Source organism: Streptomyces sp. T028, from assembly GCF_048159505.1.
Classification (GTDB): Bacteria; Actinomycetota; Actinomycetes; order Streptomycetales; family Streptomycetaceae; genus Streptomyces.
Genome location: NZ_JBLRVZ010000038.1, coordinates 57,672 through 112,222, shown reverse-complemented (window position 1 = coordinate 112,222; position 54,551 = coordinate 57,672). Strand labels below are relative to the sequence as shown.

At 69.8% G+C, this 54,551-nt stretch carries 60 protein-coding genes (2 of these 60 cut by a window edge); 40 read left to right on the top strand and 20 right to left on the bottom strand.

Features of this window, described 5'->3' with window-relative positions; genetic code table 11:
• Positions 1–1,041: the final stretch of a methyltransferase, FxLD system gene (fxlM, locus tag ACLZN2_RS33805; protein ID WP_416983221.1), read on the top strand. It extends 1,041 nt beyond the left edge of the window; the window shows 1,041 of its 2,082 coding nt (coding positions 1,042–2,082); the start codon falls outside the window, past its left edge; it ends in the stop codon at positions 1,039–1,041.
• Positions 1,042–1,129: 88 nt separating this feature from the next.
• The gene (locus ACLZN2_RS33800) at positions 1,130–2,266 is read left to right on the top strand and encodes a hypothetical protein (protein ID WP_416983219.1); all 1,137 of its coding nucleotides are present in this window, start codon (positions 1,130–1,132) and stop codon (positions 2,264–2,266) included.
• Between the two features lie 150 nt (positions 2,267–2,416).
• Here the strand turns inward: ACLZN2_RS33800 and ACLZN2_RS33795 are convergent, their stop codons facing one another.
• Positions 2,417–3,079 (bottom strand): hypothetical protein, encoded by a 663-nt coding sequence (locus tag ACLZN2_RS33795; protein WP_416983218.1) that lies wholly within the window; start codon positions 3,077–3,079, stop codon positions 2,417–2,419.
• 371 nt (positions 3,080–3,450) lie between these two features.
• Here ACLZN2_RS33795 and hemL point away from each other — a divergent pair, with 371 nt between their 5' ends.
• The 11 genes from hemL to ACLZN2_RS33740 all read left to right on the top strand — a co-directional run bounded on the left by hemL (position 3,451) and on the right by ACLZN2_RS33740 (position 14,293).
• Entirely contained in the window at positions 3,451–4,770 is a 1,320-nt protein-coding gene (gene hemL / locus ACLZN2_RS33790; RefSeq protein WP_416983217.1) for a glutamate-1-semialdehyde 2,1-aminomutase, read from the top strand.
• Positions 4,767–5,495 carry a histidine phosphatase family protein gene (locus ACLZN2_RS33785; RefSeq protein ID WP_416983216.1) on the top strand — a complete coding sequence of 243 codons (729 nt, stop codon included), beginning with the start codon at positions 4,767–4,769 and terminating at the stop codon, positions 5,493–5,495. The genes hemL and ACLZN2_RS33785 overlap by 4 nt, the downstream gene beginning before the upstream one ends.
• 146 nt (positions 5,496–5,641) lie before the next feature.
• Positions 5,642–6,940: a hypothetical protein gene (locus ACLZN2_RS33780; protein WP_416983318.1), complete on the top strand. Its 1,299-nt coding sequence runs from the start codon at positions 5,642–5,644 to the stop codon at positions 6,938–6,940.
• Between the two features lie 66 nt (positions 6,941–7,006).
• Positions 7,007–7,594, top strand: coding sequence for a TlpA family protein disulfide reductase (locus ACLZN2_RS33775; protein WP_416983215.1), 588 nt, complete (start codon positions 7,007–7,009; stop codon positions 7,592–7,594).
• Between the two features lies 1 nt (position 7,595).
• A complete protein-coding gene (locus ACLZN2_RS33770; RefSeq protein ID WP_416983214.1) occupies positions 7,596–8,369 on the top strand; it encodes a cytochrome c biogenesis CcdA family protein in 774 nt (257 codons plus the stop codon).
• A gap of 3 nt (positions 8,370–8,372) precedes the next feature.
• Positions 8,373–10,076 carry a cytochrome c biogenesis protein ResB gene (resB, locus tag ACLZN2_RS33765; protein ID WP_416983213.1) on the top strand — a complete coding sequence of 568 codons (1,704 nt, stop codon included), beginning with the start codon at positions 8,373–8,375 and terminating at the stop codon, positions 10,074–10,076.
• Positions 10,073–11,173, top strand: coding sequence for a c-type cytochrome biogenesis protein CcsB (ccsB, locus tag ACLZN2_RS33760; RefSeq protein WP_416983212.1), 1,101 nt, complete (start codon positions 10,073–10,075; stop codon positions 11,171–11,173). Before resB ends, ccsB begins: the two co-directional genes overlap by 4 nt.
• A gap of 141 nt (positions 11,174–11,314) precedes the next feature.
• A complete protein-coding gene (locus ACLZN2_RS33755; RefSeq protein WP_416983211.1) occupies positions 11,315–12,637 on the top strand; it encodes an RNA-guided endonuclease InsQ/TnpB family protein in 1,323 nt (440 codons plus the stop codon).
• Positions 12,638–12,817: 180 nt separating this feature from the next.
• Positions 12,818–13,195, top strand: coding sequence for an SRPBCC domain-containing protein (locus ACLZN2_RS33750; protein WP_416983210.1), 378 nt, complete (start codon positions 12,818–12,820; stop codon positions 13,193–13,195).
• A 145-nt stretch (positions 13,196–13,340) separates the two neighbouring features.
• Positions 13,341–13,946, top strand: a complete 606-nt coding sequence (locus ACLZN2_RS33745; RefSeq protein ID WP_416983209.1) for a DUF6232 family protein — start codon at positions 13,341–13,343, stop codon at positions 13,944–13,946.
• Positions 13,943–14,293, top strand: coding sequence for a hypothetical protein (locus tag ACLZN2_RS33740; protein ID WP_416983208.1), 351 nt, complete (start codon positions 13,943–13,945; stop codon positions 14,291–14,293). The genes ACLZN2_RS33745 and ACLZN2_RS33740 overlap by 4 nt, the downstream gene beginning before the upstream one ends.
• Before the next feature lie 57 nt (positions 14,294–14,350).
• Here the strand turns inward: ACLZN2_RS33740 and ACLZN2_RS33735 are convergent, their stop codons facing one another.
• On the bottom strand, positions 14,351–15,136 hold the full coding sequence (locus ACLZN2_RS33735; RefSeq protein ID WP_416983207.1) for a CDP-alcohol phosphatidyltransferase family protein: 786 nt from the start codon (positions 15,134–15,136) through the stop codon (positions 14,351–14,353).
• Positions 15,137–15,251: 115 nt separating this feature from the next.
• Between ACLZN2_RS33735 and ACLZN2_RS33730 the strand changes: the two genes are divergently transcribed.
• From ACLZN2_RS33730 to ACLZN2_RS33720, 3 genes are read left to right on the top strand one after another with little or no spacing between them, the layout of a single operon-like run.
• Complete coding sequence (locus ACLZN2_RS33730) at positions 15,252–16,163, top strand: transglutaminase-like domain-containing protein (protein WP_416983206.1); 912 nt, start codon at positions 15,252–15,254, stop codon at positions 16,161–16,163.
• A 53-nt stretch (positions 16,164–16,216) separates the two neighbouring features.
• Positions 16,217–16,690: a nucleoside deaminase gene (locus tag ACLZN2_RS33725; protein WP_416983205.1), complete on the top strand. Its 474-nt coding sequence runs from the start codon at positions 16,217–16,219 to the stop codon at positions 16,688–16,690.
• On the top strand, positions 16,683–17,660 hold the full coding sequence (locus tag ACLZN2_RS33720) for an isopenicillin N synthase family dioxygenase (RefSeq protein ID WP_416983204.1): 978 nt from the start codon (positions 16,683–16,685) through the stop codon (positions 17,658–17,660). Before ACLZN2_RS33725 ends, ACLZN2_RS33720 begins: the two co-directional genes overlap by 8 nt.
• On the opposite strand, the gene ACLZN2_RS33715 is transcribed toward ACLZN2_RS33720, so the two are convergent.
• Complete coding sequence (locus tag ACLZN2_RS33715) at positions 17,657–18,733, bottom strand: alpha/beta hydrolase family protein (protein WP_416983203.1); 1,077 nt, start codon at positions 18,731–18,733, stop codon at positions 17,657–17,659. The two genes, ACLZN2_RS33720 and ACLZN2_RS33715, sit on opposite strands and share 4 nt — an antisense overlap.
• A gap of 189 nt (positions 18,734–18,922) precedes the next feature.
• Positions 18,923–19,900, bottom strand: coding sequence for a helix-turn-helix transcriptional regulator (locus ACLZN2_RS33710; protein WP_416983202.1), 978 nt, complete (start codon positions 19,898–19,900; stop codon positions 18,923–18,925).
• Between the two features lie 94 nt (positions 19,901–19,994).
• Here ACLZN2_RS33710 and ACLZN2_RS33705 point away from each other — a divergent pair, with 94 nt between their 5' ends.
• Together ACLZN2_RS33705 and ACLZN2_RS33700 are read left to right on the top strand one after the other, a co-directional pair.
• Positions 19,995–20,417 carry a VOC family protein gene (locus tag ACLZN2_RS33705; protein WP_416983201.1) on the top strand — a complete coding sequence of 141 codons (423 nt, stop codon included), beginning with the start codon at positions 19,995–19,997 and terminating at the stop codon, positions 20,415–20,417.
• 25 nt (positions 20,418–20,442) lie between these two features.
• Complete coding sequence (locus ACLZN2_RS33700; protein WP_416983200.1) at positions 20,443–21,555, top strand: winged helix DNA-binding domain-containing protein; 1,113 nt, start codon at positions 20,443–20,445, stop codon at positions 21,553–21,555.
• A gap of 55 nt (positions 21,556–21,610) precedes the next feature.
• On the opposite strand, the gene ACLZN2_RS33695 is transcribed toward ACLZN2_RS33700, so the two are convergent.
• Positions 21,611–22,585 carry a quinone oxidoreductase family protein gene (locus ACLZN2_RS33695; protein ID WP_416983199.1) on the bottom strand — a complete coding sequence of 325 codons (975 nt, stop codon included), beginning with the start codon at positions 22,583–22,585 and terminating at the stop codon, positions 21,611–21,613.
• A 119-nt stretch (positions 22,586–22,704) separates the two neighbouring features.
• Between ACLZN2_RS33695 and ACLZN2_RS33690 the strand changes: the two genes are divergently transcribed.
• Positions 22,705–23,025, top strand: a complete 321-nt coding sequence (locus ACLZN2_RS33690) for an ArsR/SmtB family transcription factor (protein WP_416983198.1) — start codon at positions 22,705–22,707, stop codon at positions 23,023–23,025.
• Between the two features lie 12 nt (positions 23,026–23,037).
• Here the strand turns inward: ACLZN2_RS33690 and ACLZN2_RS33685 are convergent, their stop codons facing one another.
• Positions 23,038–23,412, bottom strand: a complete 375-nt coding sequence (locus ACLZN2_RS33685) for a PLD nuclease N-terminal domain-containing protein (RefSeq protein WP_416983197.1) — start codon at positions 23,410–23,412, stop codon at positions 23,038–23,040.
• A gap of 89 nt (positions 23,413–23,501) precedes the next feature.
• Here ACLZN2_RS33685 and ACLZN2_RS33680 point away from each other — a divergent pair, with 89 nt between their 5' ends.
• The 8 genes from ACLZN2_RS33680 to ACLZN2_RS33645 all read left to right on the top strand — a co-directional run bounded on the left by ACLZN2_RS33680 (position 23,502) and on the right by ACLZN2_RS33645 (position 30,260).
• A complete protein-coding gene (locus ACLZN2_RS33680; RefSeq protein ID WP_416983196.1) occupies positions 23,502–24,959 on the top strand; it encodes a menaquinone biosynthesis decarboxylase in 1,458 nt (485 codons plus the stop codon).
• Positions 24,956–25,858 carry a menaquinone biosynthesis prenyltransferase MqnP gene (mqnP, locus tag ACLZN2_RS33675; protein ID WP_416983195.1) on the top strand — a complete coding sequence of 301 codons (903 nt, stop codon included), beginning with the start codon at positions 24,956–24,958 and terminating at the stop codon, positions 25,856–25,858. Before ACLZN2_RS33680 ends, mqnP begins: the two co-directional genes overlap by 4 nt.
• 111 nt (positions 25,859–25,969) lie before the next feature.
• Entirely contained in the window at positions 25,970–26,686 is a 717-nt protein-coding gene (locus tag ACLZN2_RS33670) for a UbiX family flavin prenyltransferase (RefSeq protein WP_416983194.1), read from the top strand.
• Between the two features lie 76 nt (positions 26,687–26,762).
• A complete protein-coding gene (locus ACLZN2_RS33665; protein WP_416983193.1) occupies positions 26,763–27,218 on the top strand; it encodes an Lrp/AsnC family transcriptional regulator in 456 nt (151 codons plus the stop codon).
• 95 nt (positions 27,219–27,313) lie between these two features.
• On the top strand, positions 27,314–28,477 hold the full coding sequence (gene mqnE, locus ACLZN2_RS33660) for an aminofutalosine synthase MqnE (RefSeq protein WP_416983192.1): 1,164 nt from the start codon (positions 27,314–27,316) through the stop codon (positions 28,475–28,477).
• Positions 28,478–28,642: 165 nt separating this feature from the next.
• Positions 28,643–29,167, top strand: coding sequence for a GNAT family N-acetyltransferase (locus tag ACLZN2_RS33655; protein ID WP_416983191.1), 525 nt, complete (start codon positions 28,643–28,645; stop codon positions 29,165–29,167).
• 101 nt (positions 29,168–29,268) lie between these two features.
• A complete protein-coding gene (locus ACLZN2_RS33650; RefSeq protein ID WP_416983190.1) occupies positions 29,269–29,568 on the top strand; it encodes a DUF4229 domain-containing protein in 300 nt (99 codons plus the stop codon).
• Positions 29,569–29,606: 38 nt separating this feature from the next.
• Positions 29,607–30,260 carry a TetR/AcrR family transcriptional regulator gene (locus ACLZN2_RS33645; protein WP_416983189.1) on the top strand — a complete coding sequence of 218 codons (654 nt, stop codon included), beginning with the start codon at positions 29,607–29,609 and terminating at the stop codon, positions 30,258–30,260.
• A gap of 126 nt (positions 30,261–30,386) precedes the next feature.
• On the opposite strand, the gene ACLZN2_RS33640 is transcribed toward ACLZN2_RS33645, so the two are convergent.
• Both ACLZN2_RS33640 and ACLZN2_RS33635 read right to left on the bottom strand, forming a co-directional pair.
• Entirely contained in the window at positions 30,387–31,253 is an 867-nt protein-coding gene (locus tag ACLZN2_RS33640; RefSeq protein WP_416983317.1) for a MaoC family dehydratase, read from the bottom strand.
• Entirely contained in the window at positions 31,253–32,575 is a 1,323-nt protein-coding gene (locus ACLZN2_RS33635; RefSeq protein ID WP_416983316.1) for a 3-oxoacyl-ACP reductase, read from the bottom strand. The genes ACLZN2_RS33640 and ACLZN2_RS33635 overlap by 1 nt, the downstream gene beginning before the upstream one ends.
• Before the next feature lie 103 nt (positions 32,576–32,678).
• Between ACLZN2_RS33635 and ACLZN2_RS33630 the strand changes: the two genes are divergently transcribed.
• The 3 genes from ACLZN2_RS33630 to ACLZN2_RS33620 all read left to right on the top strand — a co-directional run bounded on the left by ACLZN2_RS33630 (position 32,679) and on the right by ACLZN2_RS33620 (position 36,667).
• Positions 32,679–34,037 carry an acetyl-CoA C-acetyltransferase gene (locus tag ACLZN2_RS33630; protein WP_416983188.1) on the top strand — a complete coding sequence of 453 codons (1,359 nt, stop codon included), beginning with the start codon at positions 32,679–32,681 and terminating at the stop codon, positions 34,035–34,037.
• A gap of 265 nt (positions 34,038–34,302) precedes the next feature.
• Positions 34,303–36,276 carry an AMP-dependent synthetase/ligase gene (locus ACLZN2_RS33625; protein WP_416983187.1) on the top strand — a complete coding sequence of 658 codons (1,974 nt, stop codon included), beginning with the start codon at positions 34,303–34,305 and terminating at the stop codon, positions 36,274–36,276.
• Positions 36,236–36,667 carry a hypothetical protein gene (locus tag ACLZN2_RS33620; RefSeq protein ID WP_416983186.1) on the top strand — a complete coding sequence of 144 codons (432 nt, stop codon included), beginning with the start codon at positions 36,236–36,238 and terminating at the stop codon, positions 36,665–36,667. Before ACLZN2_RS33625 ends, ACLZN2_RS33620 begins: the two co-directional genes overlap by 41 nt.
• A gap of 33 nt (positions 36,668–36,700) precedes the next feature.
• Here ACLZN2_RS33620 and ACLZN2_RS33615 read toward each other — a convergent pair whose 3' ends face one another.
• The 3 genes from ACLZN2_RS33615 to ACLZN2_RS33605 all read right to left on the bottom strand — a co-directional run bounded on the left by ACLZN2_RS33615 (position 36,701) and on the right by ACLZN2_RS33605 (position 40,161).
• On the bottom strand, positions 36,701–37,369 hold the full coding sequence (locus ACLZN2_RS33615; RefSeq protein ID WP_416983185.1) for a hypothetical protein: 669 nt from the start codon (positions 37,367–37,369) through the stop codon (positions 36,701–36,703).
• Between the two features lie 444 nt (positions 37,370–37,813).
• Positions 37,814–38,758 (bottom strand): aminoglycoside phosphotransferase family protein, encoded by a 945-nt coding sequence (locus ACLZN2_RS33610; RefSeq protein WP_416983184.1) that lies wholly within the window; start codon positions 38,756–38,758, stop codon positions 37,814–37,816.
• Positions 38,759–38,925: 167 nt separating this feature from the next.
• Positions 38,926–40,161 carry a hypothetical protein gene (locus tag ACLZN2_RS33605; protein WP_416983183.1) on the bottom strand — a complete coding sequence of 412 codons (1,236 nt, stop codon included), beginning with the start codon at positions 40,159–40,161 and terminating at the stop codon, positions 38,926–38,928.
• 226 nt (positions 40,162–40,387) lie between these two features.
• Between ACLZN2_RS33605 and ACLZN2_RS33600 the strand changes: the two genes are divergently transcribed.
• Positions 40,388–40,588 (top strand): hypothetical protein, encoded by a 201-nt coding sequence (locus ACLZN2_RS33600; protein ID WP_416983182.1) that lies wholly within the window; start codon positions 40,388–40,390, stop codon positions 40,586–40,588.
• A 20-nt stretch (positions 40,589–40,608) separates the two neighbouring features.
• Here ACLZN2_RS33600 and ACLZN2_RS33595 read toward each other — a convergent pair whose 3' ends face one another.
• Both ACLZN2_RS33595 and ACLZN2_RS33590 read right to left on the bottom strand, forming a co-directional pair.
• Positions 40,609–41,115: a hypothetical protein gene (locus tag ACLZN2_RS33595; protein ID WP_416983181.1), complete on the bottom strand. Its 507-nt coding sequence runs from the start codon at positions 41,113–41,115 to the stop codon at positions 40,609–40,611.
• Between the two features lie 172 nt (positions 41,116–41,287).
• Positions 41,288–42,628 carry a tetratricopeptide repeat protein gene (locus tag ACLZN2_RS33590; RefSeq protein ID WP_416983180.1) on the bottom strand — a complete coding sequence of 447 codons (1,341 nt, stop codon included), beginning with the start codon at positions 42,626–42,628 and terminating at the stop codon, positions 41,288–41,290.
• Between the two features lie 150 nt (positions 42,629–42,778).
• Here ACLZN2_RS33590 and ACLZN2_RS33585 point away from each other — a divergent pair, with 150 nt between their 5' ends.
• Positions 42,779–43,006 carry a hypothetical protein gene (locus tag ACLZN2_RS33585; protein WP_416983179.1) on the top strand — a complete coding sequence of 76 codons (228 nt, stop codon included), beginning with the start codon at positions 42,779–42,781 and terminating at the stop codon, positions 43,004–43,006.
• A gap of 473 nt (positions 43,007–43,479) precedes the next feature.
• Positions 43,480–44,466, top strand: a complete 987-nt coding sequence (locus ACLZN2_RS33580; protein WP_416983178.1) for an asparagine synthase-related protein — start codon at positions 43,480–43,482, stop codon at positions 44,464–44,466.
• Positions 44,467–44,589: 123 nt separating this feature from the next.
• Here ACLZN2_RS33580 and ACLZN2_RS33575 read toward each other — a convergent pair whose 3' ends face one another.
• The gene (locus tag ACLZN2_RS33575) at positions 44,590–44,943 is read right to left on the bottom strand and encodes a hypothetical protein (RefSeq protein WP_416983177.1); all 354 of its coding nucleotides are present in this window, start codon (positions 44,941–44,943) and stop codon (positions 44,590–44,592) included.
• On the bottom strand, positions 44,940–45,419 hold the full coding sequence (locus ACLZN2_RS33570; protein WP_416983176.1) for a hypothetical protein: 480 nt from the start codon (positions 45,417–45,419) through the stop codon (positions 44,940–44,942). Before ACLZN2_RS33570 ends, ACLZN2_RS33575 begins: the two co-directional genes overlap by 4 nt.
• Positions 45,420–45,950: 531 nt before the next feature.
• On the opposite strand from ACLZN2_RS33570, the gene ACLZN2_RS33565 reads away from it, so the two are divergent.
• Together ACLZN2_RS33565 and ACLZN2_RS33560 are read left to right on the top strand one after the other, a co-directional pair.
• Positions 45,951–46,514, top strand: coding sequence for a Uma2 family endonuclease (locus tag ACLZN2_RS33565; protein ID WP_416983175.1), 564 nt, complete (start codon positions 45,951–45,953; stop codon positions 46,512–46,514).
• A 185-nt stretch (positions 46,515–46,699) separates the two neighbouring features.
• Entirely contained in the window at positions 46,700–47,122 is a 423-nt protein-coding gene (locus ACLZN2_RS33560) for a hypothetical protein (RefSeq protein ID WP_416983174.1), read from the top strand.
• 77 nt (positions 47,123–47,199) lie between these two features.
• Here the strand turns inward: ACLZN2_RS33560 and ACLZN2_RS33555 are convergent, their stop codons facing one another.
• The 3 genes from ACLZN2_RS33555 to ACLZN2_RS33545 form a co-directional block, all read right to left on the bottom strand.
• The gene (locus ACLZN2_RS33555; protein WP_416983173.1) at positions 47,200–47,445 is read right to left on the bottom strand and encodes a DUF397 domain-containing protein; all 246 of its coding nucleotides are present in this window, start codon (positions 47,443–47,445) and stop codon (positions 47,200–47,202) included.
• 771 nt (positions 47,446–48,216) lie between these two features.
• On the bottom strand, positions 48,217–48,399 hold the full coding sequence (locus ACLZN2_RS33550; protein WP_416983172.1) for a DUF397 domain-containing protein: 183 nt from the start codon (positions 48,397–48,399) through the stop codon (positions 48,217–48,219).
• A complete protein-coding gene (locus ACLZN2_RS33545) occupies positions 48,396–49,250 on the bottom strand; it encodes a helix-turn-helix domain-containing protein (protein WP_416983315.1) in 855 nt (284 codons plus the stop codon). Before ACLZN2_RS33545 ends, ACLZN2_RS33550 begins: the two co-directional genes overlap by 4 nt.
• 121 nt (positions 49,251–49,371) lie before the next feature.
• Here ACLZN2_RS33545 and ACLZN2_RS33540 point away from each other — a divergent pair, with 121 nt between their 5' ends.
• From ACLZN2_RS33540 to chvE, 3 genes are all read left to right on the top strand, one after another.
• The gene (locus tag ACLZN2_RS33540; protein ID WP_416983171.1) at positions 49,372–49,836 is read left to right on the top strand and encodes an ATP-binding protein; all 465 of its coding nucleotides are present in this window, start codon (positions 49,372–49,374) and stop codon (positions 49,834–49,836) included.
• A gap of 28 nt (positions 49,837–49,864) precedes the next feature.
• Positions 49,865–50,356, top strand: coding sequence for a peptidylprolyl isomerase (locus tag ACLZN2_RS33535; protein ID WP_416983170.1), 492 nt, complete (start codon positions 49,865–49,867; stop codon positions 50,354–50,356).
• Positions 50,357–50,687: 331 nt separating this feature from the next.
• Positions 50,688–51,782 (top strand): multiple monosaccharide ABC transporter substrate-binding protein, encoded by a 1,095-nt coding sequence (chvE, locus tag ACLZN2_RS33530; RefSeq protein ID WP_416983169.1) that lies wholly within the window; start codon positions 50,688–50,690, stop codon positions 51,780–51,782.
• Positions 51,783–51,794: 12 nt separating this feature from the next.
• Here chvE and ACLZN2_RS33525 read toward each other — a convergent pair whose 3' ends face one another.
• A complete protein-coding gene (locus ACLZN2_RS33525; RefSeq protein ID WP_416983168.1) occupies positions 51,795–52,487 on the bottom strand; it encodes a class I SAM-dependent methyltransferase in 693 nt (230 codons plus the stop codon).
• Between the two features lie 284 nt (positions 52,488–52,771).
• Positions 52,772–52,975 carry a cold-shock protein gene (locus ACLZN2_RS33520; RefSeq protein ID WP_003992177.1) on the bottom strand — a complete coding sequence of 68 codons (204 nt, stop codon included), beginning with the start codon at positions 52,973–52,975 and terminating at the stop codon, positions 52,772–52,774.
• 284 nt (positions 52,976–53,259) lie between these two features.
• Here ACLZN2_RS33520 and ACLZN2_RS33515 point away from each other — a divergent pair, with 284 nt between their 5' ends.
• Complete coding sequence (locus tag ACLZN2_RS33515) at positions 53,260–54,111, top strand: menaquinone biosynthetic enzyme MqnA/MqnD family protein (RefSeq protein ID WP_416983167.1); 852 nt, start codon at positions 53,260–53,262, stop codon at positions 54,109–54,111.
• Positions 54,112–54,281: 170 nt separating this feature from the next.
• On the top strand, positions 54,282–54,551 hold the 5' portion of the coding sequence (locus tag ACLZN2_RS33510; RefSeq protein ID WP_416983166.1) for a serine/threonine-protein kinase. It continues 1,482 nt past the right edge of the window; the window shows 270 of its 1,752 coding nt (coding positions 1–270); the start codon lies at positions 54,282–54,284; its stop codon lies beyond the right edge, outside the window.

The following is a 54,551-nucleotide window of genomic DNA, read 5'->3' as shown; positions in this document are numbered from 1 at the left end:
GGCACGTCCATCTCCTGCGCCTCCCAGCCGGGCGTCGTCGCCCTCATGCTGGACCAGCTCGGAGCCCAGCCCGGCGAGCGCATCCTCGAACTCGGCGCCGGCACTGGCTACAACGCCGGTCTGCTCGCCCACCTGATCGGTGAGAGCGGACACGTGACCACCCTCGACGTCGACGACGACCTCGTGGAGAGTGCCCGCACGCACCTCGCCGCCGCCGGAATCACCAACGTCGAGGCCCTGACCCGCGACGGGGCACTCGGCTACGCCGAAGCAGCGCCGTACGACCGGATCATCGCCACGGTCGGCGCGCACGGCGTACCGCACGCCTGGCTGCAGCAGCTCGCACCCGGCGGCCGGCTCCTCGTCCCCCAGCGCCTCAAGGGCACCGTCTCCCGCTCCATCGCCTACGAGCAGCGCGACGGCCGGTGGGTGTCCCTCGGCAGCGAGATGAACACCTTCATGCCGCTTCGGCGGGGCATCGCTGACGACGACCGCCGAGTGATCCCGCTCAGTACGGACGGCGCCGTACGACTCCAGGCCCCCGCCGGGCTCAGCATCGACGCCGACACCCTCGCGGGTGTACTTGACCAGCCGCGCACCGAGGAGTGGACCGGCATGACGGTCCGCGCCATGGAGTCGCCGGAGTGGATGGAACTGTTCGTCACCTGCTCCCTGCCCTCCGGTCTGATCCGGATGCTGTTCCCCCAGAGTGTCAAGGGCACACTGCTCACCGAGGACCCCTACCCCTCGTCGACCGCGGTCGTCGACAAGGGCGCCGTCACCTACCTCGCCCGGCGCCTGTCCAAGGAGAAGACCCCCGAGGGCGACAAGCTCTGGGAGTTCGGCGTCATCGGCCACGGCCCCGGCAGCGACGAACTGGCCGCGAAGGTCGCCGACACCATCCGCACCTGGGACAGGGAGTACCGAGGCCGTGAGGCCACGTTCGAGATCCAGCCCCTCGACGCCCCCGCCATCGAAGAGCGCCCCAGCCTCTTCGCTCTCGACACCCCGCTGAACCGCATCGTCGTCGACTGGCGATGACGCCCCGCACGTAGCGGACGGCGCCCGCTGGCACACGGCTGGCGGGCACCGTCGCCTCACCAGTCCTCATTCTCGCCCCGGGGGATCCATGGACCCGCACGGACCCACAGCCCAGCGCTTCCCGCTCGTCGCCCGATTCCGGCCCGCCTGCCTGCCCTTGCCCAAGCGCGTGCGCAGCCTTGTCGAACTCGCCGACTCTGCTGTGAAGAAGGGCGACCAAGGGCTTGCATCGGCCGTCTACAACCAGGCCGCGCTCATCGCCTCCGACCTCGACCTCCCCGACCTCGCCCGAGAGATGTGCCACCAGCACGCCGCCGCCTACCTCCACGCCTGCCCCCTCCCCGGCATGAGCGCGATCCGAGGACTGGAACCCGTCGTCAATCTCGCTCGCCTCCAGATCCGCGCCGGCCACGCCGATGAGGGCCGTCAACGACTCCTCAACCTGTACAAGGCCGTCGAGGCGGGCACAGCCGCCCGGTTCGAGGGCGTCACCGTATCCGCGGACCTCACGGCGACCGGCGAAGACCGCCATGAGGTCCGCGCGTGGCTGTGGCGCGTCCTCCTCGCAGACGGCACACGCACTCTCACGACCGAGGGACGCTGGGCCGAGGCCCTGGCGCACATCGAAGCCCACCATGGCATCGGACAGCGGATGCTCGACGGTCGACAGGTCGCCGTACTCACCGCCCTCGCTGCGGGTGACACCGCGTGGGCAGCTGCCCTCCTTGCCGACACGATGCCCGGCGATCCGTGGGAGCAAGCCGTCACGGCATGTCTGACCGTTCTATGCCGCCACGACGCCGGGGAGCCGATCGACGGCCACCTGGCGGACCTGGTGACGGCCTACCTGGGCCGGAAGACCGAACCTGGGATGACCGTCTTCGACACCCGGCTCGGACTTACAGTCCTCGACGCGATCGGCTCCGCCGGGGCGCTCGCCGCGCACCGCATCGTGGAGGACCTCCACCGCAGGACGACGGACGCCGAAGACGGCTACGTGGCCCGCGAGAACTTGGCTCATCCTCTGTTCACCGAGATCGCCACGGACCGGCAAGTGCAGGACTGTCGCGCGTTGGTGCGCGCCTGCGCCCTCGGCGCAGGGACCATCCCAGACGAGCTGCAGGGAGAACTGGCATCGGCTTTACGCGCCAGCGACCGCGTGATCCGGGCGAGTCTCGTGCAGCCGTTCGATGCCGGACGTACACCCTCTGCGGAGAGAGCCTGATGGAACGCGCGAGCCTGGGAGCTCGCCGACAAGACGATCACGAAGGTTGCGCGGGATCTGGGCGTGAGCCCGGCCGACATGCCGGCCGGACCTGACCCCATGGCGAGGGCGGGGTCGTAGAACCCCGCCCCAATCCAGCGAAACCCCAGGTCAGGGCCAAACAAGGCAATAAGGTTGATGCCCCGCCTCATGCAACCGATGGCTGAAGTCCTGCCATTCGTGCAGCAGCTGGTACACGTTGAACGCGTCGCGCGGGCCGCCCCGGTCCGGGACCGTCGACCAGATGAAGGCTGCCGCGCCGACCGCCTCCTCGCCTATGTCGCGCAGGGGGTCGACGACCGTCATGGGGAGTTTCACGACCGCGTAGTCGGGGTGGAGGACGACCAGTTCGAGCGGGGGCACCTTGTGCAGGGGGACGCCTTCGATGCCCGTGAGGACCATCGCGGCCATCGTCTCGGGCTTGATCTTGGTGAACATGCCGCCCATGCCGAGCTCGTCGCCGCCGAGTTCCTCGGGGCGCATCGAGATCGGGACGCGGGCCGCGGTCGCGCCGTCCGGCGCGCCGAAGTACTTGTACGTCACCCCCACCCGACCACCATTCCTGCTCCCCGCCCGGAGGCGATCGACCCGGCGGTCGACTCGCCGGTCGCCCTGCTCGGGGTCATTCGGTACACCCTGGTTCATGCCCTGGCTCCGACGCGCTTCGTCACGTCCCTCGTTGGCTTCCTCCGCGTCGCGCCGGTGCTTCCCCCGCCGGGCACGTCGAGGACCCAGGTCATCAGTCCCCTCGCCCAGTCCGCCACCGCGATGCATATCTCCACCCGACTGCTTTTCTAGGACGCGTGGCCCCGGCCGCGCAACCCGATCATCGTGTCAGTGACCTCCCCCACGGTCGCCCGCCGAAACGTGCGTTGAAACACCTGCCCGCAGGATCTTCGCAGCCCCTCGACACTCGGTCGTTGTGAGCTACGTCTATCAGCCTCAGTCCGTCTCATATCAGGCTCGGTCCGTCTCAGTTTCGCAGATGACGGCCGGCGGGGGAGGGGCCACCGCCTCCACCGTCTCCCTGCCCCGCGGCCCACCGCCTTCCCGCCCCGTGGTCAGCCACCCCCGCTGGCCTACCCTGGGAAGTCACTGGCAACCGGAGTCCAGCAAGTCGGAGAAGGTCGGAGAAGCCGCAGGTCATGAGCGAACTGCCCTATTCATACGATGCGCCTGTCTCGCAGGCCCTGTTCGACCGCGCGGCCGCCGTCACGCCGGGCGGTGTGAACTCGCCGGTCCGTGCCTTCCGCGCCGTGGGCGGGACGCCCCGTTTCATGGTGTCCGGAACCGGCCCGTATCTGACCGACGCCGACGGGCGGGAGTACGTCGACCTCGTCTGTTCCTGGGGGCCCATGATCCTCGGGCACGCGCACCCCGAGGTGATCGCCGCCGTCCAGGAGGCCGTCGCCCGCGGTACCTCCTTCGGTACACCCGGTGAGGGCGAGGTCGCCCTCGGCGAGGAGATGGTCGAGCGGATCGAGCCGCTGGAGCAGGTGCGGCTCGTCAGCAGCGGGACCGAGGCGACCATGTCCGCGATCCGCCTCGCCCGTGGGTTCACCCGGCGGACGAAGGTGATCAAGTTCGCCGGGTGCTACCACGGGCACGTCGACTCGCTGCTCGCCGCGGCCGGGTCCGGGGTCGCGACCTTCGCGCTGCCCGACACCCCCGGTGTCACCGGCGCCCAGGCCGGCGACACCATCGTGCTGCCGTACAACGACCTGGAGGCCGTGCAGGAGGCCTTCCACCGGCACCCCGGTGAGATCGCCTGCGTGATCACCGAGGCCTCCCCGGGCAACATGGGCGTCGTCCCGCCGCTGCCCGGCTTCAACCAGGGACTCAAGGACGCCTGCCGGGCCAACGGCGCCCTGTTCATCTCCGACGAGGTGATGACCGGGTTCCGGACCAGCCGCGCCGGGTGGTTCGGGATCGACGGCGTACGGCCCGACCTCATGACCTTCGGGAAGGTCATGGGCGGTGGGTTCCCCGCCGCCGCGTTCGGGGGGCGCGCCGACGTCATGGCGCACCTCGCGCCCGCCGGGCCCGTCTACCAGGCCGGCACCCTCTCCGGGAACCCGGTCGCCACCGCCGCCGGCCTCGCCCAGCTCCGCCTCCTCGACGACGCGGCGTACACCAAGGTCAACACCGCCTCCGAGCGGATCCAGGCGCTCGTCTCCGAGGCGCTCACCAAGGAAGGCGTCGCGCACACGCTGCAGAGCGCCTCCAACATGTTCTCGGTGTTCTTCACCGACCGGCCGGTGCGCGACTACGAGGACGCCAAGGCGCAGGAGTCCTTCCGGTTCACCGCCTTCTTCCACTCGTTGCTGGCGAACGGCGTCTATCTGCCGCCGTCGTCCTTCGAGTCCTGGTTCGTTTCCACGGCCCACGACGACCGGGCCATCCAGCGGATCGCCGACGCCCTCCCGGCGGCGGCCCGAGCGGCTGCGGAGGCCACAGCAGCATGACCAGCCCCAACAACAGCCCCAGCAAAAGCCCCAAGAGCAACAGCGACCTCACCGTCGTCCACCTCATGCGGCACGGCGAGGTCGCCAACCCGGACGGGATCCTCTACGGCCGTCTCGCCGGCTACCACCTCTCCGAGCTCGGCCGGCAGATGGCCGACCGGGTCGCCGAGCACCTCTCCTCCCGGGACATCCGGTACGTCGTCGCGTCGCCGCTGGAGCGGGCGCAGGAGACGGCGACCCCGATCGCCAAGGCGCACGGGCTCGACCTCGCCACCGACGGGCGGCTCATCGAGGCCGGCAACGTCTTCCAGGGCAAGACCTTCGGCGTCGGCGACGGGGCGCTGAAGAACCCCGGGAACTGGAAGCACCTCGTCAACCCGTTCAGGCCGTCCTGGGGCGAGCCGTACGTCGACCAGGTCGTCCGGATGAAGGGCGCGCTGGACGCCGCCAAGGACGCGGCCCGCGGGCACGAGGCCGTGCTGGTCAGCCATCAGCTGCCGATCTGGATCGTGCGGTCCTACGTCGAGCGGCGCCGGCTGTGGCACGACCCGCGCAAGCGGCAGTGCACGCTCGCCTCCCTGACGACGTTCACCTACCAGGGCGACCGGATCGTCTCCGTCGGCTACACCGAGCCCGCCATCGACCTCGTACCGGCCCATCTGCGGGCCGGTGCCAAGCCGGTGAAGGGACAGGCGCCGGGTCAGGGCAAGGCGTTCGGGGCCTAGCGCCCACCGCGCGCAACGCATTCCGGCCGTGTCTGGGTGCTTCCTGAGCGTCCGCTGTTACCGAATCCGGACGTATGAGCGGAACCCGCTCGTTCGTCGCGTCCTCTCAACGGGTGACCACCCAGGACGCGACGAACGGGACTGTTATGCGCGCCATCACCCGAAGGGGAGCACTCGGACTCGGTGCCGGGGCCGCCGCCGCTGCCGGACTCGTCGGATGCGGGAGCCTGACGAGTACCGAACCCTCTCCCGCGGGCGGCTCCGGCAAGGGCGGCCCGGGCAGGAAGGGCTCGCCCAAGCCGACCGCCACCGCCCGCCCCATCGGCGACGGCTCCACCTCCTTCACCGGCAAGCAGCCCCACCAGCCCGTGAAGCCCGTGCCGCTGGAGCCGGGCCAGGAGCCGCCGCAGTTCGTCGTCTTCTCCTGGGACGGCGCCGGCGAGGTCGGCAACGGCCTGTTCCCCCGCTTCCTGGACCTCGCCAAGGAGCACGGCGCGTCCATGACCTTCTTCCTCTCCGGGCTGTATCTGCTGCCCGAGTCGAAGAAGCGGCTCTACGACCCGCCGAACAACCCGGTCGGCGCCTCCGACATCGGCTACCTCACCGACGAGCACGTGAAGATGACCCTCGAGGGCGTCCGCCGGGCGTGGCTGGAGGGCCACGAGATAGGCACCCACTTCAACGGGCACTTCTGCGGCGGCTCCGGCTCGGTCGGCAACTGGACGCCCGCGCAGTGGCGCAGCGAGATCGACCAGGCGAAGAAGTTCGTCAAGGAGTGGCGGACCAACACCGGCTGGACCGACCTCGCGGCCCTGCCCTTCGACTACGACAAGGAACTCGTCGGCGGCCGCACGCCCTGCCTCCTCGGCCAGGACAACCTGCTGCCCACCGCCAAGGCGCTCGGCTGGCGCTACGACGCCTCCTCGCCGGGCGGGCGCCAGGTGTGGCCGCAGAAGAAGCAGGGGCTCTGGGACCTGCCGTTGCAGCAGATACCTTTCCCCGGACGCGGTTTCGAGGTCCTTTCCATGGACTACAACATGCTCGCCAACCAGTCGGTCAACTCGACCAACGCGCCCAGCTACAACTACCCGGGCTGGCGCAAGCAGTCCGCCCAGGCGTACATACAGGGATTCCAGCGGGCGTACGAGACGAATCGCGCCCCCTTCTTCGTCGGCAACCACTTCGAGCAGTGGAACGGCGGCATCTACATGGACGCCGTCGAGGAGGCCTTCAAGCACATCGCGGCCGAGAAGGAGAGCGGCGCGGACGTCCGCCTCGTCTCCTTCCGCCAGTTCGTCGACTGGATCGACGTACAGAAGCCGGAGATCCTCGACAAGCTGCGCACCCTGGACGTCGGCCAGGCGCCGGTCGGCGGCTGGAAGGAGTTCACGAAGGACACCGCGAGCTCCCCGAGCTCCCCGAGCCCCACCGGAACCGCCGCCTGAAATGCGGGTTCCGGCCCGTGAGGGGGGTGCGCAAGATCCCCGGAACGGACATGCGAAACTTTTCACATGAGTGCCAGCCGCACCCCCGCGTCCCTCGCCGTCGCCGCCGCCGCGACAGTGCTGCTGTCCGCCTGCACCTCCGGAGGCATCTCCGGAGGGGGCGGTGACACCAACTTCATCATGGGCAAGGACGGCATCTCCACCGTCGAGAAGGGCGAGCGCGACGCGGCCCCCGACCTGTCCGGCAAGACCATCGACGACCAGCAGCTCTCGCTGTCGACGTACAAGGGCAAGGTCGTCGTCGTGAACGTGTGGGGGTCCTGGTGCTCCCCCTGCCGCGCCGAGGCCCCCGGCTTCCAGAAGGTCTCCGAGGACCTCGCGGCCCAGGGCGTGCAGTTCGTCGGCATCAACGTCGCCGACCCCAAGGTGCAGAGCGCCCGCGCCTTCGAGAAGGGGTTCGGCGTCACCTACCCGAGCCTGTACGACCCGAGCAGCAAGCTGATGCTCCGCTTCAAGAAGGGCACGCTCAACCCGCAGGCCATCCCCTCCACGCTGGTCATCGACCGGGACGGCAAGGTCGCCGCGCGCTCGCTGGCCGCGCTCAGCGAGGAAAAGCTGCGCAAGATGATCGCTCCGGTCCTCGCGGAGAAGTGACGTGAGCGCGCTCACCACCCTCGCCGCGGCGGACGGCTACAACGGCACGGTCCTCAACGGCGCCCTGGTCCTCGCCCTGCCCATCGCCCTGCTCGGCGGGCTCGTCTCCTTCTTCTCCCCCTGCGTCCTGCCGCTTGTCCCCGGCTACCTCTCCTACGTCACCGGCGTGACCGGCACCGACCTGGCCGAGGCCCGGCGCGGGCGGATGGTCGCCGGCGCATCCCTGTTCGTCCTCGGCTTCACCGCCGTGTTCGTCTCCAGCGGCGCCCTGTTCGGCTACTTCGGGCAGACCCTCCAGGAGAACCAGGGCGTCCTGTCCAAGGTGCTCGGCGTCCTCATGATCGTCATGGGCGTCTTCTTCATGGGCCTGATGCCCTGGATGACCGCACGCGAGTTCCGCTTCCACAAGAAGCCCGCCACCGGGCTCGTCGGCGCCCCGCTGCTCGGCGCGCTGTTCGGCATCGGCTGGACCCCGTGCATCGGCCCCACCCTCGCCTCCGTGATCGCCCTCTCCTCCCAGCAGGGGAGCGCGGGCCGCGGTGCCATACTGACCGTCGCCTACTGCCTCGGCCTCGGAGTGCCGTTCGTCCTGGCCGCGGTCGCCTTCCGCAAGGCGCTCGGTGCCTTCGGCTGGGTCAAGCGCCACTATGTCTGGGTGCTGCGGGCCGGCGGCATCATGATGATCGTGACCGGACTGCTGCTGCTGACCGGTGCGTGGGACCGCATCGTGCAGGACATGCAGTCCTGGTCCGCCGGCTTCACTGTGGGGATCTGATCCATGAGCAAGACCACGACAAGCGACGAGACGGCGGCCGCCCCCGGGGAAGGGGACCTCGGCGCCGCCGGCTCCCAGCTGTCCACCGCGCCAGCCGAGTCCCTCGCGAGCGTCCCCGGCCTCGGGGTCGTCGGCTGGGCCCGCTGGTTCTGGCGCCAGCTGACCTCCATGCGGGTCGCCCTGCTGCTCCTGCTGCTGGTGGCGCTCGGCGCGATCCCCGGCTCGCTGATCCCGCAGACCGGCCAGGACGCCACCAAGGTCGCCGACTTCACCAAGGCCCACCCCACCCTCGCGCCGGTCTACGAGAAGCTGGGCCTCTTCCACGTCTACAGCTCGGTGTGGTTCTCCGCCGTCTACATCCTGCTGTTCGTCTCCCTCATCGGCTGCATCGTGCCCCGCACCTGGCAGTTCGTCGGCCAGCTGCGCAGCCGCCCCCCGGGCGCCCCCAAGCGGCTGACCCGGCTCCCGGCGTACACGACCTGGCGCACCGAGGCCGAGCCGGAGCAGGTCCGCGAGGCCGCCCTCGCCCTGCTGAAGAAGCGCCGCTTCCGCGCCCACCTCGCGGGTGACGCCGTCTCCGCCGAGAAGGGCTACCTCCGCGAGGTCGGCAACCTCGCCTTCCACATCGCGCTCATCGTGATGCTGGTGGCCTTCGCCTGGGGCCAGCTCTTCAAGTCCGAGGGCAACAAGCTCCTCGTCGAGGGCAACGGCTTCTCCAACACCCTGATCTCCTACGACGACTTCAAGTCCGGCAACCTCTTCGGCGTCGACGACCTGAACCCGTTCAGCTTCAGCCTGGACGAGTTCAAGGGGACGTACGAGACGACCGGCCCCAACAAGGGCACCGCCCGCACCTTCCAGGCCGCCGTCACCTACAGCGTCGGCGCCTACGGCAAGGACCGGAAGGACCTCATCAAGGTCAACCACCCCCTGGAGATCGACAACTCCAAGGTCTATCTCACCGCCCACGGCTACGCCCCGGTGATCACCGTCCGCGACGGCAAGGGGAACGTCGTCTTCGACGACGCGGTGCCGCTGCTGCCGCTGGACTCCAACGTCACCTCCTCCGGTGTCATCAAGGTCCTCGACGGCTACACGAACGCCAAGGGCGTCACCGAGCAGCTGGGCATCTCGGCCTTCTTCCTGCCGACGTACACCACCGGCAGCGAGACCGCCTCCACCTTCCCGGCGCTGAACAACCCGGTGCTGAACCTGGCGCCGTACCACGGCGACCTCGGCGTCAACTCGGGCATCCCGCAGAGCGTGTACCAGATGGACAAGACCCATATGAAGGAGTTCAAGGACTCCAAGGGCGCCCAGCTGCGGGAGAACCTCAAGCCCGGCGAGACCATGACGCTCCCGGACGGTGCCGGTACGGTCACCTACGAGGGCACCAAGCAGTGGGCGAACTTCCAGATCACCCAGCAGCCCGGCAGCGGCTCGGCGCTCACCGGTGCGACCGCCGCGATCTTCGGCCTGGCCGCCTCCCTCTTCATCCAGCGCCGCCGGGTGTGGGTGCGCGCGGTGAAGGGCGCCGACGGCGTCACCGTCGTCGAGATGGCCGGCCTCGGCCGCAGCGAGTCCGCGAAGGTCCCCGAGGAACTCGGCGATCTCGCCGCCATCCTGTACGACCAGGCCCCCGGGGCGCCCGAAGACCCCGACACCCCCGAACCCGAAGTCGTACCTGCCGAAGGGGCTGAGAAATGACTCTCGCCGCCGCAACCGAGCTGGCCGCCGCCACCAACGAACACCTCGCGAGTATCAGCAACACGCTGATCTACTCCGCGATGGCCGTCTACACGCTGGCCTTCTTCGCGTACATCGCGGAGTGGCTGTTCGGCAGCCGCAGCAAGGTCGGCCGTACCGCCGCCGCGCTCACCGCCACGGCGCAGGCCAAGACGCAGGGCCCCGCGGTCACCGTGAAGAAGGGCGGCTCCACCGCCGTACTGGAGCGCCCGAAGGTCGTCGTGCGCTCGGCGGCCGGGGCGCGGGACGTGCCCGACGGGCCGGGCGCCCACGGCGGGGACGAGCAGGGCGACATGTACGGCCGGATCGCGGTCTCCCTCACGGTGCTCGCGTTCCTGGTCGAACTCGGCGGGGTGATCGCCCGCGCGGCCTCGGTGGAGCGGGCGCCCTGGGGCAACATGTACGAGTTCAACCTCACCTTCTCCACGGTGGCCGTCGGCGTGTACCTCGGCCTGCTGGCGCTGAAGAAGAACGTCCGCTGGCTCGGCCTCTTCCTGATCACCACGGTCCTGCTGGACCTCGGCCTCGCGGTCACCGTCCTCTACACGGCGAGCGACCAGCTGGTCCCGGCCCTGCACTCGTACTGGCTGTACATCCACGTCTCCACCGCGATCTTCTGCGGCGCGGTGTTCTACGTCGGCGCGGTCGCCACGATCCTCTACCTCTTCAAGGACTCCTACGAGAACAAGCTGGCGACCGGCGGCAAGCCCGGCAGGTTCGCCAACTCGGTCCTCGACCGGCTGCCCGCCTCCGCGTCCCTGGACAAGTTCGCCTACCGCGTCAACGCGGCCGTCTTCCCCCTGTGGACCTTCACGATCATCGCGGGCGCGATCTGGGCGGGCGACGCGTGGGGCCGCTACTGGGGCTGGGACCCCAAGGAGACCTGGTCCTTCATCACTTGGGTCGCCTACGCCGGCTACCTCCACGCCCGCGCCACGGCCGGCTGGAAGGGCCGCAAGGCCGCCTACCTGGCCATGATCGCCTTCGGCTGCTGGCTCTTCAACTACTACGGCGTCAACATCTTCGTGACCGGCAAGCACTCGTACGCCGGGGTCTGACGCCGGGGTCTGAGCACCTACGGCGAGGAAGAGGGGCGTGGAGACCGTCACACGGGGCGCTGCTGGTTCTCGATGTACTGACTCTCACATCGGGATTTGGATTCCAGCGCGGTGAAATAGGCCAAATGGTAGAGTAATCGCGTGGCTACGGAACGTGTGCGAGAGAAGCGGCAGTTCGGGCACCGCGCCCGGCTGGCACTGACCCCTGCACAGATCCGGCTCGTCGACGCCCAGGCGCACGCCGCCCGTACGACGTGGAACCTCCTGCATGGCTGGTGGACGATGCTGCCTCAGGGCAAGCGCACACTTGCCGCGGCGGACGCCGCGATCCGCCAGGCGCGCAGGGACATCGACTGGCTCGCGGCCCTGCCCGCCCAGGCCGCCCAGGCGGTGCTGAAGACCTACTTTCAGGCGTGGAGGAACTGCTGGGAGGGGCGGGCCGAAGCGCCGAACTTCAAGGCCCGTTTCCGCACGGTGATGAGCGTGGACGTCCCGCAGGGCCGCGACCTGCAGATCAAGCGCGTGCACCGCCGCTGGGGCATGGTCAACATTCCCAAGGCCGGCCGTGTCCGCTTCCGCTGGACCAAAGACCTCCCCATCGGCAAGACCGCCGGCACCGACAACAAGATCACCGGCGCCCGGTTGGTCAGGGACACGCTCGGCTGGCACATCGCCTTCCGCGTCCAGACCCTGGGCGCCGTGCCCGAGCCGCACACCGGTCCCGAGGTCGGCATCGACGCCGGAGTCAACATCCCGCTCGCCCTGTCCGACGGCCACCACCAGGACCACGGCCGCCCCGCCCGCCTCCCGGACGGCACAGCCGACCGGGACAAGTGGCTCAACCCCAATGAAAAGGCCAAGCTGCTCCGCCTGGAGCAGCGGGCCGCGCACCGCAAGAGCTTCCGCAAGCCGGGGCGGAAAACCTCCAACCGGCTGAAGCGGACCTACGACCAGATCGCAAGCCTCCGCGCGACAGCCAAGCGCAGGGCGAGTGACTGGCAGCACCAGACCACCACCCACCTCGCCCGCACCTACGGCGTGATCGTGGTGGAAAAACTGGACATCCCGAACATGGTCAAGAGTGCCAGAGGCACCATCGAGAACCCGGGGAAGAACGTCGCCCAGAAGTCCGGCCTCAACCGCTCCATCAGCCAGGAGGCGTGGGGACGCACCGTGACGATGCTGACGTACAAGGCCGCCCGCCACGGGGGCACCCTGCACAAGGTTCCCGCCCCCGGCACCTCCCGGCGCTGCTCGATGTGCGGCTTCACCACACCGGGCAGCCGGGAGTCCCAGGCCGTGTTCGTATGCAAGAACGAAGGCTGCGGATGGTCCGACAACGCCGACCACAACGCCGCACAGAACGTCTTGCACCTGTACCGGATGGGCCACGCGCTCGTCCCGGCTGCCGGAAGGGCAGTCGTCAGGCGCCCCCGCGGCGTCAAGCCCACCACCGCAAGGTAGGAGGGAATCTCCCGGCATCAGCCGGAAGAGCACTTCAAAACCACGCCTGCCGGCTCTCGGCTCTCTCGCGTCGTCGCGGCCCTAGGCGTATTGATCACGGCCTGAGTCGCGACGCCTCGGGGCAGCTCAAAACAGGCCTTAACGGGTGCGTGACGCCCTCCCAAGGGTCACCCTGGTGTCATGCACCTCCAGATACGGCTCCCGGTTCCCATGGAGGCGGTCTGGCCGGCGGTGAGTACGCCGGGCGGGCTGGCGGCCTGGTGGGCGGAGGCAGACGTGCTCGAACCCCGGCTCGGTGGCGCGGTCGTGCTGCGGGGGCCGGGGGAGGGCCGGGTCACCGCCTGGGACGTGGACCGGGTCGCCGAGTACACCTTCCCGGCGATCGGCCGCGTCCGCTTCCATCTGGAGCGGGACGGGGACACCGCCTCGCTGCTGCGCTTCACGCACGACTTCCAGGGCGGAGAGCCGCCGGACTCCGGGGCGGAGCCGGCCTGGCAGGCTCGATTCGAATATTTGAGCGAGTTGCTCGCGGTGTCCGAGGGGCGCCGGGACGTCTAGGACGGCGACAGGGGGTCGCGGCGGGCCGTCGCTGTCGGTAACGACTTGCCTCAGAGCTGTGCACCGTAGTTAATGATGCCGTAGTTAATGATGCTCGGAGAGTGACGGGGATCACCGGCAACTCGCTCAACTCATGGGGGACTTGATGACAACACCGGAACCTTCGGGACACTTCGACGTCCCGCCTCCGCCCCCCGCGCCGCCGACGCGGTTACCGGGACTCGAACTGCGGGTCAGCAAGCGGCTGCTGTGGGTCGGCGGGGCCTGCTATCCGCTGGCGAACGTCGCCCGCGTGTACACCCTCACGATCCATCCGCGCCGCAAGGAGGCGGTGCTGCGGTTCGTGAGGACGCTCCTGATCACCGGGGCCGTGGCCCTCACCCTCACCGTGCTCAGCGGCATCACCATGGTCGCGGACCGGGACACCGGCAGCGGGCTGATGACGTTCGTGTGGCTGGGCTCCGTCGGTGTGGTGGTGTACGCCCTGGTCGAGATGCTCCAGGTCCTCGGCGCGCAGTCGCACTACGTGATGGCCGTCGAGACCTCCGGCCCCTCCCAGGCCGTGGTCACCAGCCGGGACCCGCACTTCCTGAACCAGCTCGTCGGTCAGATCGCCCACGCGATCGAGAACCCCGAGACCGAGTTCCAGGTGCGGGTGGAGAGCATCACGATCAGCCCGCAGAACTACTACTTCGGCGACAACGTCAACATGTACGGCGGCAGCGGCAACGTGGGGATGGCAGGCGCATGAGCACGCACAACTACTACGGCGACAACGTGAACATGGTCGGTGGCACCGGCAACATCGGCATGATCAAGAACCAGGGTGTCGCCCCGGCCGCCCCCGCCTCCCCCGAGCTGGAGGCGGCGGTGGGTGAACTGCTGGCGCTGCTGCGGGAGTTGCGCCCGCAGATTCCGGCGGCCAGCGCCCAGGCCCTCGACGAGTCGGTGCCCGCCCTCACCGCCGACGCCACCGCACCCCCGCAGGAGCGGCACCGCGCTCTCCTCGCCGTCGCGGGCATCGCGGCCACGATCGGCGCGGTGGGCCAGCCGGTGATCGAGGCGGTGAACAGGGTCCTGGAGCTGCTCGGCTCCTGAGCGGCGCAGTCTTGGACGATGAGGATTTCGGGCGACGCGGCCCAGGAGCCGCGTCGCTCAGCGCAGCCGGGACGACGACAGGATCGACAGCAGATGGGCCGGGACCATCAGCCAGGTGATGGCGGCGATGCCCGCCAGCGCCCAGCGGGTCGGCTCGACGCCCCCGGTCGCCACGTCGGCGAAGGCGACGGCGAGGAGGACCAGGGAGGCCTCGATGCCGTTGGTCACCCGGTGGATCTTGAAGGCGGCGGCGAGCCGGCGTACCGAGGCGACCCCCTGCGAGCGGGGCGCGGCGGCCTCGTCGTCGGCCACGGCGAGCCCGCGCCGGGCCCGGGCCACGTCCACCAGGTCGGTGGACGCCTTCAGCAGGACGACCCCGAGGGCGGTCGCGAGACCGAGAGAGACCCAGCCGTTGAACCCGTGCCAGTCGCCCACCCCCGACTCGGCGGCCCGGAAACCGAAGCCGATCATCAGCGCCGCGTCGGCGAGATAGGCGCCCAGCCGGTCGACGTAGATGCCGGTCGCGCTGTTCTGCCCCTTCCAGCGGGCGACCTCGCCGTCCACGCAGTCGAAGAGGAGGAACAGCTGCATGAACAGGGCGGCGAGCACGGCCCCGGCGAGCCCCGGTATCAGCAGCGCGGCCCCGGAGAGGATCCCGCACACCACCATCGTCCAGGTCAGCTGGTCCGGGGTGACCGGCGTGCGCACCAGCTGACGGGTGAAGCGCAGCGATATGCGCCGCATGTAGAGGCGCCCGGCCCAGTGTTCGCCGTTGCGGCTCGCCAGCTTGGCCTGCGGCTGGCAGACCTCCCGCAGCTCCTCGAGCACCGGAGCAGCAACCATGACCGTTCCTCCCACATACCCCAACTGGACAATTCCCGGGGAATTTTGACACGGTGAGGCGCACCGGCCTGCAATCGAACACGTGGTCGATGATGCCCGTCAGGGAGGCCCTGCCTTGTCCCTCGACTTCTACACCGCCCAGAGCGCGTTCTCCGACCCCGGCGACCTCGCGGACCGCTACACGGACCTGCCCCGCGACCCCGCCCGACTCGCCCGCATCACACGTGACGTGATGATCCACCGTCTGGAGGGCGACCTCTTCGCCCACACCCACCCGGTCGACCGTCTCCACAACGACGCCGAGACCCGCTACATCGACGACATCCTGAGGATCGTCGTCGACCGTGACCCCGCCCCGCTGACCGAGCGGCGCACGCCCGCCGACCGGTTCGTCGGCGTCTGCCGCGACTTCGCCCTGCTGTTCTGCTCGCTCCTGCGGCACACGGGAGTCCCGGCCCGCATCCGCTCCGGCTTCGCCGACTACTTCGGCACGGACGGCTCCGACAGCTTCCGAGGCTTTCACTACGACCACGTCGTCACCGAGTACTGGGACGAGGAGCGGCGGGCCTGGCGGCTGGCGGACGCCCAACTCGTGGGCGGCCCCTGGACGGTGGACTTCGACCCCATGGACGTCCCCCGCGACCGCTTCCTGGTCGCGGGCCGCGCCTGGCGGGCGATCCGCGCGGGCACGGCCGACCCCAGGACCTTCGGACTGCACCCGCCCGAGGAGGGGCCGCTGTGCGGCGAGCGGTTCGTGGCCGGCAACGTACGGCTGGACCTGGCGGCGCTCAACAAGGTGGAGACGCTGCTGTGGGACATCTGGGGAGCGGACGAGGGCGACTTCGACCAGCCCCTGCCGGAAGCGGTCCACGCGCTCTACGACCGTGCCGCGCGCGTCACCGCCGACGACGAGGTGTCCTTCGACGCGGCCCGCGAGCTGTTCGCGCGGGAGGACGGCCTGCGCACCCCCGCGTCGGTCCTGTGCCTGGCCCCCTACAACGGCCCGAGCCGCGTCACACTGCGCTGACCCCGTCCTCGCGGCACGTTGCCCCGGCGGTGCGGCCACAGCACAGTGGAGCCATGAACCCTGTGGATCAGGTCCCCTTGGACCAGGCGACGGCCCGGACCTGGCTGGCCACCGCCGTCGCCGAGGCCCGTGCCGGGCTCGCCGAGGGCGGCATCCCGATCGGCGCCGCGCTCTACGGCCCGGACGGCACCCTCCTCGGCCGCGGCCACAACCGGCGCGTCCAGGACGACGACCCCTCCATGCACGCGGAGACGGCCGCCTTCCGCGCCGCGGGCCGGCAGCGCTCGTACCGGGGCACCACCATGGTGACCACCCTCTCGCCCTGCTGGTACTGCTCCGGCCTGGTCCGGCAGTTCGGTATCTCGCGTGTCGTGGTGGGCGAGGCGGCCACCTTCCACGGCGGCCACGACTGGCTCGCCGAGCACGGCGTGGAGATCGTGCTGCTCGACGACCCCGGGTGCGTCGGGATGATGCGCGACTTCATCGAGAAGAACCCGGCACTCTGGAACGAGGACATCGGTGAGTGAACCGCGCATTCCCACGATCGATCTCACGCCCTGGCTCGGCGGTGACGCGGCGGCGCGCGCGGCGATCGCCCGCACCGTCGACGAGGCCCTCCGGACCGCCGGGTTCCTGCTGGTCACCGGGCACGGCGTGGACCCGGCCCTCCGTTCCCGCATCCGGGAGTCGGCTCGGGCCTTCTTCACGCTGCCGGTGGACGTCAAGCAGCCGTACGCCGTGAAGGTCGGCGGGCGGGGCTGGCTCGGCCCGGGCGCGGAGGCGAACGCCTACTCGGAGGGGACCGAGACCCCGCCGGACCTCAAGGAGTCGCTGACCTTCGCCACCCACGAGCCCTTCTCCGACCCCGTGATCAACGCGGAGTGGTACGCGCCGAACGTCTGGCCGACGGAGGTGCCGGAGCTGGAGGGGCTCTGCGAGGAGTACCTGGGGAAGATGGCGGAACTGGAGAAGCAGCTGCTGTCGTTGCTCGGGGAGGCCCTCGGCCTGGAGCCCGACTTCTTCTCCCGGCACATGGACCACCCGACGTACGGCTTCAACATCAACTGGTACCCGGGCACGGACGTCATGGGCGACCCGGAGCCCGGCCAGTTCCGCATCGGCCCGCACACCGACTTCGGCACGGTCACCATCCTCGACCGGCAGGCCGGCAAGGGCGGACTCCAGGTCTGGACGGAGGAGGGCGGCTGGGAGGACGCACCGTTCGATCCGGACGCGTTCACCATCAACATCGGGGATCTGATGGCCCGTTGGACGGGTGACCGGTGGCGGTCCGGACGCCACCGCGTCCTCCCGCCCCCGGCCGACGAACCCGCCGAGGAGCTCATGTCGCTCGTCTACTTCGGCGAGTGCACCCCGGGGACTCTCGTGGAGTCCGTACCGGCGCCGGTGGGCCGGGTGGCGTACGAACCCGTCGACTCCCACGTCTACCTGCGGGAGAAGCTGGACTCGATCACCGTCGACCAGGACCTGTCCTAGGGCTGTGCCGGTTGGACCAGTCGGGTGGTCGAGACGACCCCGGGCAGCGCGCGCTCGCCCGTGAGCAGTGCCTCACCGCCGGCCTCGCCCTTGAGGTGCTTCTCGAAGAAGGCGGTGGCGTACGACGTCAGCGCGTCCTGCTGGGTCTTCGGGGCCAGCTCGCGATCGGGGCAGGTGCTGTCGTCCTCGCCCAGTGCGGCGGGCGGGGTCCACCGGGTGTTGAAGAAGTTGTGGTTCCCGTCGCGCAGCGAGACCGAGTACGCGGGCTGTGCGGTGCGCCCTTGGACGTCGTCGAGGTACGCCTGTCCCGCCTCCCCGACCGCGCCGTCACAGCCGGAGGTCACCACGGCGACGGGAGTCCGGGTGACGAGCGTGTCGCTGTTGTCCCCCTCCGGGTCGTCGAACTTCACCGGCGCCAGCGCCAGTACGGCCCCGACGCGGACCCCGGCCGGGACCTCTCCCCGGTGCTTGTCCGACGCCTGCCACATCACGGCCTTGCCGCCCCGGGAGTGCCCGAGCGTCCCGACGCGCCGCATGTCCACGTGCCCGCGGAGCGCGGGGAGCCGCTTGGCGAGAGCACCGCGGCCGTCGGCGAGCTGCCGCCACAGACGCAGGTGCTCGTTGATCAGCCGTGCGCGGTCCCCGTAGTCGAACGACTGCATGTTGATGCCGTCCGCGCTGAGCGACACGACGACGAAACCGCGCTCGGCGAGGCTCTCGGCCAGGTAGTCGTAGCCGCGGTGACTCGGATACGCCTCACCCTTGTCGCAGGGCCAGGCCTCGGCCTCCCGGTCGGTGCAGGCGAACCAGGACCCGTGCGAGACCACCACCAGCGGCAGCCGTCCGCTCACCAGGGCCGGACGGTGCACCACCGCGCGCACCTCGCTGACCGTACCGGTGACGGGGTCGGTGAACGCGGTGTCCCCCAGGTCGTAGGCGGCGGTCACGGTCCGCCCGCCGACGCTCGCGCTGTCCACCGCGCTCACCGCGCTGACGGCGCTCGCACCGGTCAGAGCCGTTCCCAGCAGCAGAGCGGCGACCAGGGCCGCGCGTGTCAGTCGTTGTCGCGTCATCCTCGTTCTCCTGTCCCGGCGGATCGGCTGTCCCTCCGCCGCACCCTTGAGACGCCGCAAGGGGCGCATCGGTTGGGACCGAAATCCCGCCAGGGGCTGGTCGGCGTTCCCGGCCGGAGTCCATCGGCCCTGATATCGCGTTCTGGCATTTTTGATAACGGGGCCGATCCAAGAAGCCCGCGGCCCCCCTCACCGTGTCTGACCCGCGCGGCCGAAGCGGGTCGCGAGGTCGGCGAAGGCGTCGGCCAGTTGGGGTGGGCCGATGACCTCGATGTCGGTGTCGAAGTGGCCGAGGGTGGTGGCGAGGCCCGTCCAGGACCAGGAGCCGAGGGTGAGACGGCAGTGGTGGGGGCCGAGTTCCTCGACGATTCCGTCCTGGGCGTAGGGCGCGACGTCCGCGGCCGGGAGGTGCAGGATGACCTCGCCTCGGCATGGCCACTCGGTGGTCGTGCCGTCGTTGCCGCGGAACCGGCCGGTGATGAAGGTGGAGACGTCGCCGCCGGGGAGTTCGCGTGGGGTGAAGCGGGGGCCGGTGGGGGTGCGGGGCCGGACGCGGTCGACGCGGAAGGTGCGCCAGTCCTCACGGTCGAGGTCCCAGGCAACGAGGTACCAGTGATCGCGCCAGGTGACCAGGTGGTGGGGTTGTACGCGGCGCGGGCGCGGGCTGTCGGAGCCCGGCGTGTAGTCGAAGCGGAGCTCCTCGCGGGCGTGGATCGCGCGGCTCAGCTCCAGCAGGACCTGGGGGTCGAGGCCAGGGGTGTCGCGGGCCGTGGGCGGCGGAACGGCGGTGATGCGCAGCAGGTCGATGCGGTGGCGCAGCCGAGTGGGCATGACCTGGCGGAGGGTGGCCAGGGCGCGGGCGGCGTCCTCGGCGATGGTGGTGACGCTGCTGCCGGTGGCCGCGGTCTGGAGCGCGACGGCCAGGGCGACGGCCTGGCCGTCGTCGAACAGCATGGGCGGCAGCTGGGCGCCCGCCTCCAGGCGGTAGCCGCCGGCCGGTCCCTTGACGGTCGTGATCCGGTAGCCGAGTTCGCGCAGACGGTCGATGTCACGCCGCACGGTCCGCGAGGTGATGTCGAGACGCTCGGCGAGATCCTCGCCGGACCAGTCCCGGTGTGTCTGAAGCAGCGAGAGCATCGCGAGCAGCCGGGAGGACGTCTTCTGCATGAGATCCATTGTCAGGGAAGTACAGGACACGCCCTGTCCGCTACCTCCGCCAGGGTGGGTTTCACCACCGAGGCACCGAGGCAAGGAGCAGACCGTGTCCGTCACGACCACCACCCACCTGAACTTCCGGGGCACCGCGCGCGAGGCGCTGGACTTCTACCGGTCCGTCTTCGGCGGCCGTACCGTCGCGGTCACCTACAAGGACGCCGGCGCCGTACAGAACGAGAGCGAGGCGGACTGGGTGATGTGGGGCGAGGTCGCCGGCGACAACGGCTTCCACGTCATGGCGTACGACGTGCCCTCGCAACTCCCCTGGAACCAGGGCGAGAACCCCTTCTTCGTCTCCGTACGCGGTGACGACGCCGACGAGATCAGCGCCCTGTGGGGCAGGCTCGCCGACGGCTCGACCGTCGTGCGCCCGCTGGAGCCCGCGCCGTGGGCGCCGCTGTACGGCATGCTCACCGACCCCTTCGGTGTCACCTGGGTCCTGGACGTCACCGCCCCGTACAACGGCTGAACCGGCAGCGACTCCTGGGAACGCCATGACCGTCCTCGACAGCCGCGCCCTCAACCGGACCACCCTCGCCCGCCAGCACCTGCTCACCCGCGTCAGCGGCACGTCCGTGCCCGAGGCGGTGGCCCACCTGTGCGGCATGCAGGCGCAGGAGCCCCAGGAACCGTTCATCGGGCTGTGGTCCCGCCTGGCCGGCTTCACACCCGGCCAACTGGACGAGGCTCTGACCGGCCGTACGGTGGTGCGCACCCACCTGATGCGCCGCACCGTCCACCTCGTCACCTCCGACGACGCGCTCGCCTGGCGGGCCCGGCACGACACCATGCTGCGTCAGCGCGTGCTGGGCACCTACCGGCGCGAGCTGGCCGGCATCGACTTCGACGAGGTCGCCGCCGCCGGCCGCGCGGTCATGGCCGACCGGCGGCCCCGCACGATGAGCGAGCTCGTACGAGCCGTCGAGGACCGCTGGCCCGGCCCGCCCCGCCGGGTCCTGGGCGAGCTGCTCGTCGCGGCCCTCGTCCCGATGGCCCAACTCCCGCCGCGCGGCCTCTGGCAGCAGACCGCCGGCGTACGCAACCTGCCGCTGGCCACCTGGCTGGAACGGGACATCGACCCCCTCCCCGCCGGGGACGGCGATCCCGTCGGGCAGCAACTGCTGCGCCGCTACCTCGCCGCCTACGGGCCCGCCGCAAGCGCGGACCTACGGGCCTGGTGCGGCCTCGCCGGACTTCCCGCCGCGGTCAAAGCCGCCCGCGCCCGGGAAGAACTCGTCGTCCTCCGCGACGAACGCGGCCGCGAGCTGCTCGATCTGCCCGACGCGCCCCGCCCCGACCCCGACACCCCGGCCCCCGTCCGGTTCCTGCCGGCCTTCGACAACGCCGTCCTCGGCTACCACCACCGCGGCCGCATCATCGACGCCGCCCACCTCGGCCTGTCCGTCGCAGGCCACCGTATGGTCCTGGTCGACGGACGCGTCACCGCCACCTGGACGGTGCGCGACCACCACCTCCGCATCACCCCCCTCCGCCCCCTCACCCCGGGGGAAGAGGAAGCCGTCCACGCCGAGGCCGAGGACCTGACCGCCTTCCTGGACGCAGACATCGACGAAGTGGTGATCGAGTCTCAGCGACACGCCGTGTAGACGGCGTGTCGCTGAGACTGAGCGCACACTTCAGACTGGGCACACTTCGGTCCCGTCAGTCCTGGATGCGGAGCAGCAGCTTCCCCGTGCTGGTGCGGGTGCCCATCAGGTGGTGGGCCCGCGCCGCCTCCGCCAGGGGGAACTCGGCCGTGACCGGGACGGTCACCGTACCGTCGGCGACCTTCGCGAACGCCCGCTCGGCCAGGCCCCGCAGGGTGGACGGGGCCGTCTGGGACAGGGTGAGGATGGAGAAGCCGGCCACCGAGAGTCCCGTCGGGTACAGCTCCGGCTGGCCCACGCTCCACGACTCGGCCCCGCTCGCGTTGCCGAAGGAGACCAGGCGTCCGAAGACCGAGAGGGAGGCCAGGGATGCCTTCAGGGTCTCGCCGCCCACCGGGTCCAGGGCGAGGTCGACCCCGCGTTCGCCGGTCGCCGCGCGCACCGCCTTCTCGAAGTCGCCGACGAACACCTCGTCGTAGCCGTAGCCGCGCGCGTACTCCGCCTTCGCCGCCGACGACACCACGCCGTACACCGCGCCGGCGCCCGCCGCCTTCGCCAACTGGCCCACCACCGTGCCGATTCCGCCCGCCGCGCCCTGCACGAGGACGCTCTCGCCGGGCTGCAGTCGGCCCACCGCGTGGACCAGCGCGTACGCCGTCGGGACCACCGTCGGGATCGCCGCCCCCGTGCGCAGGTCGGCGCCCTCGGGGAGCGGGAAGACCAGGCCCGCCTCGGCCACGGCGACCTCCGCGTACGCTCCGCCGCCGGTCAGGGCGGCCACCTCCTGGCCCACGGACAGCCCGGTCACGCCCGTGCCGACGGCACGGACCCGGCCGGAGACCTCCAGACCGGGGCGGAAGGGCAGCGCCGGGACCCGGTAACCCTCGGCGCGTGCCTTCAGGTCCGCGAAGTTCACCCCGGCGTAGGCCACGTCGATGCTCACCTGCCCGGGGCCGGGCTCGGGGGCGTCCACCTCCACGGCCCGCAGGACCTCGGGGTCGCCGTACTCCTGGATCTCGATCGCGCGCATGCCGGATCTCCCGCTCTCCCACTCGACTGTTCAATGAAAAGCGAACACTCGGGAGTGTATGGTTTTCGTCGAACAGTCGGCAACGGGTGGCCGGCAGGAACGAGTGGGAGGGGCATCACATGGCCGGCGTCAGCCATCGGGTCGCTCCCGAGCACATCCACCCCGACGACGTCCCGGTCCTCACCGCGCTCGCCGCGCTCGCCGACCCGGTACGGATCACCCTCGTCCGGGAGTTGGCCGGCTCACCGGAGTGGAGCCGGGCCTGCGGCAGCTTCGACGTGCCCGTCGGCAAGGCCGCCCTCAGTCACCACTTCTCCGTCCTGCGCGGCGCGGGCCTCGTCGAACAGCGCGACGAAGGGCCCCGCCGGGTCAACCGGCTGCGGCGCAAGGAGTTCGACGCCCGCTTCCCGGGGCTGCTGGACCTCGTCCTGCGCGACTGAACGCGCCCCGCCTCAGCTGTCCTTGGGCTCGTCGCCGGACTCGCGGCGCTTGAGCTCCTCCTCGCGGCGGCGCAGATCGGCCTCCCAGTCCTTCAGGAGCTGCTCGTCGTTCGCGGCCTTCTCGTCCTTCAGGGACTTGAGGAACTCGGGGTTGTCGTCGGGCGCCACCCACTGCCGGTCCCCGGCGCCACCGGCGCGCGCGTGCCGCACCTTGCCCGCCACCAGCCAGGCCACCGGACCGACCAGCACCTCGCCGAAGAGCAGGATGATCAGCACCCACACCACCTTCGGCAGCCGCTTGACCTCGTCCTCGGGGGTGTTCAGGCAGTCGATGAAGGCATAGATCCACAGCGCCAGGACCAGCAGGAGGGGCAGATACCTGAGCATGGTGGCGGGTTCCCCCAGGAGACGGTGACGGGACGCGGGGCGGCCCCCGGTGACGGGGTCAGGGTAGCGGGTGGCCGATACTGGGACACATGGCTTACGACGATCTTCGTTCCCTGCTCAGGGCACTGGAACGCGAAGGCGACCTCAAGCGCGTGAAGGCCGAGGTCGATCCGTATCTGGAGGTCGGGGAGATCGTCGACCGGGTCCAGAAGGCAGGGGGCCCCGCGCTTCTCTTCGAGAACGTGAAGGGGGCGTCGATGCCCCTCGCGATGAACGTCTTCGGCACCGACCGGCGGCTGCTGAAGGCGCTCGGGCTGAAGTCGTACGGCGAGATCAGCGAGAAGATCGGCGGACTGCTGCGGCCCGAGCTGCCGCACGGGTTCGTCGGCGTGCGCGAGGCGTTCGGGAAGCTCGGCGCGATGACGCACGTACCGCCGAAGAAGGTGAAGTCCGGGGACGCGCCGGTGCAGGAAGTCGTTCTGCACGGCGACGACGTGGACCTGGAGCAGCTGCCGGCGCTCTTCACCTGGCCGCAGGACGGCGGCTCCTTCTTCAACCTGGGCCTCACCCACACCAAGGACCCCGAGTCCGGGATCCGCAACCTCGGGCTGTACCGGCTCCAGCGCCACGACAGGCGCACCATCGGCATGCACTGGCAGATCCACAAGGACAGCCGCAACCACTACCAGGTGGCGGCCCGGCGCGGGGAGCGGCTGCCGGTCGCGATCGCCTTCGGCTGCCCGCCCGCCGTGACGTACGCCTCCACCGCGCCGCTCCCCGGTGACATCGACGAGTACCTGTTCGCCGGGTTCCTCGCGGGCAGGCGGATCGAGATGGTCGACTGCAAGACGGTGCCGCTGCAGGTGCCGGCGCAGGCGGAGGTGGTGTTGGAGGGGTGGCTGGAGCCCGGCGAGATGCTGCCGGAGGGGCCCTTCGGCGACCACACCGGCTTCTACACCCCGCAGGAACCGTTCCCCGCGCTGAAGATCGACTGCGTGACGATGCGTCGGCGCCCGCTGCTCCAGTCGATCGTCGTCGGCCGGCCGCCGACCGAGGACGGGCCGCTGGGGAAGGCGACCGAGCGGTTCTTCCTGCCGCTGCTGAAGATCATCGTCCCGGACATCGTGGACTACCACCTCCCCGAGGCGGGCGGCTTCCACAACTGCGCGATCGTGTCGATCGACAAGAAGTACCCCAAGCACGCGCAGAAGGTCATGCACGCGATCTGGGGCGCCCACATGATGTCCCTGACCAAGCTGATCGTGGTCGTCGACTCCGACTGCGATGTCCACGACCTGCACGAGGTCGCCTGGCGGGCCCTCGGCAACACGGACTACGCCCGTGACCTGAGCGTCGTGGAAGGCCCCGTCGACCATCTCGACCACGCCTCCTACCAGCAGTTCTGGGGCGGCAAGGCGGGCATCGACGCGACGAAGAAGTGGCCCGAGGAGGGCTACACGCGAGACGGCGGCTGGCCGGACATGGTCCTGTCGGACCCGGAGACGGCGGCGAGGGTCGACCGCCGCTGGAAGGAGTACGGGCTGTGAGCTCCGCTTCCGCAGCGCTCCCGCAGCCGGGGCGCACGAAGGCCTTCCTCCGGCTGGTGATGATCGAGCACTCGGTCTTCGCGCTGCCCTTCGCCTACATCGCCGCCCTCACGGCGATGTTCCAGCTCGACAGGAACATCCACTGGGGGCGGCTGCTCCTGGTGACGATCTGCATGGTCGGCCTGCGCACCTTCGCCATGGCCGTCAACCGGATCATCGACCGCGAGATCGACGCCCGGAACCCGCGCACGGCCCACCGTGAGCTGGTCACGGGCGCCGTGTCGGTGAAGCATGCCTGGACCGGTGCGCTGATCGCGGTCGCGGTCTTCCTCGGCTCCGCGGCGATGCTGAACCCGCTGTGCCTCGCCCTGGCGCCGGTCGCCGTGATCCCGATGGTGGTCTACCCCTACGGCAAACGCTTCACGAACTTCCCGCAGGCCATCCTGGGGCTCGCCCAGGCGATGGGGCCGGTCGGCGGCTGGCTGGCCGTCACCGGTGAGTGGTCCTGGGACGCGGTCGTCCTCGGCCTCGCCGTCGGCATCTGGATCGGCGGCTTCGACCTGATCTACGCCTGCCAGGACGTCGAGACCGACCGCGAGATCGGCGTCATGTCGGTTCCGGCCCGCTTCGGCATCCCGGCGGCGATCTGGGCGGCCCGGGCCTGCCACGCCGTCACGACGGCCCTGTTCGTCTGGTACGCGGTGGCCACCGGCGCGGGTGCCTTCTTCTGGCTGGGGCTGCTGATCGTCGCCGGCGCCTTCGTCTACGAGCACACGATCGTGCGCCCCCATGACCTGTCCCGTCTGAACAGGGCGTTCTTCTCCGTCAACGGCTTCATCGGCATTGCCCTGTTCGTGTGCGCGCTACTGGATCTCCTGGTCCGGGGTCTGACCGTGTGAGTACGGTCCCGACCAGGAACCCGCCCGGCGATCCCCACGCACCCCACCCGTCCTGAAGACCCTCCTGCCCACCGGTACGCTCAAGGTGTGAACGCAGGAGAAACGCAGCGCGTGCCTTGGATCGTGGGGGTGTCCGGGGCGTCCGGTACGCCGTATGCCGCCGCTGTGCTGCGGGCGCTGCTCGTCGGGGGCGAGAGCGTGGACCTGGTGGTCAGCCGGGCCTCGCGGCTCACGCTGCTCGACGAGACCGGGATCTCCTTCCGGGACGCGCACTGGCAGGACGACCTGCGGGAATGGCTCGGCCGGGGGGCCGACGGCAAGCCGGGCACCTTCGACGTCGACATCGATGCCGTGCGGTACTGGGCGGCCGGGGACCTTGCCGCGGGGCCGTCCTCGGGGTCGTATCCCGCGAAAGGGATGATCATCGTCCCGGCCTCGACCGCCTGTGTCGCGGGGGTCGCCCTCGGGCTGTCCAAGGATCTGCTCCAGCGGGCCGCCTCCGTCACGCTCAAGGAGCGCCGGACGCTCGTCGTCGCCGTACGGGAGACGCCGTTGAACGGGCAGACCCTGCGGCATCTGGTGACCCTGGACGACCTGGGCGCCGCCGTGGTCCCGGCCTCGCCCGCCTTCTACGCGGGCGCCACCCACATCCAGGACCTGGTCGACTTCGTCGCCGGACGGGTGCTCGACGCGGCGGGGGCCGCGCACGGGCTCTACCGCCGGTGGGAGGGCGAGCTGGGCGGCGGATCCGGAAGCCGGGACACGGGAACCAGGGGCACGGAAACCAGGGGCACGGGAACCGGGGACACGGGAACCAGGGACACCTGAGCGCCATCTGAGCACGTCGCAGTACCTCTCATCTTTCAGGAACTTCAGGAACTCTGATCGGAAGGCTTCGATTCGCATGGACGCGGTGGACAGGCAGCTCATCCAGGCCCTGCGGGGGAACGGCCGGGCCTCGTACGCGGAGCTGGGGCGCCTCGTCGGCCTGTCGGGACCCAGCGTCACCGACCGCATCAACCGGCTGGAGGCGGCCGGCGTCATCACCGGCTACCGCGCCACGGTGAACGCGGCCCAGCTCGGCCTCGGCGTCACCGCCCTCATCGGCATCTCCCTCTCCGACGCCGCCGACCACGAGGACGTGGCGATGCGGCTGAGGGACTTCAGTGAGATCGAGGACTGCTGGTTCATCGCCGGCGACGACTCGTTCATGCTCAAGGTGCGGGCGAACGACGTGGACGGGCTGGAGAAGATCATCCGGCGGCTGTCCGGGACCAAGGGGGTGTCCAGGACCCGTACCACCATCGTGCTCTCCACGAAGTGGGAGAACCGGGTCGGGGAGCTTCCCGAAGAGGTCTAGAGGCGTAGGCCCGTTTTAGGGCCGTTTGGGGGTACCGCCCGCCCGAAGGGTGGGGGAGTACGGTTGGTCGAGTCGTCGGAGAAAGGTGTGTGGGCATGGACGTCGGGCTCAAGCGCGAGCTGGAGGAGAAGGTCAGGGCCGGTGAGCGGCTGACCCGCGAGGACGGCATCGCGCTGTACGAGTCGGACGACCTGGCGTGGCTCGGCGGCCTCGCCCACGAGGTGCGCACCCGCAAGAACGGTGACGTCGTGCACTTCAACGTCAACCGGCACCTCAACATGACGAACGTGTGCACCGCCTCCTGCGCCTACTGCTCCTTCCAGCGCAAGCCGGGGGAGAAGGACGCGTACACGATGCGCATCGAGGAGGCGGTGAAGCTCGCCAAGGCGATGGAGAGCGAGAACCTCACGGAACTCCACATCGTCAACGGGCTCCATCCGAACCTGCCGTGGCGTTACTACCCGCGCTCGCTGCGCGAGCTGAAGGCGGCTCTCCCGAACGTCTCCCTGAAGGCATTCACGGCCACGGAGATCCACCACTTCGAGACGATCAGCGGTCTGTCGGCGTCCGAGATCCTCGACGAGCTGATCGACGCGGGCCTGGAGTCGCTGACCGGCGGCGGCGCGGAGATCTTCGACTGGGAGGTCCGCCGGCACATCGTGGACCACCGGACCCACTGGGAGGACTGGTCCCGCATCCACCGCCTGGCGCACGAGAAGGGTCTGAAGACCCCGTGCACCATGCTCTACGGCCACGTCGAGGAGCCCCGGCACCGGGTGGACCACGTCCTGCGCCTGCGCGAGCTCCAGGACGAGACGAACGGCTTCCAGGTCTTCATCCCGCTCCGCTACCAGCACGACTTCGTGGACATGAAGGACGGCAAGGTCCGCAACCGCCTCCAGGCCCGCACCCAGATGGCGACCGGCGCGGAGGCCCTCAAGACCTTCGCGGTCTCGCGGCTGCTGTTCGACAACGTCCCGCACGTCAAGGTCTTCTGGGTCATGCACGGCGTCCAGACCGCGCAACTCGCCCTCCAGCACGGCGCGGACGACATGGACGGCTCGGTCGTCGAGTACAAGATCACCCATGACGCCGACAACTACGGCACCCCCAACAAGCTGACCCGCGAGGACCTCCTCGACCTCATCCGCGACGCGGGCTTCCGCCCCGTGGAACGCAACACCCGCTACGAGATCATCCGCGAGTACGACGCCCCGGACCCCTTGCGCCGCGAGTCCCCGCAGCCGATGCGGGTCTGAGCCGCCTTGCCCACCCGCCCACCCGACTCGGTCGGCTGAAAAGGGGCTGAGCCGGTCCCACTCAAGGGGCGCGGGGAACTGCGCGACCAGCCACGACGCACCCGCAGCCGACGACGGGTCTGAAACCCGTTGAGGCCGGGGTCGGGTAATGGCTACCCTTCCCTCATGGCCCTTACCTTCACGCTGGACCCGGCCGTAACCCCCGCCCTCCTGGAGGGCGTCCTCGATCTCTGGACGGATGTCTCCAACGCGGGCGGGGCCGTCGGGTTCGTGGCGCCGGTGGAGCGGGAGGAGGTGCGGCCGGATCTGGTGAAGCACCTGGCGGCGATGGCCGAGGGACGGCACCGGCTGCTCGTCGGGCACGACGAGGCGGGGCAGATCGCCGCCACGGCCTTCTTCTCCTTCAACACACACCGGCTGCAGACCCACTGGGTCTGGCTGTACACGGTGATGGTGCACCCGCGTCACCAGGGCAAGGGCTACGGCCGTGACCTGATGGCGGCGGCCGCCGACGCGGCCCGCGGGTTCGACGGCATCGACGCGATCCGCCTCGGCTGCCGGGGCGGACTCGGCCTGGAGCGGTTCTACGGCTCCTGCGGCTTCAAGGAGGTCGGCCGGGTCCCCGGCGCCATCCGGGTCGCCCCGGGCGACGACCGCGACGACATCACCATGCTGCTGTCGCTCACCTGACCGCCGCAGCCGCCGCACCCGCAGCACCCGCCTGCAAGATCGGGAGCCCGGCGTGCTTCACTGGACGACGGCCCTTTTTGGAGAAGGAAGAGTGGATTGAGATGCTCCGCTACACGCTGATGCGCCTCGGCGTCTTCGCCGGCTGCCTCGTGGCCGTCTGGGGCCTGGTCTACTTCGGCGTCCTGCCGCGCGGCCTCGGCGACTCCAACGGCATGTGGGTCGTCCTGCTCGCGCTGGTCGTCTCCGCGCCCATCAGCTTCGTCGTCCTGCGCAAGGAGCGCGACCGCGCCTCGGTGAGCGTCGTGCAGCGGGTGGACCGGATGAAGGCCAACCTGGAGGCCAACCGCTCCCAGGAGGACGAGGCGGTCGACGCGGCCGAGGCCCAGACTCACACCTCCTGACGGAGTTCAGTCCCGCCCGGTCCAACTAGGCTGGCCCCATGGGTGCCGTGAAGACCAAGCGGATGCCGCGAGCGGTCCGTGAGCAGCAGATGCTGGACGCCGCAGTGGAGATCTTCGGGCAGCGGGGGTACATGGCCGCGTCCATGGACGAGATCGCCGAACTGGCGGGCGTGTCCAAGCCGTTGGTGTATCTGTACCTGAACTCCAAGGACGACCTCTTCACCGCCTGCATCCGCCGCGAGGCGAGGGCGCTGGTGGACGCGGTGCGCTCCGGTGTCCGTACCGACCTGCCGGCCGACCGCCAGCTCTGGGACGGCCTGCTCGCGTTCTTCGCGCACACCGCCGCCCATCCGCACGCCTGGTCCGTCGTGCATCTCCAGGCCCGCACCCACGGCGAGACCTTCGCCGCCGAGGCCGCCGCGATGCGCGAGGAGATCGTCGCGTTCGTCACCCACCTGATAGCCGTCGGCGCCAGGGAGGCCCACCGTGATCCCGACCTCCCGGAGGGGGAGGTCGCCGGTCTCGCCGAGGCCCTCGTCGGCGCCGCCGAGTCCCTCGCCGTCTGGGCCAACGCCACCGAAGGCGTCACGGCCCGGCAGGCGGCGGCCACCCTGATGAACTTCGCCTGGGCGGGCCTGGGCGACCTGATGCAGGGCCGCTCCTGGACCCCGCCGGCAGCCGCCGACGTATGACACCCGCCACCCGAGCCGGTCGCTGATCCACCCGCCCGCTCAGAACGTGAGCCGGACCACCCGCCCGCTCAGAACGTGAGCCGGACCACCCGTCCGCTCAGAACGTGAGCCGGTCCACCCGTCCGCTCAGAACGTGAGCCGGTCCACCCGTCCGCTCACATGGAGCCGCGACGCCGCCTCTCCCGTCCCGCGCAGCTCGAACCGTACGCCGTCCGAGGCGAACGCCACCGTGCCCGGCAGCAGCACCGGCGCCCGGAACTCCGCCCGGGTCCGTACGGCCGGCGGGGTGCCGTGGGCGGCGAGGCAGCGGGCGACCGTCCACATGCCGTGGGCGATGGCGCGGGGGAAGCCGAAGAGGCGGGCGGTGAGCGGGTGGAGGTGGATGGGGTTGCGGTCGCCGGAGGCGGCCCCGTAACGCCGGCCGACATCGGCGCCGAGCCGCCACTCGTCGAGGAGGGGGAGGGGAGCGGCCCCGGGCTCCGAGGGAGTCGGTCCGGGCGCCGGTTCCCGCTGGGTGCGGTGCCGCGCCAGATAGGTGCTCGTCGACTCCCATACGACGGTGTCGGCCTCCCTCAGCCGCGTCACCACGAACGCCTCCGTCCCGCGCCGATGCGGCGCCAACCGGTCGACGTACACGTCGAGTTCGTACGTCCCGGCGGCGGCGAGCGGCCGGTAGCGGGTGATGTCGATCGAGGTGTGGACGAGGCCGAGCAGCGGGAGCGGGAAGTCCCGGCCGCTCATGATGCTCATGGCCAGCGGGAAGCCCAGCACATGCGGATACGTCGGCGGCAGGGCGTCCTCGCCGGTGGGGAAGCCGCACACCCGCTCGTAGGCCGCGAGCCGGGCCAGGTCGACCCGCAGTCCGGGCAGGACGAGCCGTTCGCCGGTGAAACCGACCCCGGGGTGCGGCCGTTTGAACGGCGAGCGCAGGGCCCCGAGGGCGAGCAGCGGGCCGAGGGCGGGGGAGGAGGAGAGGGTGGTCGCCGCCGTCATCACGCCCCCAGCAGACTCTGGCCGCACACCCGTACGACCTGTCCGTTGACCGCGCCGGACGCCGGATGCGCGAGCCAGGCCGTGGTCTCGGCGACGTCGACGGGCAGCCCGCCCTGCGCGAGGGAGTTCATCCGGCGGCCCGCCTCCCGGATGAACAGCGGCACGGCGGCCGTCATCTTCGTCTCGATGAAGCCGGGCGCGACCGCGTTCACCGTCACCCCGTGCTCGGCGAGCGCGCGCGGCGCGAGGGCGCGGACCAGCCCGGCCACGCCCGCCTTGCTCGCGCCGTAGTTCGTCTGCCCCGCGTTGCCCGCGAGCCCGGCGATGGAGGCGGTCGCCACGATCCGCCCGCCCGGCCTGAGGGTGCCCTTGGCGAGCAGCGCGTCGGTGGTGCGCAGCACGCTCCCGAGGTTGACGTCGAGGACCGAACTCCAGCGATCGGCGGGCATGTTGACCAGCCGCCGGTCCCGGGTGATCCCCGCGTTGTGGATCAACACGTCCAGTCCGTCGGGGAGTTCGGCGGCGATCCGCTCGCCCGCGTCGGCGGCCGTGATGTCGAGCGCCAGGGCGCGCCCGCCCAGCCGTTCCGCGACCCGCCGCGCGTCCGACTCGGCCTGCGGTACGTCGAGTACGACGACCTCGGCGCCGTCCCTGGCCAGGGTCTCGGCGACGGCCTCGCCGATGCCGCGCGCGGCGCCCGTGACGAGGGCGGTGCGGCCGGCGAGGGGACGGTCCTCGTCGCCGGGTGCGACGAAGGCTCCCGCGCCCACCCCGATCACCTGGCCGCTGACGTAGGCCGACTTGGGGGAGAGGAGGAAGCGCAGGGTCGACTCGGCGGCGGCGGCGTCGGTGAGCCGTACGAGATTCACGGTCCGGCCGCGGCCGATCTCCTTGCCGAGCGAGCGGGTGAAGCCCTCCAGGGCCTGCTGCACGGCCGCCCGGTGGTGGTCGTCGTCGGGGCCGGCGTCGGCGTCGGCGTCGAGGGGGGCGCCGAGGACCACGATCCGGCCGCTCGCCGTGACTGACCGTACGACCGGGTGCAGGGCCGCGTGCACCTCGGCGAGGGTGTCGACGTCACGGACGCCGGTCGCGTCGAGGACGACGGCGGCGGGGTCGGTGGCGCCGAGGGGGAGGCCGGTGCGGGCGAGGACCGGAGTGAGGTCGAGGGCGGATGTACCGGCCGTAAGGTGAAGCAAGTTGCCTGTGAGGGACGGGTGTTCGGGGGACCAGCGCCTGAGCGCCGCCGGCTGCGGAAGGCCGAGCCGTCGGGTGAGGAAACGGCCGGGTGCGGTGGCGGTGAAACTCAGATAGCGGTCGGCCATGTTCGTCTCGTCTCCCACGGGCTCGGCATGACTGAAAAAGTTGCTTACTCCGGAGTAAGGTTACCCGGGGTAAGTCTAGGTCAAGGGTGAGGAGCAGGTCGAGATGAGTACCTCGGAGCCATCGCGGGCGAGTACGTCGGAACCGTCGAAGGTGACCTATCTGAGAGGCGCGCGGAAGCCCGCCTTCGAGCCCCCGCGCGCCCGCCGCGTCGCGGTCCTCGGCGGCAGCCGGACCCCCTTCGCCAGCTCCGACGGCCCCTACGCCACCGCCTCCAACCAGGACATGCTGACGGCGGCGGTCAACGGCCTGGCCACCCGCTACGGACTCGACGTGCCCGGCGTCGTGGGCGAGGTCGTCGCCGGCGCCGTCCTCAAGCACAGCCGGGACTTCAACCTCACCCGCGAGACCGTCCTCGGCTCCAAGCTGGACCCGCGCACCCCCGCCTACGACATCCAGCAGGCCTGCGGCACCGGACTGCAGGCCGTCATCGCCGCCGCCAACAAGATCGCCCTCGGCCAGACCGAGTCGGCGATCGCGGGCGGCGCCGACACCGCGAGCGACGCCCCGCTCGGCGTCAACGACTCGCTGCGCCGCATCCTGCTCCAGGCCCGCCGCGCCAGGTCGACGGTCGGCCGCCTCAAGGCGCTCGCGCAGATCCGCCCCGCCCACCTGGTCCCCGACATCCCGCGCAACGCCGAGCCGCGTACCGGCCTTTCCATGGGCGAGCACGCGGCGGTCACCGCCCGCGTCTGGGGCATCGAGCGCGAGGCCCAGGACGAACTGGCGGCGACCAGCCACCAGCGGCTGGCGGCCGCGTACGAACGCGGTTTCTTCTCCGACCTGGTCGTCCCCTTCCATGACCTGACCCGCGACCAGAACCTGCGCCCGGACTCCACGGTGGAGAAACTCGCCACGCTGAAGCCGGTGTTCGGCACCGACGGCCCCAACCCCACCATGACGGCGGGCAATTCGACCCCGCTCACCGACGGCGCGGCGGTCGTCCTGCTCGCCTCCGAGGAGTGGGCGGAGACCCGGGGCCTGGAACCGCTCGCGTATCTGACCGTGTACGAGACGGCGGCCGTCGACTTCGTCCACGGCGATGTCGGCAAGGGAGAGGACGGGCTGCTCATGGCCCCCGCCTACGCCGTCCCGCGCATGCTGGAGCGGGCCGGTCTCGGCATCGAGGACTTCGACCTGGTGGAGGTCCACGAGGCCTTCGCCTCCCAGGTGTTGGCCACCCTCGCGGCCTGGGAGAAGCAGGGACTGGCCCCGGTCGACCGGGACAAACTCAACGTCACCGGCTCCTCGCTCGCCACCGGCCACCCCTTCGCGGCCACCGGCGCCCGGATCGTCGCGACCCTGGCCAAACTGCTCGCGGAACGGGGCGTTCCGGGACGGGGCCTGATATCGATCTGCGCAGCGGGAGGGCAGGGGGTGACGGCGGTGCTGGAACGCCCCTGACCAGCGGTCAGGGCTTCAGATCAATCCCAGATCAATCCCAGATCAATCCCAGATCAATCCCGGATCAGTCCCGGATCAATCCCGGATCAGTCCCGGATCATCCCCGAACACGCACAAGCCCCCCACGCCAGCGCCGTACGATCCCCTACCTAACCGTCGGTAACCCCTTCCTTCGGGGCCATCCCGGTTGAACGCCTCCATACCCGAGGCACGTACGTCTTTGCAGCAAGCAGTTCTTTATCGCTGCACGCCAAGGGAGCCGCCCGTGTCCACGCCCTACGCCACCTCGACCGACTTCGCCGACGCTCCCCCCGCCCTCGTGGAACCGGAGACGCGTCGGCTGGACGGTGTCGTACGGGAGGCCGCCGTACCGGCGTTCGCCCAGCCGGTCACCCACGGCTCGCTCGCCGACCTCCCCTACGACAACGCCTCCGCCGCCCCACAGGCGGTGGTCCTCAGCCGCAAGGAGCGGGAGCAGGAGCAGAACGGCCCCGGCACCGGCACCGTCACCGGCACCGGCCCCGGCACCTGGACCGACATCACGGCGGAACGCTTCGCCGCCCAGGTGCACGCGGTGGCCAAGGGGCTGATCGCGGAGGGGCTGATGCCGGGCGACCGGATCGCCATCATGGCCCGTACGACGTACGAGTGGACGCTGCTCGACTTCGCCGCCTGGGCCGCCGGCCTGGTCACCGTCCCCATCTACCCCACCTCCTCCGTCTTCCAGACCCGCTGGATCCTCCAGGACTCCGGCGCGGTCGCCCTTGTCACCGAGACCCTCTCCCAGGCCGCCGCCCTCGGCCCCGAGCGCGACCGACTGCCCGACCTCCAGCACATGTGGGTGATGGAGAAGGGCCATGTGGACCGGCTGGGCGAGGCCGGCGTCCATGTCCCCGACGGCGAAGTGGCGGTCCGGCGTGGGGTGTTGGGCCCCGACACCCTCGCCACCCTCATCTACACCTCCGGCACCACCGGCCGCCCCAAGGGCTGCGCGCTCACCCACGGCAATTTCTTCGCCGAGGTCGACAACGCGATCGAACTCCTCTACCCGGTCTTCAAGTCGAAGGGCGACTCCCGGGGCGAGGACCTCTCCGTCCTCCTCTTCCTCCCCATGTCCCATGTCTTCGGCCGGATGGTGGCGATCGCCTGCATCCGCGCCCGGGTCCGACTCGGCCACGCGCCGAGCCTGAAGGCCGACGAACTCCTCCCGGATCTGGCCGCGTTCAGACCCACCTGTCTCCTCTCCATTCCCTACATGCTGGAGAAGGTCTTCAACACGGCCCGCGCGAAGGCCGAGGCGGGCGGCCGTCTGACCACCTTCGACCGGGCCGTGTCCGTCGCGCGCCGCTACGGCGAGGCCGTCGAGGCCCACAAGACCGGCACGGGCTCCGGTCCCGGCGCCACCCTGCGCGCGGCCCGCACCTTCTACGACCCGCTCGTCTACCGCCGTATCCGCAACGCCATGGGCGGCCGCGTCCGCCACGCCATCTGCGGCGGCTCCCCGCTGGGCCGCCGCCTCTCCTCCTTCTACCTCGGCGCGGGCATCGAGATCTACGAGGGCTACGGCCTGACGGAGACGACGGGAGCGTCCACGGTGACACCCCCGTTGAAACCCCGCCTGGGCACGGTCGGCTGGCCGCTCCCCGGCACGAAGATCCGCATAGCCGCCGACGGAGAGATCCTCATCGCCGGCGACCACGTCCTGCGCGGCTACTGGGACCCGTCGGCGGGCGGAGTCGTCCCCGCCGCCCCCGACGGCTGGCTGCCGACCGGCGACATAGGCGAACTCGACGACGAGGGCTACCTCACGATCACCGGCCGCAAGAAGGAAATGATCATCACGGCGGGCGGCAAGAGCGTGGCCCCCGCTCCCCTGGAGAACTGGCTCCGCTCCCACCCCCTCATCTCCCAGGCCATGGTCCTCGGCGACGCCCGCCCCTACGTCTCCGCCCTCCTCACCCTCGACCCCGACGGCCTCACCCACTGGCGCAACATGAACGGCAAACACCCCGTCCCCGCCGAACTCCTCCTCGACGACGAGGAGTTGAACGCCGTACTCCAGCGCGCGATCGACGAGGCCAACAAGCTGGTCTCCCGCCCGGAGTCCATCCGCCGCTTCGCCATCCTGCCGGTCGACTTCACGGAGACAGCAGGCCACCTCACCCCGTCGATGAAACTCCGCCGCGAAACGATCCTGCGTGACTTCTCGGATCAGGTGGAGGGGCTGTACGCGCAGTAACTCCACTACGTGCCCGGGGCCACTTTCCGCCGCTGGGGCATCCGCGTCGACGGCACCGGCCTGCGCGCACGCGGCCTGGGCGACACGCGGGCTGTGGCGACCTGAGCTGGAGGACCACTTCGAGGACCCGGAGGGGGAGTCGGCGGAACTCATCTGGGGCCAGCACGCCGGCCTGGCCGTCGAGGAGTTCGCGTACACCGACTTCCTCGACGCGGCCGAGCTGGTCCCCCTCCTCGGCTGTACCTGCGGGATCTGGGTCCCCTCGCCCACCCCAGGCGGCGAAGGCGTCGGGTTCGTGGACGTTGCCGGGGTGCGGGAAGGACACCTTGAGGACGACGGCGGCGTCGGAGCCGTCTCTCAGGAGGGGCACGACGACTCCGACGCCCCGTGAAGGGCGTCCCCGTCGGGCGTGCAACCCCACTGCTCAGGTCGAGGAGGCATCCGAGGGGGAATGCCCACGCGCTGTGCGGCCGTGCTGGATGACTCGCGCGTACAGGGCTGGCACCCAGAAGTTGTGAACCAGCGCCATTACCACCAGGGCGCCGACGAAGAGTCCGATCCCGATCTGGCCCTTGGACAGGGAACTGCCGACGACGAGAACGCCGAGGACGACGACGATCCAGCCGAGTCGCACGACACCGCCAGTGCCGTCGGTGTCGCCGTGCAGCAGCAGTTGTCCGCACCGGAGGAACTGGATGCCGAGCAGCGCCGGTATCCCGGCGAAGAAGCATCCCAGCACCATCCTGGTGGCGATGGCCCCGCCGCTGGCGTCGTCGTCGGCGCCTTGGTAGAAGGCGAAGAGGACCACGAAGGCCGCGACGAACCACAGCGCGCTGGAGACGATGACGGACACACCGACGTTGCGGAAGGCGCGCCGCAGCGCTGGGTCCGCCATGGCGGGTGAAGGGCTGTAGCCGACCGTCCAGTTGGCGCGGAGGTGACGAATGAGCACGCCGGCCGGGACACCGGCGAACAGGAGCCCGGCGATGAGCAGCGCAAGGCCTCCCCCGAGGTTGCCGTCCACGACCATGCCCAGCCCGATCGCGAGCGCGAGCACACCGAAGGCGATAACGAGACGCAGTAGCCGGCCCACAGTCTTCCCCTGTTCACTTGGATCACAATCGACGGACCAGGCACTGACAGTAGGGGCGACGGGGCACGTGATGCGTCCTGCGGCGAGTTGAACTCCGGCTCCACCGTGCGCGGTAGCAGCGCGGCCGCTACAACATGCGCGGTAGGGGCTCTGCGACTTTCGCGGTACCACCCCACGAGGCTACGGCCGGCGCCCCTTCGCCCCACCGGCCGCAAGCCGCTGAGCCCACCCCGGCGTGCCGGCGAGGCGCGAGTGCGCTCCTCGGTACCGGCTCACTTCCTGACGAGCGTCAGGGCCGGCGTACCGCCCTGGCGGCGGCTGCGCCTTCGGCTAAGGGCGCTCGCCCGGCCTGTCCACGACTCCCCAGGCGTCGCGGACGGTGACCAGGGCGAGGGACTCGGGTGCCATGGACGGCCCGTTCTTGCCGCCCGACGGAGAACGGGTTCACGCGTGACCCGGGGTGAGCACCTCCGCGAACCGGTCCGCGAACCACATGATCCGGTCCAGCTCCGCACCTCGCCTCGCCAGCCGGAACCCGTGCCGCCGCCCCCAGAAGCACGCCTGCACGATCTGGAACTGCGCCCACCGCCCGACCCGCTCCCGGTCGAGCCCGGCGGCGTCGGCGAAGAGGTCCAGGATCCGGTGCGCTGCCTCGCGTACGTCGTGCGGGTCGTCGAGGGCGAGCAGCCGGAGCGAAAGGGCCTTCAGCAACGTGCCCGCGTCGTACGCCGGATCCCCCACCCACCCCTTGGGATCGACGGCCAGCCACGGCTCCCGGTCGGCGCGCAGGATGTTACGGGCGTGAAGGTCGCCGTGGACGAGCAGCCCGGGCTGATCCGCACCGAGCTCCCGCACGGTGGCGAGGGCGGCGTCGAGGGTTGCGGCGGGGAGACTGTGCCTCAACTCGCCAGCATCGACCAGGAGTTGCTGCTCCCACTCTCCAGCCATGTCCCTCAGCCGGGGCAACCCGCCCGGCGCGGCCACGGCGAGCCGCCGGCTGACCCTCCCGGCGACGACCGCGACCTCGTCGATGTCCTCGACCTCGGCGAGCGAGCTGCTCCGTACCCGCTCCAACAGCATGGCGAACCGTCCGTCGTCCCGCGCGAGCAGCCGTACGGCACCGCGCCCGCCCCAGGCGGCGAAGGCATCGGGCTCATGAACGTTCCCGGGGTGTGGAAAGGACACCTTGAGCACGGCGGCCCCGTGCCCGGGAGCCACGACGGGGACGACGATCCCGACACCGCCGTGCGTGACATCACCGTCGACCGCACACCCCCACGCCTCCACCAACTCCCGGACGAGCGAAGCCAACCCGGCGACCCACCGCGCCCCGGCATCCCCCTCCCGCTCGACGGTCTGACGGACGAACGCCTCCGGCACCTCGATCATGCGCCCATTCTCGCGACGCCGGGACACCAGACGCACAGCTCGGCCGCGCCGTGGGGGTGGATCTGGCTGTCCTGGGACCGGTCGGGCACCGGCCCACACTCGCCGGCCGCCGCGGCACTGTGCCTGTGCCCGTGCCTGGCGGGAGCGGCCCTACCGCGGGTGGTTCGTCAGGGAACGGTGAGGGTCTGGGGATCACCGTTGTAGGTCTTGGGGTCGGCCGGGACGATACCGGCTCCCACCGGCGCTGCGACGCCGCCCACGTACATCGCCCGGTAATCGGCGTAGGGGTGTTCTGCCTCGAAGTCCGTGGCGGGCGCGGTGAGCTGAAAAGGCTTTCCTCCGTCGTTCACTTCCTGCTTCACCGGCTTCTTGCCGGGTACGACTGCAGTGAAGCGGAACGTGAAACCGCAGGAACGCGCGTTGGCATTGACGAATGCGACGATCGTCTCGCTCTCCCCACGTTTCAGGGTGATGCTCTTTCGCGCGAAGTAGGGATCCCCGTTCTCGTCCGTGGGCTCAGGATCCCGATCGTCCAGGTGGAAGAACAGGGTCCGCGTCTTGGACTCGCCGCCGTTGGTGCCCCCGTTGAGGAACAGTGTTCCGGTGAGCGGTGGCGTGCACTCCTGTTTCTGGATGTCCATGTTGGTGATGCGGAGCTGCTCCTTCGAGCGTCCACTGATGGTGAGCGACACGGTTCTGAACCGGGATGGGACCCCACCGTTCTGGGAAAACCAGTCCTCGAACGTCCGGCCCCCTCCGTAGTCCTCGTTCTTCAGTTTCTCCACGTCGGCATCCGACAGCTTCATGCCCGAGGGGAAGACGTAGTCACCCGTGCTCAACCCCAGATAGGACACGTCGTCCACGGAGAGCGGAAGCCCCGGGTCGTCGTCCCACAAGGCGTACGTCGCGGCTGCCGTCAGCACCATGGCTGTGGTGACGGCGCCGATGACGTACAGCGGGCGCCTCCGTCGTGCTGGCGGAGGATCTTTGGGCGGGGCCTCGGCCGTGCGTCGGTACTGGGGACGCGGCACGCCGCCGCATGCGGTGTAGCAGTCCGCCCACGCGAAGAGCAGCTCGGGCGTCCCGTCCTTCGGCAGATCGTGGTGTCTGACGTACGCCAGGACCAGCAGCTCCACGTACTTCCAGGCGGGCAGCTTGGTTGCATCGGTGCCGTCGACGGCGACCAGTTTCTTCCAAGCGGACGTAGAGGGGCCGGCCTCGAAGCCCGAGGGGTGAGTCTTGCCGACCTTCTCCTTTACGAGATCGACCCCGATACTGGTCAGGCGTTCAAAGGAGGGGCCGTCCTCTCGCAAACCCCTCAGCGCCTTGCGGAACGCCAGCGGCGTCCGTTCTTCGGCCGCGGCAGCCAACAGTTCCTGCCACGTTCTCGCCCGCTCGGTCATGCCGCCCCCTGGCTCCCGCTGATGGTGCAGCAGTATCCCGAAACCGCCGGGCCGCCGGAGCAGAACTCATGGGCTCTGGTGCACCTTTGGTCACTCTTGAGCCTGCTACCTGCGAATACGCGAGTGTCCAGAACAACACCGATCGTGTTCTGGAGGTGTCCAAACGTCCTGCCGCACGGTGTGGGGCACACCGCAAGCCGCACGACGAACACGAAGGATGGACACCATGCCTACGCCGACCCCCGCCGTCCGGGTCATGGCCCTCACCATCGCGGGGCTGAGCGCCCTCGTCGCCGCTCTGATCGTGTTCATCGTCCTGCCGCACCTCGGCGCGACCATCCTGGTCTCGACGTTGAGTGCGGGCGGGGCCTTCGTGGCCGTCAGCACCGGCACGCTGAACGTGCTGAGGGAGTTCGGCCTCTTCTGATTCTGTCTCAGGGCCCGCGTTCAGCGGGCCACGAGACGGTCCCGTTGATACACCCAGGTCTCCATGGCCTGGCCCGAAGGGCAGCAATTGGGGTCGCCCTCACGATAGAAACTGTCGGTCGCGGTTATCCTTCCGGCCTTCATCCTGGTGACCTTCAGGAAATTGGGCGGTTCGCCGAGCCGTGGTTGTCGGCTTGTCAGAGTCCCGATGACAGAGAGCCGTTGGGAGTCACCGTCAAAGACCAGGATCCCCATGGCCCTCTGCCCCGCAGCGGTGGAGTTGTGATTGGCGCAGAGCACGGGCAACGCGGCTTCGTCACGGTCGTCACCCGTGATGTCGCCGTAGAAGATGTCCTTCGTCATGGCTGCCACGTCCTGTGGCATGTCCGGCTCCGGGCCGTCGAAATCCGACGGGACACTGGTCGCCAGTCCGTTGCGCAAGGAGATCGCCTTCGGGGACTTGCACAGAGATCCGGGGATCTCGATGTTCCGCCAGTCCACGGCCCGCAGATCGAGCGGATCCTCCACCGCCTCACGGAGGGACAGGAACCGCAGGGCCGAGAGGCCCGCCACAGCCACGAGCGCGCACGCCACGAGCGTCCACGCCCCTGCCCGCCGTCTGGAACAGTTCACGATTCGACCTTTCGCTGTGCACAGGCATCTACTTCATGGCGTACGGGAGGCGAAGGCGTGACGGGGATCAGGCGGCCAGCGACGATGGTGCGATGGTCCGTGCTCGGTCGTACAGGTCGCGGGCCGTCGCGTTCTTCAGGTGAGGGCGCAAGAGGCCGAACATCGTCTTCACGCGGTCGTCGGCGCGGCCGGACTGCACCTTGGGGTAGTCGTCGAGGGCCTGGTGCCAGGTGGCGCAGGCAGCTTCCAGGTGGCCGAGTTCCAGCTGCCGCTCTGCCAGCAGGCCACGACGGTGTACTCGTGTGCGCCGGTACACGCTGGGGCGGAGCCGGTCGGCTTGGTGCATGGCTTCGACGGCTCCGGCCTTGTCACCGAGTTCGTAACGGACCTGGCTGACGTGGTAGTTGAGCGAGGAGGGGTCGTACGAGCCGAACGCTTTGCCGCGTGACTCGGCGCGGTCCATGGCCGCCTCTGCTGCCCGGATGTAGCGCAGCGCGCCCGTACGGTCGCCGGTCTGGGCGGCGGCGTGCGCCTGCTGGCCGACGAGGAAGGCCAGCATCCGGGGGCCGGCTTTCGGGGAGGCGGCGGCAGCGGCGTCGGCCAGCTCCATGGCCTTGGCCCCGTGGCGGAGGTCGACTGCCTGGACGCTCATGCCTCGCAGGGTGGTGCAGTACGTCAGGTGGTCCTCGGCCGCGCCCGCCAGTTCCAGGGCCTTGACGTAGTAGCGCTGTGCGAGTCCGTGCAGCCCTTCGTCCACGGCCATGTAGCCGGTGAGGTAGAGCAGGTCCGAGGCGGCGGACAGCATCGCTTTGCGTACGTTCTCGGGTGCGTCGGCGCGCAGGTAGGAGGCCACGGTGTTGACCATGAAGGAGGCCGCCATGGGGCGTGCGTGACGGCCGCCGAACTCGTCGTCCAGCTCCGAGACACGCTCGGTCATGGCGATGACCATGTCCACTTCGTTCATGCCGATGCGAGTCGTGCGGCCGGACTGGACGGCATCGGCACGCCCGACCGCATCAGGCCAGCCGGGAATGGTGACGGCCACGGAGAACAGGCCGGCACCCAGGACGCTGCGGCGGGACGGGTCCATATCCAGCCTCCCCAGGTCGATCACCCCTTCCACGGTATCCGCAGCCGCGGAGGAGCGATCGTGTGGAACGGGCAGTCCGGCCTCGGCATGGGTGACGGGGCGGCCGAGGCGGCGGGAGAGGGCTTCGAGGATGCATCCGCGCACCGCGCCGCGGGGGACGGTGCCGCCGAGCCAGTGGCTCACAGCTGACTCGTCGTAGCGCAGAGGGATTCCGGTCTCGGTGCCGACGCGGTTCAACGCCCTCGCGAACTGGCGGTGAGTCCACCGGCTTTCGGCGAGCAGGCGCCCGAGCGCCACGTTCGGTTCACGCTTGGCCATGCCCTCAACTCCCCATGCCCTTGCGAACTTTCAAGGCTTTCAAGTCCTGGTGCTGCGGCAACGGTACCGCTGAGCGTGATCGTGCGGTTGCGTAGAGGCAGCAAGGGAACGGGGAGACCTCGCCGCAGCCGCCGTCGGAAAGGCTGAGGGATGAGAAGCGAAGCACGGGCCCGTCTGGCCCGGATGACCGAGGAGCGGGGCATGGGCGGGGTGTTGAGGATCGACACCTACGAGAGCGTGGACCTGCCGCCGGGTTCGAACCGGTCATCGCCGTGTCGCTGCCCGCAGCGCCGCACTGCCACGCCTGAGGACGGGGCGGCGAGGCTGAGTGCCGCAGTACGCGAGGTCGACGAGCGCAGCCGTGGAGAGCGGCTGTGAACCGGTTGGCCCCAGCCGTCGGCCGTTACCCCGGACCGCTCCTGATCATCACCATCTCGGAATCGGTCGGCATCGTCCTCAGCGTGGCCGCCGTATCCCCACCCACCTGACTCCTCCCTGTCACGCATCCAGGCTCCCCACCTGTGACGAGGGAGGGCCCGCCGCCGGAAGCGGTGGGCACCCCGCCCGGCTGCCTTCTTCGCAAGGGTCCGGCAGCCGGACGGGTCCAACTCCGCAGCATCCGCCGCGGAGTCCACTGAAAACCGTAAGGGAGAAAACGATGAACGTGGACGAGCTGTTCACCGGCGACCTGATCACCGGCGTCCCGGCCGTCGAGGCCGCGCTGCTCGACAAGATGCCGGGCGGCGGCGACAACAACGGCGACCACTGCAGCAAGTGACCCAGGGCTGACGCCAGGCGGGGCGGGGCCGTACGCGGCCCCGCCCCGCCGCACGACAACAGAAAGGGACCACATGCTGTCGATGCGTCTGCGCCTGTCCGACCTCCAGGAGCCCAAGTGGAGGCCGCAGGGCGGCCGTTGGATCAACGGTGAGAGCTGGATCGAGCCCGCGAACGTGTCCGCGTTGGTCATGGAGGTCAACGACGACCAGGCGCCGCGCGTACGGGTCCGCGTGAAAGAGTGCAAGCGGGACGAAGCCGACTTCGTCGCACTCACCATGGAGCCCGGACAAGCCCGCCTGGCGGCGGGTGTCTTCGGCACAGCCCCGCTCTATCTGACAGAGAAGTCCGGCGAACTGCACGCCACTTGGGACCTGACACTGTTGCGACCGCATATGCGGGCCGAACGCCTCGTGCCGCGCGTTGTCGCCCGCACGCTGACGAGGCAGCACCGCTACACGTCCGAGACGCTCTTCGAAGGCGTCTACCGCCTCACCGAACGGGCAGCGGCCACGTTCACTCTTGCGGGACTCAGCATCCACTACCCCGACCCCGCCGAACACGTACTTGAGCCGCGTACGCCGCGTCCCGGCGTTGATCCACTCGCCGCTCTGGACGAGTTACTGACCGACGTGATCCGCGAGGCCCCGACGGCAACCGGATGCGTGGGCGTCGAACTGTCCGGCGGCGCGGACTCCGGGAACGTCGCCCTGGCCGTGAAAGCATCCCGCTTCCCCGAGGTGTACAGCTTCGGCCTGCTGGTGGGAGGAAGTACAGGCCAGCAGCAGCGCGAGCGGCGCCGGACCCTTGTGGAGCACTGCGGCTTCCGGGACACGGCCACCCCCGCCATGCAGCACCCACCCTTCTGCCCCGGAGGCGTGCGCGCCCTGCGCAAGCCGCATGATCCGGCGGGAGCCTTCTATCAGGAGGCGTTCGACGTCGTACGCGGGCAGGCAGCCGCCCGGCGGTGCGAGGTCATGTTCACGGGCAGCGGCGGGGACGAAGTCAACGCCGCACGCCGACCCGAGGGCCGCCCGGGTAATCGAGCGCCGAGCCACTGAAAGCCCCCCGGACCGCCCACCCGCCCGGGTCGGGGCTCGGGCTCGGGCAGGCCGCCGGCCCAAGGTCGCGCCAACACCCGCGCGTATCTTGGACGCGGCAGGTGGACAGGAGATGAAGGGCGATCAGTCGGTGGCTTTGGGGTGTCCGGTGCCTGCGTAGGTGATCCAGGCAGTGCAGTTGGCGTCGTCGACGAGGTACCAGATGCGGCCGCCCCCGGTGACCTCGTACTGCCAGCGTTCCAGCGTCTGCCCCTTCCAGACTGTGGAGCCAAGCTTACCCTTGAGGCGGTGGTGGCGCTCGGGGTCGTCGGTGGCGCGCGGGGCGGAGCGGATCTTGTCGAAGGCGCGGCGGAGGTTGCCCGCTGCGTGGCGGGAGAGGTGGTCCCATCCGTTGGCGGCCTCGGTGTTGGCGAAGCGTAGGTCGAACTCTTCGCCGACCGGGGGTGGGGCCGCGCGGTCACCGCGTTTGGGGCTCACTCGGTGGTCTCGGCTTCGGGTACGGGGACAGTGCCGAGGTCGCCGTCGGGCTCGCGGGTGAGGATGGCGTGCAGGGCTGGGTCGGCGTAGATCTCGGCACTGTGCCGCCACTGGGCCAGCAGTAGTGCGATGGGAGCCAGGTTCTCCAGCGCAGCAGCCCCACGGGCGGTGTCCACGAGCTCGCCGAGCATTGCGTCGACGTCTTCCTCGGGGAGGAAGACCGACCAGGGCAGAGCGTCTGGCAGGGCCTGGCGCAGTGCGGAGGTGTTCTCGGTGCGGACCAGCCCAGCGAGTAGGCGCGCGGTGAAGTCGACCACGGTGGAGTCCTGCTCCAGCTGGTCGGCACGAATGAGCGCCAGATCGCCCGCGTCGCGTCGGCGCAGGCGCAGTGCGCGGACCGCGTCCAGGCGCCGGGTGGTGGCCGCGGGGTGGTGGAGTAGCTCGCTGAAGGGCACGTCCTCGTAGGCCGTCATCATGACATCCACAGTAGCTCGGATGTCCTGCTCGGGTAGTGGATCGCGGTCAGGGCGCCGCTCGGCAGGCAGGTGATCACGATTACCGCCGCCTGCAGCAAAGTGTGTGCACCGTCTCAGCGACACGCCGTGCTGGCGGCGTGTCGCTGAGACTCTCGCGACACTTCGAGTCCGCTGACCGGATTCGCCAACGGCACGAGTCGGTAAGTTGGCGGGGGCTCCCGGGCGTTTGACGCCAACGCGGACGGCAATGTCAGCGGACGAGCTTTGCGGCAGGTGGCTCGTCGGACTCGCACGCGGCCGGGGCGCGCGTCCGGCCGCTACGGCGCCGCCCGCCGCCCAGCCCCGGCCCTTGGCCGCGCACGCAGCGTCGACGCCGAGGGCGTGCGGCGGATGACTGCGCAGCACGCCTGTTCGAGGGCTCGCTCCTGACAGCGGAACCTCGTGGCACCTGGTGGAAGCGTGCGTACGCTGGGCACGTACCGCCCGTCGAGGCACACCGACAGTGCCGGTCGGACGAGGAGGCGAAACGGAATGGGCGTTGCTATCGACCACACGGGGCCGTGGACCCTCGCCGATGTCCTGGCCCTGCCCGAAGACCGCACCAGCTGTTACGAGTTGCTGGGGGAGTCCCTCGTAATCTCCCCTGCGCCCGGCATCCGCCATCAGCGGGCCACGCTGCGGCTCGCCATGATTCTGCACGCGGCGGCCCAGGCCGCCAAGGCGCCGGTCGAGGTGCTGGAGGCCATCAACGTCATCCTGCCCTCGGGCCTGGTGGTCCCCGATCTCGTGGTGACCGACGCCGGCGCGACCGCCGAGGACGGCGTCAGCGTCGACGCCGACGGCGTGCAGCTTGTGGTCGAACTGGTCTCTCCCGGCAACCGCACGATGGACCGCAAGTTCAAGCCGATGCTGTACGCCGAGGCTGCCATCCCGCACTTCTGGCGACTCGAGTTCGACCCGGCCCCCATGCTCGTCGTCCACGACCTGCAGGGCGGCCGCTACGTGGAGCGGACGACCGCTCTCGCGGGCGCGACCACCCGCCTGGAGATCCCGTTCCCCGTGGAGATCGACCCGGCTGGACTCTCCCGGCAGTAGATGTCGTCTGACGACAACCGGACCGGCCAACCTGCGGTAGATGAGAGCACGGCGAGGCTGTTGATGCTCTACGCGTGCCCGCTCCTTGAGGCTGTGGCCGTCCTCATGGCCTACTTGCACTTTCGGCGGTACGGAAGGGCGGGCGAGTGAGGCGGTTCATGTCGACCGCGGCGGGGAGGGCGGCCGTGCTGCTGCTCTCCCTGTCCGTGGTGCTCTGCGTCGGCGGTGCGCTCTGGGCGTTGTTCACCGACAGCGAGCGGCAACGCGATCTGGCGGAGGGGGTGTTGCGGCTCGCGATGTTTCCCGCGCTGTTCGCAGTCTGTGTGGTCCTCCAGTACCGCGAGGACGTTCAGCGCCGGAACAGCGGTGACCGACGCGGGTCTCCAATGAACCCGCGTCGGGTCGGTCTTCTTGCCACCCGGCCGGGGCGGCTTTCCCTCGGCTGCCTTGTGGTCGGGGTGGCGATCAGCATCGGGGGGACGGTCTGGATGCTGAAGTCATGGGATGAGGGATCGTCGCCGGGGCGCTGGCTTGCGTATGTGGGAGCGGCTGTCATAGCGGCGGGGATTCCCCTGGTGTCCGCTCACCATCGCCAGTCCGGTTCCTGAGAGTCCCTGGGCCCACTGTCGCACCGGCGGTTGGCCCAGTGCCGTCAGCGGCTCATGGCGTACGTGAGGAAGTCGCCCTAGGCGGGGGAGGAGAGGGTGAGGTGGGGGCCGGTGGGGTGCTTGGAGTCGCGGATGTGGATGGTGTGGGGGCAGGTGGCGACCTCTAGGCATTCGCCGCCTCCGCCTGGGCCGACTTCCTCACGTACGTCATGAAGTGAACGTTGGGGCCGCCCGCTTCTTGGCAGTGTCGTGCTTCCGCGGCCCGAGTAAAGGGCGCTCCGCTGCCGCTCCGCGTCGCCTTCGGCGATTCCGCTTCGCTCCACCCTTGACTCGGTCCACTCCAGCACGGGTTGGAAGCGAGCGGGCGGCCCGGAGGAACGGGTGGCCCAGGTGGGGAGGCCCTCCGGTCGGCTGCGTTCTGGGCCGGGGCTGAGGGGCGCGCTCGCGCCTCGCCAGCACGCCGGGACGGCTCAGCGGCCTGCGGCCCGGTGGGTGGAGCGCGCCGGCGCAGTGACGGCACGCCGGGTGGCTCAGCGACTGACGGCCGGTGGGGGCGCACCGGCGGGGTGGCGGCACTCCGGCCGGGCTGGCGGCTTGCGGGCGGTGGAGCACGTCGGCGGGCGCGGGCTGGAGGGCGAAGGCATCGGTCCTGCCTCACTCGTCACAACAGCCTCACCCATTGCGCTCCGAGCGGTAATTGACGAATCAGTCTCACGGGTGATGACTCCGACCTGGGGCTTTGCCGGGTTGGGTGAGACCAATCCAACAATTGGTGGGATGCGGGGCATCGAGTGCTCCTTCCCCCCCCAGCGCCGTCAGTTGCTGAGCCCCCACCTTGGCCGCAGGCCGCTGAGCCGTCCCGGCGTGCTGGCGAGGCGCGAGCGCGCCCCTCAGCCCGGCTCACCTCCTGACGGACCCGAGGGGCTACCCACCTGGGACACCCGCCTTTCCGGGCCGCTCGCTCGCTTCTTCCCCGTGCTGGAGCGAGCCGAGTCAAGGGTGGCCCGCAGGGCCATCGCCGAAGGCGACGCGCAGCGCCCTTTACTCGGGTCGTGGAAGCACGACACTGACAAAGAAGCGGGCGGCCCCCACGTTCACTTCATGGCGTACGTGAGGAAGTCGGCCCAGGCGGGGGCGGAGAGGGTGAGGTGGGGGCCGGTGGGGTTCTTGGAGTCGCGGATGTGGATGGTGTGGGGGCAGGTGGCGGCTTCCACACAATCACCGCCCTCGCCGTCGCTGTAGCTGGACTTGAACCAGTTGAGGTTCTCGCTGTTCATAGCTCCTCCAGCTTCTTCCCGATCAGCCTGCGGGTCTCCCTGGGCGGGAGAGCCATTGCCCGCATGATTCCATAGCGGTCGGCGATCTTCCGGACCTCTTCCGGGTCTGTGATCAGCCGGGGGTATCCCTGTGCCTCGGTGTACGCCACCTGAGGGTGCTTCTTGGGGGCCAACAGGTTGAACGCGCTGCCCAGGTTGGGGTGTTCCTCGACCTTGGTTGGCATCACCTGGATCTCCACGTTCTGCATCTCGCTGACCGTCAGCAGCCGCCGCAACTGCTCCTTGTGGACGTCCCGTCCGCCGATCGGCCGGTCCAGCACGGCCTCCTCGATCACGTAGCTGACGATCGGAGCGGGCCACCGGAAGAAGATTTGCTGCCGAGAGAGCCTGTCAGCCACGCGCTTCTCGATTGTCTCCTCGTCCAGGAAGGGACGCCGTTTGGCGAACACCGCGTGGGCGTGGGCCTCAGTCTGGAGCAGGCCGTGCACCGCGTTGATCGAGTACTGGTGCAGCTCAACCGCCTCCGCCTCCAGCGCTGCGTACCCCCGGTACCACTCCGGATGCCGAGTCCGTACCTTAGCCATCGCCTCCCTCAGTTCAGGGATGGCCTGGAGCAACAGGCCCCCGGCCTCCAGGAGCTCGTCCGCCTTCTCCAGCACCTCCGGCCGAAGTGTCCGTACGCCCCTCTCCATCGCGGAGATGGCGTCCGGGCCGTACCCGACCATCTCGCCGAAGTCCTTCTGCGTGAACCCCTTTCGCTCCCGCAGAAGCTTCAACATCTTGCCCAGGGCCGTCAGCAGCCCTGTCGTGCCGTCGGCCTCCGCCGGTGTCTCCGGCCTGCGTTCGTTCATGACCATGCCTGGCCGCCTTCACTCGACGCCCCGTACATCCATCCATCCGCAGTCGTACGGCAACGGAGAGTCGCGATGTCTCCCCTGGCCAGGGTAAATACAACCGGCCAGGCTCAGTCAGGTGAACTCGGAAATCTCCACCCGGATCCCCACCCCGATTTCTCCCCTAGGGGAGATGGCCCTGCGGCTGAGCTCGACCCCGCGAGGTGCCCGGCTGGCCCGGCGGCTCGCCGCTCAGCAACTCGCGGAGTGGGGGCAGCCGTACGGCAGCGACGCGAACCACGCCGCACAGCAGGTCGTCGCGGAACTCGCCGCCAACGCCGTCACGCACGGCCGCGTACCCGGCCGGGACTTCGAACTGCGGCTGCTGCTCCTCGCGGAGGACACCCTGCGCATCGAGGTGAGCGACACGCGGGGCGACCGCGGGCTGCGGATCGTGCGGGAGCCCGACGCCGAGGGTGGGCGGGGGCTGATCGTCGTCACCGTTCTGGCCGTCGCCTGGGGCGTCGCGGAGCGCGAGGTGGGGAAGACCGTGTGGGCGGAACTGCGACTGCCGGGCGGCGCCGGGCATGCCGATTACCGGTAGGCGGGCGAAGCGAGGAATTATGGGCTCCATGAGCGAGAACGTTTACTTCGACATCACCATCAACGACGAGCCCGCCGGGCGCATCGTCTTCAAGCTGTACGACGACGTCGTGCCCAAGACCGCCCGCAACTTCCGCGAGCTGGCCACCGGCGCGCATGGCTACGGCTACGCCGGTTCGTCCTTCCACCGCGTCATCCCGGACTTCATGCTCCAGGGCGGCGACTTCACCCGCGGTGACGGCACCGGCGGCAAGAGCATCTACGGCGAGAAGTTCGAGGACGAGAACTTCCAGCTCAAGCACACCCGTCCCGGCCTGCTCAGCATGGCCAACGCCGGCCGCAACACCAACGGCTCGCAGTTCTTCATCACCACCATCGTGACCTCCTGGCTGGACGGCAAGCACGTCGTCTTCGGTGAGGTCGTCGAGGGCATGGATGTCGTGAAGACGATCGAGGGCCTCGGCAGCCAGTCCGGCCGCACCTCGGCCAAGGTCACCATCTCGGCCTCCGGCACCGTCTGAGACGTACGCCACACCAGAGGCATCTGAGGCGTGTGTGACGCCTGAGGTGTCCGGGACACCTGCCTTGAGCTGCGGCGGGTGGGGCTCCTTCACCGGACCCCACCCGCCGCAGCCGTTTACGCCCGTTCCCCCTGCCACTGCTTTCTGTAATCGTTCGCGTTCACCCCGTTGACACCCACCGCAGTCGCTTCCTAGGGTCACGCAAGTATTTTTTCGATCAGGTGACGGTATTTCGAACAGTTGAAGGGTGAGTCCCCACCGCCGCTGCCTCGCCTGCATCTGATGCGCCGTCATCCTCTCAACGACGAGAAGAACAAGGAACGAGATCAGCATGCGCAACCGGAGATCCGCTCTCGCCGCCCTCGCCGGAGCGGCCTCTGCCTTGACCCTGTCCGCCTGCGGGCAGCTCGGCGGGGACAGCTCGGGGAACGGCTCGAAGAGCGGCACCATCGGCATCGCCATGCCGACCCGGACCTCGGAGCGCTGGCTCACCGAGGGCAAGAGCATGGTCGAGGACCTGACACATCAGGGCTACAAGACCCAGCTCGTCTACGGCGACGACGACCCCGACACCCAGGTCGCGCAGATCGCGGACCTGGTCAAGAAGGGTGTCGACGCGTTGATCATCGCGGCGATCGACAACAAGTCGCTGAACGACGTCCTCAAGCAGGCCGCGGCCGCGGAGATCCCGGTGATCTCCTACGACCGGCTCATCCTCGGCACGGGGAACGTCGACTACTACGTCTCCTTCGACAACGAGCAGGTCGGCCGGCTCGAGGCCCGCTTCATCATCGAGAAGCTCGGCCTGGAGGACGGCAAGGGCCCGTTCAACATCGAACTGTTCGCCGGTTCCGCCGACGACAACAACACGAAGTACTTCTTCGAGGGTTCGATGGCGCTGCTCCAGCCGTTCATCGACGGTAAGCAGTTGGTCGTCCGTTCCGGGCAGACCGCGCTCGACAAGGTGACCACCCAGCGTTGGGACGGGCCCACCGCGCAGAAGCGGATGAACAGCATCCTCTCCAAGTCGTACGTCGGCGAGCGGGTCGACGCGGTCCTGTCGCCGTACGACGGGATCTCCATCGGCGTCCTGGCGGCGCTGAAGTCGTACGGCTACGGCACCGACAGCAAGCCCTATCCCGTCATCACCGGGCAGGACGCCGAACTTGCCTCGGTGAAGTCGATCATCAAGGGCGAGCAGGCGCAGACCGTCTACAAGGACGTCCGTCAGCTCGGAGAGGTCGCGTCGGAGATGGTCGACTCGATCCTCAGCGGCAGGACGCCGAAGCTGAACAACCGAAGGGACTACAACAACGGCGTCAAGGCGGTCCCGGCCTACCTCCTGCAGCCGACGAGCGTCGACAAGTCCAACTACGAGTACGTCCTGGTCGCTGGCGGCTTCTACACCGCCGCCGAGCTCAAGTAGCCGTCAGCAGCCTCAGTCGGCCTTGCGCAGGATCAGGAAGGCGTGCGGGGTCGTCTCGCCGAGGGCGGGTTCCGGCTGGCGAACCGTGCACGACAGCGGGACGAAGCCGGCCGCCGTGAGCAGCTCGGTCATCGGCTCCGGGCGCCGGCGCAGGAAGTCCAGGGCCACCGGGTGGCCCCAGGGCTGATCGAAGTGCCGGGGCTCGTCGCCGACCTGGAAGCCGAGGAGGAGGGGGCTTCCGGGAGCGAGCACACGGTGGAACTCGGCGAAGAGGGCGGGCAGTTCGTCCCACGGGGTGTGGATGGAGGAGTAGAAGGACAGCACCCCGGCGAGCTGCCCGTCGGGCAGGTCCAGCTTCAGCATCGAGCCCTGTTCGAAGCGGATCCCTGGGTTCTCGCGCCGCGCGATCGCCAGCATCGACTCCGACAGGTCCAGCCCGAAGATGTCGAGCCCCCGCCCGGCGAGGAACCCCGTCGTCCGCCCGGGCCCGCACCCCAGGTCCGCCACCCGGCCTCCCGGGGCGACGAGCTCGGCGTACGCCGTGAGCACGGCCCGCTCCAGCGGCCTCGCGACCAGCTCGTCGCGGTACCGCTCGGCGTAGTCCTCGGCGATGGCGTCGTAGAAGGTGCGGGTGGCGGTGACGAACTCCGGGGCGGCGCAGGTGGGAGTGGTTGTGGCGTCGGTGGTGTCGATGGCGTCGGTCATGAGCGGGGACCCTAGCCAACGGCACTGACAACGACGGCTGCCGACGGTGCTTTCAAGCCAGCCCCGGCATCGAGAAGACGCCGATCACCCTGCTTGGCACCCGGACGAGTGAGTTGCCGCGGGCGAATGGCCGTATCGCTCAGCTGTGACGGCTCAGGTGTGACGCTCAGCTATGACGGCTATTGGAATTCACCGGGAATTCACCGGGAAAGGCAGGAGCCCCGTGCCGGATGGCACGGGGCTCCTTGGGTACTGCTTTCAGACTGCGATCACAGAGGGGATCGTCACACGGGGGTGACGTTCTCCGCCTGCGGACCCTTCGGACCCTGCGTCACGTCGAAGGAGACCTGCTGGTTCTCCTCGAGCGAACGGAAACCCGAGGCGTTGATCGCGGAGTAGTGGACGAAGACGTCGGGGCCGCCGCCTTCCTGGGCGATGAAGCCAAAGCCCTTTTCGGCGTTGAACCACTTCACGGTTCCGGTAGCCATAAGCCCTCCTTGGGCTCAAAGGGTTGCCCTGCTCCAGAACCTGCAAGGTGAAAGCAGTGCCGCACAATGCATACGTCTGAAAATGTCAAGAGCCCGCGGTTACATGCTCCGCAGGCTCTGTACTGCAAGGGAAACCAAACTGCAACTTGCGGCGAGCCTAGCATGCGGGCAGCCGAAAGCAATAGGGGTCAAGATCACGTCACCCGGATGTTTGAACATCCGGTGAAGGGGTTGACCCGGGGGTCGGAGTTCGAAGGGTACTCCACCGGGGCTAGTCTCGCGATGTGGACAAATCTCGCACCCGGCCGCGCGTAGGCCACATCCAGTTCCTGAACTGCCTGCCCCTCTACTGGGGGCTCGCGAGAACCGGCACGCTCCTCGACTTCGAGCTCACCAAGGACACCCCGGAGAAGCTCAGCGAGCAGCTGGTGCAGGGAGACCTCGACATCGGGCCGATCACCCTGGTCGAGTTCCTCAGGAACGCCGACGACCTGGTCGCCTTCCCCGACATCGCGGTCGGCTGCGACGGCCCGGTCATGTCCTGCGTGATCGTCTCGCAGGTCCCGCTGGACGAGCTGGACGGGGCGCGGGTCGCCCTCGGCTCCACGTCCCGCACCTCCGTGCGGCTGGCCCAGCTGCTGCTGGCGGACCGTTTCGGCGTGCGGCCCGACTACTACACGTGCCCGCCCGACCTCAGCCTGATGATGCAGGAGGCGGAGGCGGCCGTACTGATCGGTGACACGGCGCTGCGGGCCAACCTGCTCGACGGTCCGCGCTACGGCCTTCAGGTGCACGACCTCGGCACGCTCTGGAAGGAGTGGACCGGGCTGCCGTTCGTCTTCGCCGTCTGGGCGGCCCGCCGGGACTACCTGGAACGGCAGCCGGTCATCACCCGCGAGGTCCACCAGGCCTTCCTCGCCTCCCGCAACCTCTCCCTGGAGGAGGTCGGCAAGGTCGCCGAGCAGGCGGCCCGCTGGGAGGCCTTCGACGAGCGGGTCCTGGAGCGGTACTTCACCACCCTCGACTTCCGCTTCGGCGCACCCCAACTGAACGCGGTCGCGGAGTTCGCCCGCCGGGTGGGGCCCACGACGGGCTTCCCGGCGGACGTGCGGGTGGAGTTGCTGACGGGCGCGTGAGGGGCTTGAGCGGGCCGGGCGGCTCTTCTCAGGAGCATCACCGCCGCTCGGTCCTTCCGTAACGGCGACTGTCCGTCAGGATCGGTGTCAGCATTGCCCCGGGTGTTGTGGGAGCAGGACGACGCATCGCTCGTGCGACCTGACACGCAGGCGGGGGGAAGGGGAACGTCATGCAGCCGCTCGGAGCCGACGAACCCACGGCCGTCGGGCCCTACCGGCTGCTCGGCCGGCTCGGTTCCGGCGGGATGGGCCGGGTCTATCTGGGACGCAGCGCCGGCGGCCGTACGGTCGCGGTGAAGATCGTGCACCCGCACCTCGCGCTCGACGAGGAGTTCCGCGCCCGCTTCCGGCGCGAGGTCGAGGCCGCGCGCCGGGTCGGCGGCGCCTGGACCGCGCCGGTGCTGGACGCGGACCCGGAGGCGACCGTGCCCTGGGTCGCC

Bases quoted from the DNA above. Each gene is read 5' to 3' on its own strand.
- ACLZN2_RS33745 (WP_416983209.1), top strand. From the start codon at position 13,341: ATGACAACACCGGAACCTTCGGGACACTTCGACGTCCCGCCTCCGCCC.
- ACLZN2_RS33535 (WP_416983170.1), top strand. From the start codon at position 49,865: ATGAGCGAGAACGTTTACTTCGACATCACCATCAACGACGAGCCCGCC.
- chvE (WP_416983169.1), top strand. From the start codon at position 50,688: ATGCGCAACCGGAGATCCGCTCTCGCCGCCCTCGCCGGAGCGGCCTCT.
- ACLZN2_RS33610 (WP_416983184.1), bottom strand. From the start codon at position 38,758: ATGATCGAGGTGCCGGAGGCGTTCGTCCGTCAGACCGTCGAGCGGGAG.
- ACLZN2_RS33695 (WP_416983199.1), bottom strand. From the start codon at position 22,585: ATGCGCGCGATCGAGATCCAGGAGTACGGCGACCCCGAGGTCCTGCGG.
- ACLZN2_RS33655 (WP_416983191.1), top strand. From the start codon at position 28,643: ATGGCCCTTACCTTCACGCTGGACCCGGCCGTAACCCCCGCCCTCCTG.
- ACLZN2_RS33635 (WP_416983316.1), bottom strand. From the start codon at position 32,575: ATGGCCGACCGCTATCTGAGTTTCACCGCCACCGCACCCGGCCGTTTC.
- ACLZN2_RS33630 (WP_416983188.1), top strand. From the start codon at position 32,679: ATGAGTACCTCGGAGCCATCGCGGGCGAGTACGTCGGAACCGTCGAAG.
- ACLZN2_RS33650 (WP_416983190.1), top strand. From the start codon at position 29,269: ATGCTCCGCTACACGCTGATGCGCCTCGGCGTCTTCGCCGGCTGCCTC.
- ACLZN2_RS33550 (WP_416983172.1), bottom strand. From the start codon at position 48,399: ATGAACAGCGAGAACCTCAACTGGTTCAAGTCCAGCTACAGCGACGGC.
- ACLZN2_RS33600 (WP_416983182.1), top strand. From the start codon at position 40,388: ATGCCTACGCCGACCCCCGCCGTCCGGGTCATGGCCCTCACCATCGCG.
- ACLZN2_RS33680 (WP_416983196.1), top strand. From the start codon at position 23,502: ATGGCTTACGACGATCTTCGTTCCCTGCTCAGGGCACTGGAACGCGAA.
- mqnE (WP_416983192.1), top strand. From the start codon at position 27,314: ATGGACGTCGGGCTCAAGCGCGAGCTGGAGGAGAAGGTCAGGGCCGGT.
- ccsB (WP_416983212.1), top strand. From the start codon at position 10,073: ATGACTCTCGCCGCCGCAACCGAGCTGGCCGCCGCCACCAACGAACAC.
- ACLZN2_RS33800 (WP_416983219.1), top strand. From the start codon at position 1,130: ATGGACCCGCACGGACCCACAGCCCAGCGCTTCCCGCTCGTCGCCCGA.
- ACLZN2_RS33715 (WP_416983203.1), bottom strand. From the start codon at position 18,733: ATGACGCGACAACGACTGACACGCGCGGCCCTGGTCGCCGCTCTGCTG.
- ACLZN2_RS33590 (WP_416983180.1), bottom strand. From the start codon at position 42,628: ATGGCCAAGCGTGAACCGAACGTGGCGCTCGGGCGCCTGCTCGCCGAA.
- ACLZN2_RS33710 (WP_416983202.1), bottom strand. From the start codon at position 19,900: ATGCAGAAGACGTCCTCCCGGCTGCTCGCGATGCTCTCGCTGCTTCAG.
- ACLZN2_RS33545 (WP_416983315.1), bottom strand. From the start codon at position 49,250: ATGAACGAACGCAGGCCGGAGACACCGGCGGAGGCCGACGGCACGACA.
- ACLZN2_RS33700 (WP_416983200.1), top strand. From the start codon at position 20,443: ATGACCGTCCTCGACAGCCGCGCCCTCAACCGGACCACCCTCGCCCGC.
- ACLZN2_RS33785 (WP_416983216.1), top strand. From the start codon at position 4,767: ATGACCAGCCCCAACAACAGCCCCAGCAAAAGCCCCAAGAGCAACAGC.
- ACLZN2_RS33775 (WP_416983215.1), top strand. From the start codon at position 7,007: ATGAGTGCCAGCCGCACCCCCGCGTCCCTCGCCGTCGCCGCCGCCGCG.
- ACLZN2_RS33640 (WP_416983317.1), bottom strand. From the start codon at position 31,253: ATGACGGCGGCGACCACCCTCTCCTCCTCCCCCGCCCTCGGCCCGCTG.
- ACLZN2_RS33750 (WP_416983210.1), top strand. From the start codon at position 12,818: ATGCACCTCCAGATACGGCTCCCGGTTCCCATGGAGGCGGTCTGGCCG.
- ACLZN2_RS33585 (WP_416983179.1), top strand. From the start codon at position 42,779: ATGAGAAGCGAAGCACGGGCCCGTCTGGCCCGGATGACCGAGGAGCGG.
- ACLZN2_RS33565 (WP_416983175.1), top strand. From the start codon at position 45,951: ATGGGCGTTGCTATCGACCACACGGGGCCGTGGACCCTCGCCGATGTC.
- ACLZN2_RS33520 (WP_003992177.1), bottom strand. From the start codon at position 52,975: ATGGCTACCGGAACCGTGAAGTGGTTCAACGCCGAAAAGGGCTTTGGC.
- resB (WP_416983213.1), top strand. From the start codon at position 8,373: ATGAGCAAGACCACGACAAGCGACGAGACGGCGGCCGCCCCCGGGGAA.
- ACLZN2_RS33605 (WP_416983183.1), bottom strand. From the start codon at position 40,161: ATGACCGAGCGGGCGAGAACGTGGCAGGAACTGTTGGCTGCCGCGGCC.
- ACLZN2_RS33580 (WP_416983178.1), top strand. From the start codon at position 43,480: ATGCTGTCGATGCGTCTGCGCCTGTCCGACCTCCAGGAGCCCAAGTGG.
- ACLZN2_RS33645 (WP_416983189.1), top strand. From the start codon at position 29,607: ATGGGTGCCGTGAAGACCAAGCGGATGCCGCGAGCGGTCCGTGAGCAG.
- ACLZN2_RS33795 (WP_416983218.1), bottom strand. From the start codon at position 3,079: ATGCATCGCGGTGGCGGACTGGGCGAGGGGACTGATGACCTGGGTCCT.
- ACLZN2_RS33570 (WP_416983176.1), bottom strand. From the start codon at position 45,419: ATGATGACGGCCTACGAGGACGTGCCCTTCAGCGAGCTACTCCACCAC.
- ACLZN2_RS33740 (WP_416983208.1), top strand. From the start codon at position 13,943: ATGAGCACGCACAACTACTACGGCGACAACGTGAACATGGTCGGTGGC.
- ACLZN2_RS33665 (WP_416983193.1), top strand. From the start codon at position 26,763: ATGGACGCGGTGGACAGGCAGCTCATCCAGGCCCTGCGGGGGAACGGC.
- ACLZN2_RS33690 (WP_416983198.1), top strand. From the start codon at position 22,705: ATGGCCGGCGTCAGCCATCGGGTCGCTCCCGAGCACATCCACCCCGAC.
- ACLZN2_RS33685 (WP_416983197.1), bottom strand. From the start codon at position 23,412: ATGCTCAGGTATCTGCCCCTCCTGCTGGTCCTGGCGCTGTGGATCTAT.
- hemL (WP_416983217.1), top strand. From the start codon at position 3,451: ATGAGCGAACTGCCCTATTCATACGATGCGCCTGTCTCGCAGGCCCTG.
- ACLZN2_RS33725 (WP_416983205.1), top strand. From the start codon at position 16,217: ATGAACCCTGTGGATCAGGTCCCCTTGGACCAGGCGACGGCCCGGACC.
- ACLZN2_RS33735 (WP_416983207.1), bottom strand. From the start codon at position 15,136: ATGGTTGCTGCTCCGGTGCTCGAGGAGCTGCGGGAGGTCTGCCAGCCG.
- ACLZN2_RS33525 (WP_416983168.1), bottom strand. From the start codon at position 52,487: ATGACCGACGCCATCGACACCACCGACGCCACAACCACTCCCACCTGC.
- ACLZN2_RS33780 (WP_416983318.1), top strand. From the start codon at position 5,642: ATGCGCGCCATCACCCGAAGGGGAGCACTCGGACTCGGTGCCGGGGCC.